Here is a 55933-nt window from a genome sequence, read left to right as displayed (position 1 = left end):
GATCCAGTCGTCAGAGCCGTCCCTACCGAGGTCATCATCGATCTCACCGAGGCCGGGGACTCTCCCGAGTGGATCGCGGAAATGTACGACCTGGAATTGGCGCAAGTCGAAGCCGCCATCCGTTTCGAGCAGCGTCGGCGCGCCGCCTGAGAAGGAAAGCCCCCCACTATGGCCCCCGCCCCCGACGGGCTACGGTTCTTCGTCGATGAAACGTCCCTCGGACTCGGCAAGGTGCTGGCGATCGCCCGCCAGGACGTCATCCACACCGGACATCGGCTGATCCCCGAGGTTCCTTGCGGCGCGCTCGACGATGAATGGATGCCGATCGTCGCCGAGCTCGGCTTGGCCGTCATCACCCGCGACAAGAAGATCCGCAACAAGCATGCGAAGACCTTGCTGTACAGCGATTATGGGTTGAGGGTTTTCGCCATCGGCGGCAAGCAGAACCTGAGCAACTGGGAGACTCTGGTCCGCGTGGTTCATCGGTGGAGCGACATTGAACGGGAACTCAAGGAACACGGCCCTGGCCCGTGGTTCAAGATGGTCAACGCATTCCGTCTCGCCGACCTCCATATCAAAGACCGTGAAGTCGGCCGCTCCTCGCACCAGTGACAGCAGCATGCCAACTTTCGGAGTGTGCCCCGCCGTAAAGCCGGTGGGAAGGGATTCGGGCACCGCCGGACGTCGTTGGCCGGCGGTACCCGTGCTCGGTGGGGCGCGGGTCAGCGGCGCCAGATGCGGTGGTGGCGTGAGGACGGTGGCGTCGGCCTCGTGGACTCCCATTTGCGGCGCCATTCAGAGGCGTCCGGGCCGCGCGGGGCGCGGCGGCGGCCGGGGGAGTGCATCGACGCCCACCAGCCCTCGTCGTGCTCGACCCACAGGCGGCCGACCTCGTCCTCAAGGCGGCCGTTGAACGTGCCGGTCGACTCGTCCGGCTCGGGGGTGAGCGGCCGGCCGTACCGCACGGACACGACCGGGCGGCCGCGCTTCGGCCAGAACCCTCCGCGCGGCATCGCCTGGTACGTGCCGCGCAGCACCAGCGGCACGGCCGGTATGCCGTGCTCGCGGCACATCAGCGCGGCGCCCATCCGGAACCGGCGGGCCCAGCCGTCCGGCGACCGGGTCCCCTCCGGGTAGATGAGCAGGCTCCACCCGTCCTGGACGAGTTCGGACGCGAGGTCGAGGGACCGTTCGACGCCGCGCCGCTCGATCGGGAACGCGTTGAAGGTGAGCGCGGTGGCGACGGCGCGCCAGCGGGCGTCGAAGAAGTAGTCGGCCGCCGCCGCGACCGCGACCCGGCGGCGCACCTCGACGGGCAGCGACCCGAGGATGAGCGGTGTGTCGAGGTGGCTGGCGTGGTTGGCGACGAACACGGCCGGGCCCTTCAGCCCTTCGAGGAGGTCCAGGCCGTGGATCTCGGGCCGGGTCTGGCTCCAGGTGACGGTTCGGAGCACGCCGTCGAACGCGACCGTCCGGGCCGCGGCGGCGAGGGGCGTGCGTGCCCACTCGGTGGGGAACGGCCGCGTGCGCGGCCCCTCCGACCACGGCTGCGCGGACCGCGGTGCGGGGGCGCGGCCGCGCCAGTCGCGTCCGCGGCGCAGCAGCCGGATCTCCTCCACCAGTTTCATCCGGCCCCCGCTCATCGGACGTCCGCCAACGTCATCGGCGGCGTGTGCAGGTAGGTGAGGCTGGGGCTGCGGCCGACCGTCTCGCCCGCCATCTCCAGGGCGTCGGCGAGGGTGCTGGCCGCGCGGAACCCGAGCCGGGCCGCGACCCGCCGGTCGGCGCCCACGCAGATGACGTCGCCCAGGTGGGCGCGGGCATGCGCACCCCAGTACCACATGTAGAACGGGTGGACGCCGTGGTAGGCGTACGAGTTCCGGTACAGGTGGACGTACCAGGGGTCGGTGGCGTACTGCTCCTCGTACTTCGTCTCGATCGTCGCCGGGTCCGTCGTCTGCGTCAGCACCTCCTCGTAGAAGTCGATGTAGGAGGGGTGGTGCAGCGGATGGAACTCCGACTTCATCGGGTGGTACATGATGAGGGCGCCGCCCTCGCGCACCAGCGGCTTGTTCCGGTACATGTTGAAGTAGTAGCCGAGTCCCAGGCTGTACACGAGGATCGGGTTCATCACCGAGTTGACGTTGTAGGGGCACAGGTACGGCAGGCCCAGCATCAGCACGTCCGACTGGCCGTGCACCTCGGTGAGCTGCTGGCGGTGCACCGCCGCGAGGGTCCGCTCGTGGACGGCGTCGGTGGCGCCGGCGTTCACGCCGGTGACCCCGTACGGCGCCCGCATCCCCTGCCACACGCGGTGCCGCGCCCCGGCGGGGGCCAGGTCGTTGGCGCGTTTGGCGGCGAGGAATTTCGCCTGGTCCTTCAGCGTCCACTCCCACTCGCGCTTGTTGAGGAACTCGAACGGCGAGGGGAACTGGTCGTTGTTGAGGGTGCACTCGATGTGGAAGACCCGCACCGACTCCGACAGCAGCTTGTGCATCCGGTCATAGGAGTGGTGCATCGCCGAGTTCGGCGGGTCGTTGAACGAGCGGGACTCGCGCAGCGTGTGGACGTTGTGGTGGTGGCGCAGGCTCTTGTACGACGCGAGCCCGACCGCGACGGACTTCGCGCCGCCGTTCATCGCCACCAGGTTGATGTTCACGTACACGAGCAGGTCGCTCTCGGCGGCCCGCTTGTTGATCTCGACGTCCTCGCCGTGCCGGGTCTGCCCGAGCGCCTTGAGGTCGTCGGGGTCCTCGGCGTCGTGGTTGCGGAGCTTGTCCGGCCAGAACGAGTCGAACACGCGCTCCCCGACGATGTGCTTGATCTCCGCCGGGGTCATCCGGCGGTGCAGGGCGTTCCCGGCGATCAGCTCGACGTCGTCCACGCCGGCGGACGCGGCCATCTCCAGCACCTGCTCGATCACCCGCTGCCGGACGTCGGGCGCCCGCATCGGCGGCAGCGGCAGCGACAGGTCGTCGAACACGATCGTCAGCCGCATGCCCGAATGCAGCAGCTCGGGCAGCGGCTCACTGCCGAGCGGATGCAGCAGCGCGTCGCGGATCCGGCCGTTCACGTCGCGGAGGCCGGGCAGGGAGTCCGGCGGGTAGATCACGCGGGTGCCGAGCGGGAACCGCTCCAGCCGGAACCCCTCTCCCTCGTGCACCAGGATCGGGGGCGTCCGCTCGTCCACCTCCAGCACGAGTCCCGGTCTGCTCATCAAACGGCTCCTTCGCGATCGAGGTGGTCGGTGCTGTCGCCGTTCAGCGCGGCGGCCGCGGCGCCGTTCCGCGGTCCCGTGCCGTTCTGCGGGGCGAACGCGATCTTGACGCTGCCCGAGCGGCCGGCGGACAGCGCGTGCGACAGCGCGTCCCGCCAGCGGGTGAGGGGGTAGACGCTGTCGACGAAGCCGTCGAGGGCGTCGTGGGAGGCCAGGTCGATCGCGGCCTGGAAGTCGTCCGCGCCGCGGCTGGCGTAGGAGCCGACGATGTTCAGCTCCCGGAACCAGGCCGGCGTCAGGTCGGCCGGCTTGGACGGCATGCCGGACAGCAGCACCGTCCCGCCCGCCCGGACGAGGCGCAGCGCGGTGTCGAGGCCCTCGCCGCCGGTGCATTCGACGACGATGTCGGCGCCGCCGAGCAGGTACCCGGGGCCGAGTTCGGGACGGACGAGCGAGCCGCCGGTGATGCGCCGCAGCCCGCGCAGCGCCGCCGACGGGTCGATCGTCTCCGTCGCGCCGAGCGCCCGTGCCCGCCGCCGCTGCCCCGCGTGCCGGGCGATGACGGTGATCGGCCCGGCGGCGGTCAGCTCGCGGAGCGCGAGGACGGTCAGCAGCCCGACCGTCCCGGCGCCGACCACGACGATCGACGTGCCGCGCGGGACGTCGATGCGGCGCACGGACCGCACCGCGCACGCGAGCGGTTCCGACAGCACGGCCCGTTCGGACGGCAGCGACTCCGGCACCCGGTGCAGCTGGCTGTGGTGCGCGACGAGGCGTTCCGACCAGCCGCCGCCCGTGTCGGCGCAGAACCCGGTCTGCAGCCCCGACGAGATCCGCCCGGCGTTGACGTGGTCGCATCTGTTCGCGTGGCCGCTCGCGCACGGTTCGCACGGGCCCGTCCCGCGCGCCCGGCACGGCAGCACCGGGTCGATGACCACGCGCGTCCCGGCGGGCATGTCGCCGGCGTCGTCGAGCAGTTCGGCGACGACCTCGTGGCCCGGGACGAACGGCATCGACGTCAGCGGCCCCAGGTACGGGGACACCTTCCCCGCCGCCATCGCCAGGTCCGACCCGCAGATCCCCGACAGGACGGTCCGCAGCCGCACCCAGCCGGGTCCGGGTTTGCCGGGCGGCTGCCGGTGCGACAGCCGCAGCGGCGCCAGCGAGGGGACGGCCGCCGGGCGGAGCCGCCCGGGCAGCCGCGCCGCGGCGAGATAGCGCGCGGGCGAACGGTGATACTCCAACGCCAAAATCATCGGGCGTCCTCCAATGCGGCGTCGAGGAGGGTGGAGACTGCTCCCGAGTCGCCGTCCCAGTCCGCGATCGACCAGCGCTGCCGTTTGGCGTGCCGGTACAGGCGGGGGTCGGGGTTGACGGCGACCGGGTTGCCGACCTGCTCCAGGACGGGCCGGTCGGAATAGTGGTCGCCGTACGCCCAGCTCCCCGCCAGGTCGACGCCCTCGTCGCGGGCCCAGGCGCGCAGCCACGCGGCGCGCGCCTCCCCGATGAGCGGTGGACGTTCGAAATGCCCCGTGTAGTGCCCGTCGACGACGCGGAGTTCGGCGGCGAGCACGTCGTCGAACAGGGTGCGGAGCGGCTCGACGAAGACGTCCACGGTCCCGGTGAGCAGCACCGTGCGGTGCCCGGCGGCGCGATGCCCGCGGATCCGGCGGATCGCCTGCGGCCAGGCCCGCCGCAGCAGCACGTCCCCGAGCCGCTGCCGCGCCAGCGCGCGCAGCTGCGCCTCGTTCGCGCCCTCGTAGCGGCGGACGAACTCGCGCAGGAACTCGCCGCGGTCGCGGTGCTCGGTGCGCAGGTAGCGGGGCGCGGCCCGCAGGACCGGCACCAGCGTCCCCGCCCACGACCGGACGGGCACGTCCAGCAGCCGCGCCCACAGGTGCGCCTCCACCACGTCGGACGCGACGATCGTGCCGTCGAGGTCGAACACGGCCGCGACGTCGCGCCGCTCCTCGAACCGGACCGCGGGCGGGGCGGGGCGTCCCGACGTCAGCGCCGGACGCGGCTCCGGATGGTGCGCCGGCGCGAGCCGGAACGCCGCCGTCACGGCGGGGCAGTGCACCTCGCCGAGGTAGTGCGCCCAGTCGATGACCGCCGAGTCGCAGCCCGCGCCGTCCGGCAGCGAACGGTCGAGCGCGACGGTGCCGGAGTCGGCGTACACGACCTCGGCGGCGCCGTAGGCCCCGTACAGGTCGCGGTAGCGGCGCAGCATCTTCACCTCGCGTCCCTGCTTGTACAGGGTGCGCTGCCAGCCGCGGGTGCGGTCCCCGCTGGGGAGCATCATCAGGGCGCGTTCGGCGATGTCCATCGCGCGTTCCGCCGTGCCCAGCATCTTCTCGGCGCGGCCGTCGCTGAGCAGCGCCACCTCGCGGGGGCGGATCGCGCCGCGCCCGTCGCCGCCGGGCAGCGGATACTCGGTGAAGTAGCCCTGGACGAGCTCGACCAGCCGCTGCAGCGTCAGCGGGTTACGGGCGCCGGACCCGACGTGGTAGTAGGCGGGGGCGCCCGGCTCCGGGACGGCCGCGGCGGCGCCGAGCAGCGCGTTCACGACCAGGTCGACGGGGATGATGTCGACGATCCCGTCCGGGATGCCGGCGAGCGCCCGCAGCATCCCCTGCCCGTAGGCGAGGATCAGCGGGTCGGCCATCTTGAACCCGTCGATCCAGCCGGGGTAGGGGTGCCGCAGCGCGCTCTCCACGATCGCGGGCCGGACGATCGACAGCGGCAGGTCGCGGGCCGTGTCCTCGGCGGTGCGTTCCCCGAGGGCCTTGGTGAAGGTGTACACGTCCGGCCAGCCGAGGCTGCGGGCCCGTTCCCGCCCGTAGTCGGTCAGGCGGCTGTCGACCTCCTCGCGGCGGCGGCGCTCGGTGTCGGCGGCGACGGCGGTCGGGCCCGCCTTGCCCTGCTCGCCGAGCGCGGCGGCGCGCAGCCGCCCGAGGACCTCGGGCCGCCGGGAGTGGCGTTCGACGGACCGGCGCGCGTCGACCGCGTACTCCAGTTCGGTGGCCCAGTCGACGGTGTGGTCCAGGCTGGTCTCCGGGACGACACCCTTGCGGGAACCCGCGACGTAGGCGGTGGAGACGTGCACGATGTGCGGGGTTCTCCCGGACCGCTCCCCGGCGCGCTTCGCCGACTCGTACAGGTTGATCGTGCCGACGACGTTGGTCGCGAACGCCTCGTCGATCGGCGGGTCGAACGACACGATGGACGCGCCGTGGATGACCACGTCCACGTCGTCGGGCAGTTCCGGCACGGACTCGGTGATGTCGGCCGCGACGACCCGGACCCGTTCCCGCACGATCTCGCGGGCCGCGTCCTCGCCGGTCCGCTCCCGCCACGGCGCGAACACCGGCTTGGCGATCACTTCGTCGAGCCGCTGGTCCGCGGTGACGCCGGGCCGCTCCCGCAGCAGCGCGACGATCCGGGTCGCGGGATATCCGGACAGCAGGCGCTCCAGGAGGGCCTGCCCGATGAACCCCGTGACGCCTGTGAGCAGGACGGTACGCCCGGCCAGGCCATTGATCACGCCGGCTCGTTGTGAGCGGTCAAGGTCGAAATCCTGCGTCATGCCCGGAACGCTAGGCACGGAAGGGAAGCGGCGAATCCGTCATGTGACGGGGCTCTTCCACCATCCCCCCGCCCGCGTGGAGGGGGATCTCCGCGACGAGTGTGAACCCGCCGTTCCCGTCCGTCCCGGCTGAGAGGGAGCCGCCGAGGGCGCCGGTCCGGACCGTCAGGTTCGACAGGCCCTTGCCCGTCCCGGGGTCGGTCCCGGTGAACGACGGCGGGATGACGCCGTCGTTGACGACCGTGAGCCGCACGATCCCCTGGTGGACGGTGACCGTGATGTCGCAGCGCTCCGGATGCGCATGCCGCAGGACGTTGGTGACGGATTCGCGCAGCACGGCCGCCAGTGCGCCGTCCACTGGGGAGGACGGCGCCAGGTCCCGGAGGTCGGGCAGCTTCAGGTGGACCTCGGCGCCGGCGGCGGTCAGCGCGGCACGTGCCGACACGGCCTCGTCCCGCAGGGACAGGGCCCTGTCCTCCTCGGCGACCGCGCTGGCGTCCGCCCGCGACCGCTCGGCGAGGGCGGCGAGCTCGCCCAGCTCGGCCGCCGCGCGCACCGGATCGGTGGTGACCAGCCGCCGCGCCAGCTCCGCCTTGACCGTGATCGTCGACAGCCCGAGGCCGAGCAGATCGTGGACGTCGCGGGAGATGCGCAGCCGCTCGTGCAGCGCCGCCATCCGCGCCAGCCGCTCACGGGCGACATCGACCTCCCGGGCCAGCTGCGGCAGCCGGTACAGCGCGTACACGACCACGCCGATCTGCACCGAGACCGCACACGTGTAGAGGTAGAACAGCGTCCCGTACGAGGCCCACAGAGCCGGGACGCACCACAGGGCGATGGTCAGCGAGAACAGGATCCACGCCCACCGCCCGCGCGACACCAGCAGCACCGAACCGGTCGCCAGGCACGCCATCGTCGCCCAGGCCGGGCCGAGCAGGGCGTACGGGACGAAGATCAGCAGGACCTGTGCGGACAGCGTCCACGCCCCCGCCCTCGGCCGCCGCCCGCGCAGCACGGTCGAGGAGTGCCGGAGCTGCAACACCGAGATCGCGACCGCCACGACCGCCGCCGCGCCGGTCGCCCGCCACGAACCGCCCGTGCCCGTGTGAACGTACGTGACCTGCTGCCAGCCGAAGCCGACGGTCACGAACACCAGGATCGTCCAGGCCAGACGCGACTGCGTCACACGTCCGGGACGGTGGCGCCTGGGGGAGGGGCCCTGCAGCGCGCCGACGATCGACCGGACGTCCGTCGCCGCGCGCCGCGCGGTGCGGGCCACCTCGTCCAGGTCGGCGCGGGCCGCGGCCGCGTCGAGCGGCAGCCGCTCCCGGGCGCGCCGGCTCACCAGCTCGACCCGGGTGAGCGCCGCGCCCAGCACCGCGCGCAGGCTGCCCGCCGCCTCCAGCCGCTCCCGCGCCGCCGCGGCCGCCGCGAACTGCGCCCGGGTGGCGTGCAGTTCCCGGACGAACCCGGACAGCCGCGTCAGCGCGTACATCGACAGCCCGACGTTCATCGTCGCCATGACACAGAACGACACGTCCTGCGCGGACCAGCCCTGGGAGTACCGCAGCAGGCCCTCCGCCGCCGCGACCAGCCCCACCATGAACCACGACAGCGGCGGACGCAGCAGAAGCAGCATCGCGCCGGCGAGGAACCCGCCCACGATGGGATACCAGTGCGTGCCGAACACCAGCAGCGGCAGCAGCGCCAGCGCCGACTGCACCGCCAGATGCGTCACGATCACCCACCGGCGGGGCTGCTGCGAGCGCGGGCCGTACAGGACGAGCAGCCACTGCACCCCGAAGATGCCGGTGATCACGATGGTGGCCGACAGCAGCATGTGGGACGGGCCGGTCTCGGCCTGCTTCAGCAGCCGGGTCTGCAGCATCAGTACCAGGTACATGCCGGTGATGACGCGTGCGAACAGGGGCGTCCGGCCCGCGAGGCCCGCTGAAGCAGGTGCAGGCCCCGCCGGCTGGTCTCGTCGCCGAGCGGATCCGTACCGTCGCGCCACGTCCACCGGCCCCCCAACGCCGTCTCTTCGGATGATGAAACGGCGGGGGCCCACGATCAAGAAAAATTAACGACTGAATATTTTTGTGGCGGGGACGCCAGGGGCCGTCAGGTGGGACCGGGCGGGGCACGGCAGGCAGGGTGCCGGCGGCACGCGTCAGGCGGGGCGGCCCGCGCCGGTGTCGGCGGCCGGGACGTACCGGTGCAGCTCGGCGCGGGACGCGACACCGAGCTTCGGGAACGCCTTGTACAGGTGGTAGGCGACCGTGCGGTGGCTCAGCCGCAGCCGGGCCGCGATCTGCCGGTTGGTCGCGCCCGTCATCGCCAGCCGGACGACCTGCATCTCCTGCGCGGTCAGCCGCCCCGGCAGATCGTCCCCGTCCGCCCGCACGCCCTGGCCGGCGGCGCGCAGCTCCCCGCGGGCCCGCTCCGCCCACGGGACCGCGCCGAGCCGCTCGAAGATCTCCAGCGCGGCGCGGAGGCGGGCCCGCGCCTGCGCGCGGCGCCGCGACCGGCGCAGCCACTCGCCGTACAGCAGCTCCGTCCGCGCGCGTTCGAACGGCCGCCCGCCCCGCCGGTGGGACGCGAGCGCGAGCGTGAAATGCCGCTCGACCTCGCCGTCCCCCGTGCCGGTGGACGCCGTGGCCGTGGACGCCGTGGTCGTGAGCAGGGCCCGGCAGCGTGAGGCGACGCCGTCCGCCCACGGCTGCCCGGCGTTGCGGGCGAACGCCGCCAGCCGCTCCATCGGCTCGCGGCCCGCGTCGGGACGCCCCGACGCGACGGCGGCCTCCACGGTGTCGGCGAGCGCGAGGACCACCGGCGGGGTGTGCGCCGCCGAGCCGGGGTGCGCGTCCTGGAGGTGCTCGAAGGCGTCCTCGGGACGGCCCAGACCGAGGGCGAGCAGGCCGAGCGCGGCACCGACCCGCCCGTCGGCCGACAGTGCGCGGCAGCGGACCTCGTCCCCCTCGATCGCCGCCTGCCGTGCCCGGATGATGCGCAGTGCCGCGGCCTGCCGGCGCTGCCCCGCGTCCTCCGCGATCTCCAGCGCCTCCCCGGTCAGCGACCGGGCGTCGTCGTGCGCGCCGTGGAAGAGCCGGGCCCACGCCTGGACGGCGAGCGCGCGCGGGACGAGGGCGAGCAGCCCGCGTTCGCGGCACCGGGCGGCCAGCTGCGCCGACATCTCGGCGGCGGCCGCGTCGTCGCCGATCAGCAGGGCGACCTCGGCGCCGAGCAGCCGCAGCCGCTCGTCCGGCTCGCCGCCCGCGTCGCGCAGGAGCCGCCGGGCGGACGCGACGTCATCGTCCAGCAGCGCCGACAGCGCCCGCGCCATGACCGACGTGCCGGGGTACCGGTCCCGCGCTTCGACCGCCGTCTCCCGGTCGCCGCAGGACCACGCGTGGAACACGGCCTCGTCGAGCATCCGCGCGCGGATCTCCGGATCGCCGCAGCTCCGGGCCCGTTCCAGCAGCAGCCGCCCGGCGGCCTGCGGCGCACCGTGCTCCAGTTCGATCCCGGCCCGCACGAGATCGACGCGCGCTCGCGTCTCCTCGGGGCCGTCCGCCCGGGCCGCCTCGTCCGCGAGCGTCCGGGCCCGCCCGGGGCGTCCGCCGGCCAGTTCCGCCTCGGCCGCCGCCACCAGCCGCCGGGCGCGCACCTCCGGTTCACCGGCGAGGCGGGCGGCGCGCTCGTAGGCGAAGGCCGCGACGGACGGGCCGCCCCGGTCCCGGATGTCGCCCGCCGCCGACTCCAGTTCCGCGGCGACGGAGTCGTCGGTCCCGAGGGCCGCGGCGGCCAGATGCCGGACCCGCCGGCCCGCGTCGCCCGCCCGCGCGTGGACGTCGGCGAGCGCATGGTGGACGGCGATGCGCCGGGTGACCGGGACGCCCTGGTACGCGGCGGCGCGGGCCAGCGGATGCCGGAAACCGATCGAGGTGCGGGTCACCTCCACCAGCCCCGCGTCCTCCGCCGGTTCCAGCGCGTCGAACGGCACGCCCAGGCGCCGCGCCGCCTGGACCGCGACACCCGGCTCACCGGTGTCGTCGGCGGCCACGACGGCGAGCAGCACCCGCGCCGGTTCGGGCAGGTCGCGGACGGCCCGTTCGAACTCCGCCGGGACGTGGGCGAGCCGCCCCGACCCGGCGGCGGCGAACTCGATGAGCGCGAGGGGGTTGCCGCGCGCCTGCCCGACGACGCGGTCGCGCCGCTCCGCCGGGGTGCGCGGCGCCCGCTCGTCCAGCAGGAGCCGCGCGTCCTCGGTGTCGAGGCGGGCCAGGTGACGTTCGGGGAGGTCCGTCCGGGGCCACGCGGCGGTGTCGTCCCGTACCGCGATGAGGAAGACGACGTCGCGCGCGGCGACCCGGCGTGCGGCGAACAGCAGCGCGTCCGCCGACTCCCGGTCGAGCCACTGCGCGTCGTCCACCAGGCACAGCACCGGCGTGTCCGCCGCCGGGCCGCCGAGCAGCGTCAGCAGCGCCAGCCCGACGAGCAGCCGCTCCTCCGCGCGCGGCCGGGCGAGCCCGAGCGCGGCCTTCAGTGCCTCCGCCTGCGGAGCGGGCAGATCCTCGAACGCGGTGTCGCCGAGCAGCAGATGCAGGGCCGCGAACGGAACGCCGGCCTCCGCCTCGATCCCGCCGCCGCGCAGGACGCGTATCCCGTCCGCGGTCGCCTCGGCGTGGTCGAGCAGCGCGGTCTTCCCGATTCCGGCCTCGCCGCGCAGAACCAGGACCCCGCCGCCCGCACCGGCCCGCGCACGTCCCACCAGATGGTCGATCTCGGCGACCTCGGCCGCGCGCCCGTACAGCGAGTGCCCCATGCCTCGGAGCGTGTCATCGCGTGTTCGCCCTGCCCAGTGCGCCGCTCACCGGTCCGCATGTGAATCGCCCGAGGGTCCGGCCATGCGTTTCTCACATCGTCGCCACACCCGCCGGACGCGGCCACATCCGGCCATGCCCGGGGTGCCTCACACCCAGCCGAACTCGCCGGCGATGCGCACCGCGTCGATCCGGTTGCGCGCGTTCAGCTTGGTGATGCAGTTCGCCAGATAGTTGCGGACGGTGCCGACCGTCAGGCCGAGCGCCAGCGCGATGTCGTCGACGTCCGCGCCCTCGGCCGCCAGCCGCAGTACCTGCGCCTCCCGGGGCGTGAGGGGGCTCTCGGGCTGCCGCAGCGCCACCAGCGCGAGCTGCGGGTCGACCACCTGCTCGCCCGCCGCGACCCGGCGGATCGCCTCGGCCAGTTCGGCGGGCGGCATGTCCTTGAGGACGAAGCCGTTCGCGTGCGCGTCCAGCGCCCGCCGCAGGTCACCGGGACGCCCGAGCCCGGTCAGGATGAGCACCCGGCACTCCGGCAGCCGCTCGTGCAGTTCCGCGGCGGCGGTGACGCCGTCCACCCCGGGCAGGTCGACGTCCAGCACGGCGACGTCCGGCCGGTGCCGCAGCGCCGCCCGCACGATCGCGTCGCCGCTCTCGATCTCCGCCACGACCTCCAGGTCGGGCTCCAGGTCGAGCAGGCCGATCAGCGCGCCGCGCAGGAGCGCGACGTCCTCGGCCAGCAGGATCCGGATCGCCCCGGGCACCGTCTCCACCGGTCCGCCGGAGAAGTCACCGTCCAGGCCCGCCATCGCTGATCACGTCCTCCACGATCACCCGTCCGGGGACTCCCGCTCGCGGAAGACCGCCCTGACGAACAGTTCGGTGTGCCGCAGCGCCCTTTCCCGGGCCTCCTGCCGTTCGTCGGGCGCGGCATCGGCGTGCAACCACAGTAACCGCGCTTGGCCGATCGGCCCGAACAGCGCCCAGGCCAGATCGGCGGGACGGCCGAGATCGGGCGCGATCCGGCCGGTGTCGATCCAGTGCTGGAAGAGCGGCGCCATCTCCGACATCGACCGCGTGATCGTGTGGCCCATGTCGGCGGTGTGGACCAGGCCGTCCCGGACCATCAGGCTGATGAACAGCCGTCCGCTCGGCGAGTCCCAGGCGTCGAGGACGTGCGCGACCAGCGCGCGGACGGCGGCGCCCGGGTCGCCGTCGATCAGCTCCTGGGTCAGTTCCTCCCGCCCGGACATCAGGCCCTGCGGCCCGAGCTGGGCCACGGCCGCCTCGAAGATGTCCTGCTTGCTGGCGAAATGTGCGTAGAGCACGCTCTCACTGAGCCCGACCTCGCGGGCGATCGCGCGGATCGAGGTGCCCGCGTACCCCTTCTGCGCGAAGAGCCGCAGCGCCGCCTCGACCAGCGCCGCCTTGGTGTCCCCGGCCTCCGTCTTGGGCGGGCGTCCGGGACGCCGGCGCACCGGGTCCCCCGGCTTGATCGACACCTTCCACCTCCTCGTCTCATGAGAGATCGTGCCGGACGGGTCCACCGGACGCTCCGGTGGACCCGTCCCAGAGGATCCGTCACGAGGCGGCCGGCTCGGGCGGAGGCATGACGCCGGTCACTTGGCGGATTCGCACCACCCGGAGGCTTCCTAGATTCGGTCTCGCTACCGACTTGCAGGAGGCCGCGTGATCTACGGCGTCTTCTCGCGCACGGCTGGGACCGTGCTCCGGCTTCTGCTGCGCCCCAAGGTGGAGGGCAAGGCCAACATCCCTGCCGAGGGCCCGTTCATCCTGGCGAGCAACCACCTGTCGTTCGCCGACAGCTTCGCCCTGTCACCGGTCGTCCACCGCCGCCTCTTCTACCTGGCCAGGTCGGAGTACTTCGAACTGCCCGGCCGGTTCGGGCGGCTGATCCGGTGGGGCCTCTTCGCGCTGGGGAACGTCCCGGTCAAGCGGGGCCCGACCCGTGCCGCCGTCCGCGCACTGGAGCAGATCGCGGCCGTCCTGGACGCGGGCGGCGGCGTCGCCATCTACCCGGAGGGCAGCCGTTCCCCGGACGGCCGCATCTACCGGGGCCGCACGGGCGTCGCCTGGCTGGCCATGGCCTCCGGCGCCAAGGTCATCCCCGTGGCCATCGGGGAGACCGACCACATCATCCCGCTCGGCACGTGGCGCCCGCGGCTCCGCGTCCGTCCCACGATCCGCATCGGGGAGCCGATGGACTTCACCCGCTACCGCGACCTCCCGCCGGGCCGGGCCCGCCGCGTCATCACCGACGAGGTCATGGACGCCATCTGCAAACTCTCGGACCGCGAATGGGCCGGCACCTACAACCCCCGCGCCGACGAAGAGTGACGAACCACCGCAGACGCTAGGTGAGGACGTGGTTGGTGAGGAGCTCCTCGAAGTCGGTCTCGAAACGCTCGTAGTGGGTGCGGAGGTCCGGGCCCGGCCAGTCGGAGGGAACGAGGGGCGGGGGAAGGAGCGGGTCGTTCAGGAGGTGGCGCAGGACGGCGGCGGCGAGGGTGAAGCGTTCGGCGATCGTGGTCGCCTCGGTCAGGGCGGTGTGGAGGGTGCGCGCCTTGGCCGCCCAGGCATCGAGGTCCCAGAGGGTGGCGGCCAAGGCGGCGGGGTCCTCTTCGGGGCGGCCGGACAGGAAGGTGCACTGGCGGACGACGATGCCGGGGCGGGGGCGGGTCAGGTTGGCGGGGCGCAGCCAGGTGCCTTCGCGGAGTTCGGCGAGGCGGAGCGCGGACATGGCCCGGCGCAGGGCGGCGCGGTCGGCGGCGGGACGGCGTTCGGCGGTGATGACGGCGATCTCCCAGGTGCCGTCCCAGGTGACGGCCGGAGGGAGGAGACTCTCGTCCTGCCGGGCCTGGCGTTCGAGGAGCCGTTCGGTGAGGGCGTAGGTGCCGCCGGACTGGACGAGGTCGCCCGAGGCGACCATGCGGGAGAGCGCGACCCGGACCGTCCCCTCGGCGATGCCGAACAGGTCGCCGACGCGGACGAGGTAGCGGGCGGGAAGCCGGGGAGGGTGGACGCCCAGCAGCGTGCTCAGCACCACCGAGCGCGCCGTGAGCGGGCGGATCTCCGGGCTTCTCATCTCTGCTGGTGACCTTACCGGGGTTCGCGGAGGCGGCTCGACCGAGATTACAGCCTTCCATCGCGTGATGGAGAAGTGTAACGTCCGGGGTATGGCGTCCTATCTGATCGAGCCGTTCGACCGGCTCCCGTTCGGCGGCGCGGAGAAGGCCCGCCGGTACGCGACGGAGCGTTACCAGGGGGCCGCGGGCCTCAACTGGTACGACTGCGACCCCACGCTGCGGTTCCTGATGCGCCGGCACCTGGGGAACGGGTTCGGCTGGGCCGAGCCGAGGCTGCGGGAGATGGGTGCGCTGATGGGCGGGCCGATCGCCGAGCGGGCCGAGGAGACGGACAGGAACCCGCCGCGGCTGGAGAAGTACGACCGGTGGGGACGCGACGTCAGCGAGGTCGTCATGCCGCCGTCGTTCGAGGCGGCGCGCAAGGACATCGTCGCGACGTCCTTCACGCGGCCCGACTTCGTCGCGGAGGCGAAGCGGAACGGCGTCGACCCCGCGCCCATGGGCGTGGCCTGGAGCTACCTGCTGGATCAGGCCGACATCGGCATGGCGTGCGCGCTGGGCACGGGCGGCGACATGGTCGTGGGCCTGACGGAGATGTTCGCGCCCGAGGACGTGAAGGCGCGGGTCCGGGAACTGTTCGCGGCCGGGGAGATGTCCGGTGAGGCCGCGCAGATGCTCACCGAGCGTTCCGGTGGTTCCGACCTGGGCGCGCTGGAGTCGACGGCGTCCCGGGAGGGGGACGCGTGGCGGCTCAGCGGATTCAAGTGGTTCGCGTCCAACGCGAACGGCTCGGCGTTCGTGGTGCTGGCCAAGCCCGAGGGCGCCGCCGACGGGGTGCGGGGGATCGCGCCGTTCCTCGTCCTCAAGGAGCGGCGGGACGGGACGCGCAACGGCGTCAGGATCCGGCGGCTCAAGGACAAGCTCGGCACGCGGTCGGTGGCGTCGGCGGAGATCGAGTTCACCGACGCGGAGGCGTTCCTGCTGGCCCCGGCGTCGAGCGCCGGGCAGGGCGGCGACGGCAAGGGCCTCGCCCGGATGATGGAGCTGACGAACGGCGCCCGACTCGGCATCTCGATGATGGGCGTCGGGTGCGCGCGGAGGGCGCTGGTCGAGTCGCTCTGCTACGCGCGGGCGCGGGAGGCGTTCGGTGCCCCGCTGGCCGAGCAGCCGCTGATGCGGCGCAAGCTCGCCGAGCTGATCGTGGAGACCGAGGCCGCCCAGGCGCTCGTGTTCGACGGGTACCTGGGGCGTCCGCGGCTGCGCATCGGCGCGGCGCTGATCAAGCTGAGGGCGGCCAGGCTGGGTGTGACGGCCGCGAGCGACGCCATCGAGGTGCACGGCGGGAACGGCTACATCGAGCAGTGGCCGGTGGCGCGGATCCTCCGGGACGCGCAGGTCAACCCGATCTGGGAGGGCGGCGACAACGTCCTGTGCCTGGACGTGCGCCGCGCCGTCGAGCGGCAGGACGCGCACGAGCCGTTCCTCGACCGGCTCACCGAGGCCGTCCGGCGGGCACCCGAGGGCGACGACGCCACCGCCGAGCTGGTCGGCGACCGCATCGGGCATCTCCGGCAGGCCATCGAGAAGTGGCGCGGGCTGGACAGGACCGTCGCCGAGGCGAGGCTCTTCCCGCTGGCCCAGTACATGGCCGACGTGTACGCGGCGGCGCTGCTGCTGGAGCAGGCCGGGTGGGAGCGCGCGGACTCGGGCGGCGACCGCAAGGCGCTGGTCGCGCGGCTCTACGCCCGGACCCACCTCGCCGACGCCGGGCCGCTGCGCGGGATCGACGCCCCCGCCGAGGATCTCGAACGCTTCAAGGATCTGGCCGACGGCGCGTTCATCGACGGCCGCGAGTAGGCGGCGCTCTGCGGAAAGCGTTGACCGAACGAGATTCGGCCCCGTAGGTTTCTGGGACGGCCCGCCGCCCAGAGCGCGTGCCCCGTTGCCAGTAGCGCGTGACGGAGGAGTCGAGCAATGACGCTGACCGTGAACGAGGCGGGCCTGGCCCTCGCCGACCCGAAGGCCTACGCGGACGACCGCCGCCTGCACGATTCGCTCACGCTGCTGCGCCGCGAATCGCCGGTGCACTTCGTGGACGCGCCCGGCTACAACCCGTTCTGGGCGATCACGAAGCACGAGGACGTCCTCGAGGTCGAACGCAACCATGAGCTGTTCCTCAACGCGCCGCGTCCGCTGCTCGCGACCGCCGAGTTCGACCAGATGAACCGGGAGCGGGCGGAGCAGGGCATCGCGCTGCGCACGCTGATCCACATGGACGACCCCGACCACCGGGTCATCCGGGCGATCGGCGCCGACTGGTTCCGGCCGCGCGCGATGCGGGCCCTCGAACCGCGCGTGAAAGAGCTGGCGAAACGGTACGTCGACCGGATGGTCGACCTCGGCGGCGAATGCGACTTCGCGCAGGAGGTCGCCGTCCATTTCCCGCTGTACGTGATCCTCTCGCTGCTCGGCCTGCCCGAAAGCGACTTCGACCGCATGCTGAAGCTCACGCAGGAGCTGTTCGGCGGCGATGACGACGAGTTCCAGCGCGGAGCGTCCAACGAGGAGAAACTCCAGGTCCTCCTCGACTTCTTCGCCTACTTCCAGGAGCTGACGGAGGCGCGCCGCAAGAACCCCACGGACGACCTCGCGTCCGCGATCGCCAATGCGCGCATCGACGGCGAGCCCCTGAACGACTTCGACACCGCCTCCTACTACGTCATCGTCGCGACCGCCGGGCACGACACGACCAGCGCGACGATCTCCGGCGGCCTGCACGCCCTCATCGAGAACCCGGACCAGCTCGACCGGCTCCGCGGGAAGCCGGAGCTGATGCCGTTCGCCGTGGACGAGATGATCCGCTGGGTCACGCCCGTCAAGGAGTTCATGCGCACCGCCACCGAGGACTACGAGCTGCGCGGCGTCACGATCCGCGAAGGCGACGCGGTGCTGCTGTCGTATCCGTCCGCGAACCGGGACGAGGACGTCTTCGACGACCCGTTCCGCTTCGACGTCGGACGAGACCCGAACAAGCACCTGGCGTTCGGGTTCGGCGTCCACTACTGCCTGGGCGCGGCGCTGGCCCGCATCGAGGTCCGCGCGTTCTTCGAGGAACTGCTGCCCCGCCTCGGCTCGATCGGGCTCGCCGGGACGCCGGAGAACACCGCCACCACGTTCGTCGGCGGCCTCAAGCGCCTGCCGGTCCGCTACTCCCTGGATTGAGGAACCCCTGGTGCAGATCAACGCCGCGGTGCTGCGCGCCGCAGACGCGCCCTACACGATCGAATCCCTCGACCTGGCCGACCCCGGCCCCGGCGAGGTCCTCGTGCGGATCGCGGGCGCCGGCATGTGCCACACCGACCTGCTCGGGCGGATACCGGGAGACCTGGTCACCAAGCCCGTCGTCCTCGGCCACGAGGGCTCCGGGGTGGTCGAGGCCACCGGCCCCGGCGTCACCGGATTCACCGAAGGCGACCACGTGGTCATGTCGTTCGACTCGTGCGGCGTGTGCGACAACTGCCGCGCCGCGGTCCCCGGCGCCTGCCCGCAGATGATGGCGCTCAACATGCTCGCCGTCCCCCTCGACGGGACGCCCCGCGCGACGACCGGCGACGGCGAGGCCGTCCACACCCGCTGGTTCGGGCAGTCGTCGTTCGCGAGCCACGCGCTCGGAACCGTCCACAACGTCGTGCCGGTGACCCGGGACGTCCCGCTCGAACAGCTGGGGCCGCTCGGCTGCGGCGTCCAGACCGGTGCCGCGTCCGTGCTGATCTCGCTCGGCGTCGGCGCCGGGGACTCCATCGCGGTGTTCGGGGCGGGCGCGGTCGGCCTGTCCGCCGTGATGGCCGCGCGCGTCGCCGGCGCCACCACGATCATCGCCGTCGACCTGCACGAGTCACGGCTCGACCTGGCCCGCGAACTCGGCGCCACCCACGTCCTGAACGGCGCGGACGACGACATCGCCGGGCAGATCCGGGCGATCTCCGGCGGCGAGGGCGTCCAGTACTCATTCGACACCACCGCCGTCCCCGAGGTCGTCGCGACGGCCGTCACGTCGCTGCGCACCACCGGCGTCTGCGGCCTCGTCGGCGTCGGCGCCGCCGAATACACCCTGGACGCGAACCTCCTGCTGATGGGACGCACGGTCAAGGGCATCATCGAGGGCGACGCCGTCCCGCAGACCTTCATCCCGAAGATGATCGAGCTGTGGCGGCAGGGCCGGTTCCCGTTCGACCGGCTCATCACGTCCTACCCGCTCGACCAGATCAACCAGGCGGAGGCGGACGCCCAGTCCGGCAAGGTCGTCAAGCCGGTGCTGATCCCCTAGACGACGCGGTGGAGCAGGCCGTCGCCCCGCATGAGGCGGCGGCAGTTCTCCGCCGCGACCGCGAAGTACCGGTCCCACGTCTCCCCGGTCAGCCACGCCACGTGCGGCATCACGACGACGTTGGACAGGGCGAGCAGCGGGTTGCCCGCGTCCACCGGCTCCTCCTCGAAGACGTCCAGCCCGGCGCCGCCCAGACGCCCCGACCGTAGCGCCTCCACCAGCGCCGCCTCGTCGATGACCGCGCCGCGCGCCGTGTTCACCACGATCGCGCCCTCCGGGAGCAGCGCCAGCCGCTCCGCGTCCAGCAGATGGCGGGTCTCGCCGGTCAGCGGAACGTGCACCGACACGACGTCGCTCGACCTCAGCAGGTCGTCCAGCTCCCGCCAGGCGGGGTCGCCGGGGCGCGGGCTCCGGGACGTGTAGAGGACGGTCGCGCCGACCGCCTCCAGCATCCCGCGCAGCAGATTCGCGATCTGACCGCCGCCGAGGAGCCCCACCGTCCGTCCCGCCAGCTCACCGCCGACCAGGGAACGGCCGGCGGGCCAGCCCTCACCGCGGCGCGTCCGCGCGTCGAACGGGACGATCCTCCGCAGCGTCGCCAGCGCCAGCAGCAGGCTCGTCTCCGCGACGGCCTGCGCGTTCTGGCCGGGCATGTTGGCCACCGCGATCCCGCGCTCCCGGGCGGCGTCCAGATCGATGGTGTTCACCCCGGTACCGAGCTTCTGGATCAGCCTCAGCTCCGGCGCCCGGTCCATGTCGGCGGCCGTGAGGGGACGCAGCACATGCCAGATGACCTCGGTGTCGGGCAGCAGTTCCGCGAACCGCTCGTCGTCCTGCTCCGAACAGCTCACGACGTCCAGGCCGGCCTCTTCGTGGTCCATGTCGTAGTGCAGCAGCACCCGCATGCCGCCCCCTTCCGTCCACCGGGCTATCGTGCCGATCATGGCGCATGCGGAGACGAGGGTGAGCGTCATGTGGCCGGAACTCCCGATCGTCCAGGCGCCGATGGCGGGCGGACCCTCGACTCCCGAGCTGGCCGCCGCCGTGTCGGACGCGGGCGGCCTCGGCTTCCTCGCCGCCGGCTACAAGACCGCCGAGGCCATGCGCGCGGACATCACCGCGACACGGCGGCTCACGTCCCGCCCGTTCGGGATGAACGTCTTCATGCCGTCACTCGACGACATCGCCCCGGCCGCCGTCGCCGCCTACCGCGACCGCCTGGCCCCCGAAGCCGAACGCCTCGGCGTCTCCCCGGGCACCCCGTCCGCCCGCGACGACGCCTACGACGCCAAGGTCGCCGACCTGCTGGACGACCCGCCGCCCTACGTGAGCTTCACCTTCGGCTGCCCCGACCCGGCCGTCATCGACGCCTTCCAGAAGCGCGGCACCGTCGTGATCGTCACCGTCACCACCACCGGCGAAGCCCGCCGGGCCTCCGCCGCCGACGCACTCTGCCTCCAAGGCTCCGAGGCCGGCGGACACCGCGGCTCGTTCACCAACACGTCCGGCGAACCCGTGCCGCTGCGGACCCTCCTCCAGGACGTCCGGGCCATCACCGCGCAACCCCTGATCGCCGCCGGCGGCCTCGCCACCGCATCCGACGTCGCGGAGATACTGGACCTCGGCGCCGTCGCCGCCCAGCTCGGGACGGCATTCGTCCGCTGCCCGGAGAGCGGCGCGAACCCCGTTCACAAGGCGGCGCTGGCCGACCCCCGCTTCACCTCCACCGCGATGACCAGAGCGTTCAGCGGACGGCCCGCCCGCGGCCTCGTCAACCGGTTCCTCACCGAACACTCGGCGCACGCACCGGCCGCCTACCCCGACGTCCATTACGTGACCTCACCCCTGCGCAAGGCGTCCATCGCCCAAGGCGACCCGGAAGGCGTCAACCTGTGGGCCGGCGAGTCCTTCCGGTCGGCCACCGACTTCCCCGCCGCCCACCTCGTCGCCCGCCTCACCGGACGCCCGCCCCGTCGAGGACACCACGACTGAGCCGGCCCCATCAGGCTTCGAGGAGCTCATGGAGAGGCCAGCCGTCCCAGAGGCGTCGCTGCCATGGCTGCCATGACTCCAGGAGTTCGCAGATGCGTGCCTTGAGAAGTTCGTCCTGTCCGACCATTCCCTGCTTCCTCTGTGTCGCTTGCGGTCACGTTGGGTATCGCTTATGGTGGAGCCACGCTTAGGCAGGGGAGCCGCCCGAAAGGGCCGCTCCCCATCGGCTTTTCTGGGCCTCGTGAGGCCGATCAGGGCGACTCCACTCCCGATGCGGGATCTCAGTGGCTGATCATCAGGTGATTCTTGACCATCGCATGACGCTCCGCCATCGGTTCGTGACTCTTGGTGCGGCGAGATCCTGACCCTTCCCGGTCTAGACCGGAGCGGTTACGCTGCTACTGGCGTCCACGCCGGTTATGCGCCTTGCGGCCTGGGAGGGTCTCGTCCGCGGGACTCGTTTGGCTCTGCGCCGGCTCCTCTGTCCCCGTTCTGGAGGAGTCGCACTCATGAACCCCAAGCACAGGCGATGGTCCGCGGCCGTCGCCGCGTTCGGCTCGGCGCTGGTGGCGCTGGTCCTGTCGCTCGGCGCCGTGGTCGTGTTGTCCGCGCCGTCGTCCGCCCGACCCGTGTCCCTCGTCGCCTGCACCTTCCCGGCCTGGGCCGAAGGCGGCAGTTACGCGGTGGGTGACAAGGTCGCCTACAGCGGCCGAGGGTACGAGGCCATCGTCGCCCACACCGCGTACCCGGGCACCGGCTGGAACCCGGCGGCCACACCGACGCTGTGGCGCGACCTGGGCGCCTGTGACGGCTCGCAACCGCCCACCACCCCGCCGACCACGCCGCCCACGACGCCGCCGACCACCCCGCCGACCACCCCGCCGACGACGCCGCCCACCGGTGATGAGACCTGCCCGGTGAAGCCGAAGCCCGCCGGCAAGGTGCTGCAGGGCTACTGGGAGAACTGGGACGGCGCGTCCAACGGCGTCCACCCGCCGTTCGGCTGGACCCCGATCGACAACCCCGTGATCGGGCAGCACGGCTACAACGTGATCAACGCGGCGTTCCCCGTCATCCGCTCGGACGGCACCGTCCTGTGGGAGGACGGCATGGACCGGACGGTGCAGGTCGCCACACCGGCGGAGATGTGTGCGGCCAAGGCGGCCGGCGCCACCATCCTGATGTCGATCGGCGGTGCGACGGCCGGCATCGACCTCGGCTCCAGCGCCGTCGCGGACCGGTTCGTCGAGACGGTCGTGCCCATCCTGAAGAGGTACAACTTCGACGGGATCGACATCGACATCGAGACGGGCCTGACGGGCAGCGGCGACATCGACAGCCTGTCCGCGTCGCAGGCCAACCTGATCCGCATCATCGACGGCGTGCTCGCGCGGATGCCGTCCGGCTTCGGGCTCACGATGGCGCCCGAGACCGCCTACGTGACCGGCGGCAGCGTCGTCTACGGCTCGATCTGGGGCGCCTACCTGCCGATCATCAAGAAGTACGCGGACAACGGCCGGCTCTGGTGGCTCAACATGCAGTACTACAACGGCAGCATGTACGGCTGCTCCGGCGACTCCTACCCCGCCGGGACGGTCGAGGGCTTCGTCGCGCAGACCGACTGCCTGAACGACGGCCTCGTCATCCAGGGCACCACCATCCGGGTGCCTTACGACAAGCAGGTGCCGGGCCTGCCCGCGCAGCCGGGCGCCGGCGGCGGCCACATGCCGACGGGCCTGGTCGCGCAGGCATGGAACCACTACGACGGACGGTTGAAGGGTCTGATGACCTGGTCCGTCAACTGGGACGGGTCGAAGGGCTGGACGTTCGGCGACAACGTCCGCGCGCTCCAGGGCCGCTGACCGGACGGGACGGGCCCGGCGCGGTTTCGCCGGGCCCCGTCCCCGACCGGGCTTGACCTTGACGCCGGTGTGAAGGGTTACGGTCGCAAGCGGCCATGAAGCGAGGAGGGGCCCGGATGCGGATCGGGGAACTTGCGGCGCGGGCGGGGGTGAGCACCCGCACGCTGCGCTACTACGAGGAGCAGGGGCTGCTCCCGGCGCGGCGCGCGGCCAACGGCTACCGGCAGTACGAGGAGGCCGACGTGCGGCTCGTCATGGAGATCCGCTCGCTGCTGGCGTCCGGTTTCACGCTGGACGACACGCGCCCGTTCGTGGACTGTCTGCGCGCCGGTCATTCCGACGGCGCCGCGTGCCCCGAATCGGTCGCCGTCTACCAGCGCAGGCTCGCCGAGATCGACGCCGAGATCCGCACCCTGATCCGCCACCGTGCCGACGTGGCCGGTCAACTGGCGCGTGCCTGCCCCGGCTGTGCCCTGTCACCGGAGGAAACGAATGATCACGCTGACGACCGAGAACTTCGACGAGCGGGTGCTCCACGCCGGCAAGCCGGTACTGGTCGAATTCTGGGCGGACTGGTGCCCGCCCTGCAAAATGATCGCGCCGATCCTTGAGGAGATCGAGGCGGAGCACGGCGACCGCCTGACCGTCGCCAAACTCAACGGCGACGACCACCCGGAGATCGTGGCGCGGTACGGCGTCATGGGGTTCCCCACGCTCAACCTCTACCGCGACGGCGAGGTCGTCCGCCAGATCATCGGCGCGAAGCCGAAACGGCGCCTCCTCGCCGACCTGGACGGCCACTTCTGACGTCCCACCGGCGGCTCGTCCGCCGGACGTTCACCGGCGGGACGATCTATGCTGCCGTCGGGAGGCTCTTGTGCGCACTCTGTTGAACGTCCTGTGGCTGGTGCTGGCGGGGTTCTGGCTGGCGGTGAGTTATGTGATCGCCGGGATCGTCTGCTGCGTCCTGATCATCACGATCCCGTTCGGCATCGCCTCGTTCCGCATCGCGGGGTTCGCGCTGTGGCCCTTCGGCCGGACGACCGTACCCAGGCGGGACGCGGGCCTGGGCTCGCTCGTGGGGAACGTCATCTGGATCATCGTCGCCGGGTGGTGGCTCGCCCTCGGGCACATCGTCACCGGCGTCCTGCTCTGCCTCACGATCATCGGCATCCCGTTCGGCATCGCCAACTTCAAGCTGATCCCGGTCTCGCTGGCCCCGCTGGGGCGGGAGATCGTGGCGAGCGGCGACCGCTCCGCCTTCTGAGGGCCGTCGGGGCTCCTCAGGAGGTCCAGGGGCGGCCGGTGAGGCGTTCGTAGACGTCGATGTAGCGGGCGCGGGTGGCGTCCACGACTTCCTGGGGGATGGCGGGGCCGGGAGGGGTGCGGTCCCAGTCGAGGGTGCTGCTCCAGTCGCGGACGAACTGCTTGTCCAGCGCGTGCTGGGGCCGGCCTGGCTGCCACTGCCCGGCAGGCCAGAAACGCGAGGAGTCCGAGGTCAGAACTTCGTCGCCGAGGGTGAGGGTGCCGTCGGCGGCGCGTCCGAACTCCAGTTTGGTGTCGGCGATGATGATGCCGCGCTCGGCGGCGATGGCGGCGCCGCGCCTGTAGATCTCCAGCGTGATTTCGCGGAGGCGGGTGGCGGTGTCGTCGCCGATCTCGTTCACCACGTCGTCATAGGTGATGAACTCGTCGTGGCCCTCGGTGGCCTTGGTCGTCGGGGTGAAGATCGGCTCGGGCAGCCTGGACGCCTCGACCAGGCCGTCCGGCAGCGGGATCCCGGAGACGGTGCCGGTCTTCTCGTACTCCTTGAGACCCAGGCCGGCGAGGTAGCCGCGGGCGATCCACTCCACGGGGAGCATGGTGAGGCGGCGGCAGCGGACGGCGCGTCCCGCCCACTCACCGGGCACGTCGGTCGCGGACACGATGTGGTTCGGGATGATGTCGGCGAGCTGCTCGAACCACCAGAGGGAGAGCTGCGTGAGAATCTTCCCCTTGTCGGGGATCTGCGTCGGCAGGACGACGTCGTACACGCTCACCCGGTCGGACGCGACGAGGATCAGTTCGTCCCCGTCCGCATAGACGTCCCTGACCTTGCCCGAGTGGACGAGTTCCATGGTGCTCCCTCTGCTCGCGATCCGTCCGGCCGACCTCGGAGGTCCTGCCCGCAGGAGTCTGGCACACCGGGCCCCGGCCGCCCGCGGCGAGGTGAATGGGGAGCCGGGACTCGGGTACGGCGGCCGTGAACGGCCGACAGGGAGTTACCGATGAACGATCGCATTCCGGCTGAGGCGGAGCTGGCCTGGGAGGACTTCCACCGGCTCGTCAACATGACCTCCGACGAGCTGCGGACGTGGCTGCTCACCGACGCCTCGGGTGAGGAGGCCTTCCCGGCGGGTCCGAGCCCGGGGGTCTCCGAGCTCGGCGCCCGCGTGGTGGACGTGCTGCGCAAGCGGAAGGTCGACCTGACCGACGGCGACGCCGAGGTGATGCAGGAGGTCGTGGACTACGTGGAGGACCGGCTGGAGAACCGCCCGCAGAATGCGGAACGGGACGAGGAGTGGCGTCACGCGCTCATGAGCGTGGGGCACGACCCGCTGCGTCCCCAACCGTCCAGCGCATAGGAGGCGAAGATCATGCCGAACCCGCAGCAGCCCGAGATCCGGCGGTCGGAGCGGACGGGGCTTGCTTGGGGGGCGGGTCGGGAGGAGGGCACCGGGTCCGCCGACTGTCAGGGGATCTCCGTCTGGGAGGTGTAGCCGTCGTCCTCGCCGCCGGGGGTCTCGGCTTCGGCGATCGGCGGGTCGGTGGGGCCCGGGGTGTGCTCGTCCGCGAAGTCGTGGTCGTCCTCCTGCGGGGCGTTCCCTTCGGCGCGACGGTCGGCGAGCGGTTTGTCCTGGTCGTTCTTCCGCCCGTGGTTCTGGGGCACGTGGTTTCGGTGTTCGCCCATCATCCCTCCTTCGTCGTGGCCAGCCGGACGGGCCGGCCGGACGGCCCGCTCCCGGGCGGGCCGCCGCGGGCGTGTTCAGCGGCGGGCCTTGCCGATGGCGTCGCGGACACGGTCGACGACGGCCGCCACGGGACCGGCCATGATGTTCTTGGTGGGCGACTCCACGCCCTGGTGGGGATGCGTCGGGGCGACCGCCTCGGCGGCGCGGACGGCCTTGGCCATGCCGCGCATCTGCTCGTCCGTGGCCTCCCGGCGCAGGCGCGGGAACTCTTCCTTCTCCTCGTGCGAGGCGTGCGCCTCCAGGTCCTTGTGGAAGTCGGCGAACATCTCCTGGAACTGCGCCGAGTCGGGGTCGAGCTTCTCCAGCCGCGACAGGGCGCCCTTGGCCTCGTTCTCCTCCTCCAGCCGCTCGTCCACGATGTGGGAGCCGTCGTCGATGGCGCGGCGGGCGAACGGGTGGACCACCTCTTCCTCGGCGGTCTCGTGGACGGCGAGCAGTTCGCGGAGCCGGTCGAAGGCGACCCTGCGGGTTTCGCCGCTGGTGTTCTCCACGGTCGCCGCGAGGCTGCGGATCTCCTCGTGCTGCGAGAGCAGCAGGTCGACGACGTTCTCGGCAGGTTGTGCCATGGTCATCCTCCTCCTGGTATCAGCCGGTGTTCCCTGGCTGGGCGGTACCCGAGGGGTGGGCTTCAACCATCGGCGGGTTCAGCGGCGCAGGTACCGGATGAGGCGGGGCACGTCCTCGGCTTCCAGAACGATGTCGAAGTAGGTCGCCAGAGCCTCGGGCAGTTCCTCCGGGGTGAACGCGCGGGTCTCGGTCGTGCCGTCGGGGCGGGTGGTGGTCAGGTTCGTCCCGTCCAGGACGTGGAGGGCGTCGGACGAGAACTTCTGCGTGAACGGACGCGCCGTGAACGGCGAACGCGGGCTGGTCGAGACGTAGTGGTTGAGCACCTCGAAGTCGATGCGGAACGTCTCGTTCATGGCGAACGTGTGGCGCTGGACCCATCCGTCCGGGCCGCGCTGGTGCAGTTCCCAGCCGACCGTGCCGGGGCTCCAGGTGGTGACGGTCCGTCCTTTCCGGAGCCGGAAGCCCCAGCCGTCCTGCTCGACCTCCTCGCCGTCGCGGAACAGCAGCGGCTCCAGCGGCCCGGCGCCGAAACCGACGTCGCACAGCCAGGCCGGCTCGTCGCGCGACCGGCCCGGCGGACGGACGTGCAGCAGCGCGTGCGTGGACGGGCGGGTGCCGCGCGCCCCCAGCGTCACCCGTGCGGACAGCGCGGTGACCTCGTACCCCAGCCTCTCCAGGACCGCCGCGAACAGCCGGTTGTGCTCGAAGCAGTAGCCGCCGCGCGGACGTTCCACGAGCTTCGCCTGGACGGCGTCCAGCGCCAGGTCGACCGGCCGGCCCAACATGATCTCAAGGTTCTCGAACGGGATGGTCGTGGTGTGGGCGCGGTGCAGGGCGCGCAGCGTCCCGTCCGTGGGGTCCAGGTCGCCGTCGTGGCCGATCCGCTTCAGATAGGCGGGCAGGTCGATGAGGTCGCCCTGCCACCCGTATCCGAGATCCTCGGTCATGATTTCCTCTCGCCTCGGGCCGCGCTCATGCCGGTGCCAACACCGGAGACCACCCGAATCCTCCCGGTCGGCCTGGTGGCGGCCTCCGGTGGCCCCGCCGGGTGCACGACCGCGGGGCGCGTACGGCCGCGGGGCGCGTACGGCTACGGGGTCGCGTGCCAGGCGGCGAGGGGGAGGCGGAGGACGAAGCGGGCGCCACGGGGGCTGTCGGCGATGCGGAGGGAGCCGCCGTAGATCTCGGCGATCTCGCGGGCGATGGGCAGGCCGAGGCCGGTGCCCTCCGGGTCGCGGGTGCGCGACGCCGAAAGCCGGGCGAACCGCTCGAAGACCCGTTCCCTGGACTCCTCCGGGACGCCGGCTCCATCGTCCAGCACTTGGAGGACGGCGTCGGCGCCGGTCCGCGCGACGGTCACCTCGATGCGCGACTCGGCGTGCCGTTCGGCGTTGCTCAGCAGGTTGTTCAGGACCCGGGTCAGCCGCACCGGGTTCGCCCGTACGATCACGTCGCGTTCCAGCCGCGTCTCGATCGGGACGCGGGAGTGGCGGCGTTCGACCTCCCGGCGGGCGAGGCCGGCGAGGTCGATCGACTCGGCCGCGGCCGGGGCGCGGGCGTCGAGCCGGGACAGCTCCAGCAGGTCGATGATGATGTCGTTGAGCCGCTGCGTGTCGTACAGCGCCGAGCGGACCATCGGCTTCCAGTCGCCGCCGTCAGGTTCGTCCAGCGCGAGTTCCAGTTGCATCTGCAGCCCGGCGATCGGGTTCCGCAGGTCGTGGGAGGCGTCCGAGATGAAGCGGCGCTCCCGGACCCTCGCCTCCTCCAGTTGTGCGAGCGTGGTGTTGACGGTCTCGGCGAGGGACTGGATCTCGCCGCCGTTCTGCGGGACGGGTACCCGGTGGCCGAGGCCCTTGGCGCTGAACGCCGCCATCCCCGCCCGGATCTGGTCGACCGGGACGAACACCCGCCCGATCGTGTGCCACGTCCACCAGGCGATGAGGGCGAGGAGCCCCGCCGCCACCAGCGCGATGGACAGCGGCAGCACCACCAGGTTCAGCAGACCCGGCAGCGGCGTCGCCGCGATGACCATCACACCCGGCCCCCACCGCGACTCCCGTACCCGCAGACCGAAGACCCAGACGCATTCGTCCAGGAAGTCCGGGCAGTATCGGCCGTCGACGAGCAGCTTGCCCGCCGTCACCTCCGATCTGGCCAGCGCCCGGCGTCCGCGGAGCGCGGGTGTGGCCGCCACCACCCGGCCCTCCGGGTTCACGATCTGCACCAGCGACGTCTCGCCCGGCCGGGTGGCGAGGATCTGGCCGTCCTTCTCCAGGACGATGTCGTAAACGATCCGCTCGACGGTGCGTTCCGACGTCCGCCAGACCCGGTTCTCCGCCCAGTCCCGCGCGAGCACCATCAGCAGGATGAACGCCAGTGCCAGGATCAGCGCCGACACCGCCACGGTGATGACCGTCGCGCGCCCCCGCACCGAGAAGAGCAGCCGGGCCCACCAACTGCGGACACCTTCTCGCCACTCCGTAGTCACAGCCGTTCCCCCGAATCCCGGATCGTCGATCAAATACCCAGAGTAACTGTCCTTATCTCAGGGTAAGTGGCCGTCTCACCGGTCTCTGCCGCACCTGGCGCCTCGGACGTGCCGTCCTCGCCGTGGGCGGGCTGCGCGATCTGGGGAAACGTTCGCCGGGGCGTGAACGGTAGCCGGGTTCCGGGCCGTACAGCGAGGGTGACGGGCGACTTTCCGGACGCGAAGGGAGCCGTCTCGGTGGGCGTCGAGGACGGGTTGCGAGCTACAGGTCGGGCCGGTGCCGGAGAAGCGGGCCTCGCGGCCGGCCGTTCCCGGCGGCGGGGAGGCGGGGCCGTGGACGAGGCGGGGGCCCGCGCGGTGATCGGTGAGGTCACGTTGCCGGGGGTGCGGCGGTCCGTCGGGTGTGCCCGGAGTTTCGTCCGGGAGGTCGCGGGCGGCCGTCGCGGCCCGGACGGCGTGATGGTGGACGACACGGTGCTGGACGACACGGTGCTGGACGACATGGTCACGGTGGCGAGCGAGACGGTCGCGAATGCGATCACGCATACCGCGTCGGGCCTGGAGGGTGGGGAGGTGACACTCGTCCTGTGGGCCGGGGACGGGGTGTTCCGGCTGGAGGTCGCCGACGACGGGGCGACGGGGCAGCGGCCGCACGTGAAGGAGGAGGTGGGCGCGGAGAGCGGGCGGGGGATGCGGATCGTGGAGGCGCTCGCGTCCCGCTGGGGTTTCCGGATCGAAGGTGCCCGGACGGTGGTGTGGGCGGAGTTCCCGGCCCCGGCCGCCGAGAAGCGGGACCGGGACCGGGACCGGGGCCAGGGTCAGGGCCGGGCGCCGCTCAGCGGCCCCGGTTGAGCTGCCGGGTGGGCAGCTGACGGGCATTGCGCCGGTTGTTCGCGCCGTTCGCGAATTTCACCGACCTGAAGTCGGTGTTCTTCCGCTTTCCCTTCCTCTTGGACTTGCTGGAAGGATTGGCTTCGGGGTTGTTTATGGCACGCATGAAGTGAATACCTCCGGGCACGTTTGAATTCGGCCATGGGGGGCCGATGAAAAGGGATGTACGGTAATACGGCACAGGTCACAGCCGGTTTGATACGGGTGCGACGGTGGTGCCGAGTGACGGGAGCGGGCCCGGGGACATTGCCGACGGGCGGCTCGACCGGAGAAGTATCAAAGCTTCATGCGTAAGAGTTAGCCACAGCTCTTCGATGCTGTCAACCCATTAATTTCGGCGGATGAATGGCGGCCGCCGGTGGCGTGCCGGGTGTGACGGCCGTCGTTGACGTCATGACCCGGTCGCGAGGAACCTGAAGCCTGCGCGTCGGCACACGACCGCCGGATCCGGTGACGGAGACCGTTGTGATGAACGGGGAGTACGCATGACGACGTACGGGTTGCTGGTCTTCGAGGACGCGGAGGAGCTGGACTTCGTCGGTCCGTGGGAGGTGTTCACGGCGTCGGCGATGTTGCGCGCGGAAGACGACAGGGCGGTACTGGTCGCCGAGCGGCCCGAGCCTGTGCGCTGCGCCAAGGGGCTGCGGGTCGTGCCAGATCACGTCTTGGACGACCACCCGAAGCTGGATGTGCTTCTGGTCCCCGGTGGGCGCGGTGCCAGGGAGACGCAACCGTCCAACACGTCCGTCACGGGATGGATAGCGAAGGTCGCCGAACAGGCCGACTGGGTGACGAGCGTGTGCACCGGCTCGATCCTCCTGCACGCGGCAGGCCCGGCCAAGGGGCGGAGGGTCGCGACCCACTGGGCGTCGGAGGACACCCTGGAGGCGCGCGGTGACGTGACCGTCGTCCGGGACGCGCGCTACGTCGTGGACGGCAACCTCGTGACCAGCCAGGGCGTCTCGGCGGGGATCGACATGGCCCTCTGGCTGATCGGGCGTATCCACGGCCGGGATCACGCACGGTCGGTGCGCCGGTACATCCAGTACGAGCCCGCCCCGCCGTATCTGGCCGACGAACCGATCTGATCGGATCGAACATTCCGCCAAACCGGTGATGATCTTCGCTTATCGGCATAATCACCCGAGTGGCGATATCGCTCCCGGTGCGGTTCCGCAGCGACGGGGTGCGGGTGGCGGTGGAGACCGACCCCCTGCACGCCCCGTTGCGCGACTTCCTCCTCAACGATCTCGGCGAGGATATACCGGCGATCGTCCGCGCCCAGGGACGGCTGCGCGGTGACCGGTTCGAGCCATGGGAGGAGCTCTACCGCTACCACCGCCTCGACTTCGACGGGGCGATCGTCCACGTGCGCGACATCGGCGGGTGGGCGTCGTGCGACCTCGACCCGGCCGTCCTGCGGCGGTGCCTGGACGAGTACCTCCGGGAGGTCGGCGCACTGCGGAACCGCCGCAGCCTCGAACGCACGCTGGGCGAGGCGCGGTCTCGTGAGCCGGTGGCCACCTCGCTCGCCCTCGGCTCCGTCTCACACCGGACGCAGGGCTGGGGCCTTATCCAGACTCCGCGCGCCGTCCTTGAGGACATGGCCGGTCTCACCCCGCACCCGGACGCCTGCCTTCCGCACGGCGTCCTGGAAACCGGCTCAGGTGCGTGCTGGGCGGACCTCGCCGTCCTGGACGAGACGGGAACGCGGCTGCGCGGAGGCACCAAAACGTTCATGCCGCGTGGCATCGACCCAGAACGGCTCATGACGGAACTGGGCAACGCCCTGACGCAGGCCCGGTTCCTCACGGCCGTTCCAGGAGCGTGGTGCGGATACGTCGCGGGCGTCCCCGTACATGGCTACATCGATTCGGACGCGGTCCTACGCCTCCCCTGCCAGCCGATCGCGGTCGGGGGAGTCGTGCAACACGTGCGGGTGTTCTTCCCGGAACTGGCTGATTCCGGTGTCGATCTGCAGTCGGCCGCGTCGGCCGCGAGCGGGTTCACCTCGTCGGTGTACGGGCCACGCCACGTCCTGGCCGCGTTCCTGCTCCATGACGTCCAGAGCCACCGGCACCATCTGGACGTCGTCCGCGCGGCGCGTCCGGGCTGGGAGCACACGGGCAACGCCTGCCATCTGCGGCTGGACGTCCAGACCGTCCGCCTGGAGCATCTGTGGCTGCCCGGGCACGCCTGCGAGATACCGACGGGCGAGTTCGCCCGCGTCCTGCACGAATACGAACGCCTTCTGGTGCCCGAGGGCGGCGGCGAGCGCGTCCGCTAGCGCCGCGTCCGCCATGCTGAGACCACGGGCCGACACGAACCACGGGTCGACCTAGATCACCGGTCGACCCGAACCAGGGATCGATCGGGAACATGCGAAGGGGGCGTCCGATGGCCGTTCTGGGACGACTCGCGGACCGCGTCCTCGGCCTCCCCGAGGCGCCGGCGCCGGACGTCGGGATGGTGCGTGACCTGCGTGTCCCCATGCCGGACGGGGTCACGCTCGTCGCCGACCTGTACCGTCCGCGCGGAGCCGGGATCCTGCCCGTCGTGCTGATCCGCACCCCGTACGGCACGCGGCAGCCGGTCATCCGCCTGTTCGCGGGAGTGCTCGCTCGGCGCGGCCTCCAGGTCGTCGTCCAGAGCGTCCGCGGCGTCCGCGGATCGGGCGGCGAGTGGCGCGCCTTCCACAACGAGAAGGACGACGGCCTCGCCACGCTCACATGGCTCCGCGCGCAACCGTGGTGCGACGGCCGGGTCGCGATGGCAGGGGCGAGCTACCTCGGGTTCGCCGAGTGGGCGGTCGCGCCCTACGCGGACCCGCCGCTGGAGGCGGTGGCGCTCGGCGTCACCGCGTCCGAGTTCGTGAGTTCGTTCTACCCGGGTGGCGCGCTGGCCCTGCACAACACGCTCGTGTGGTCGTCGTCGATGGGCATCCGGGACGACATGAAGCGCCCGCTGCACAGCAGGCGCGTCCGCCGGGCGATGCGGCACCTGCCGGTGGGCGAGGCCGACCTCGCCGCGATCGGACGTCCCGAACCGTTCCTCCGTGAGGTCACCGCCCACGCCGAGCCCGGCGACGACTTCTGGAAGGCCACCGACCACAGTGCCGCCGTGCCCGGAACCACCGCGCCCGCCACGATGGTGACGGGCTGGTGGGACCTCTTCCTCCGGGGTCAGCTCCGTGACTTCGCTGCTCTGCACGCCGCCGGCCGCCACGTCCGCATCACCATCGGCCCATGGGGACACGACACGAGAGCCCTCCGCGCGACGCTTTCCGACCAGGTGTCCTGGCTCGATGCCCACTTGAACGGCGACACGGCCCGGCTGCGTCAGGCACCGGTGAGGCTTCACCTGCAGAAGGCCAACCGGTGGCTGGACTTCGACCAGTGGCCTCCACCTGAAACCAAGCCCACACCGCTCTACCTGTCCCGAAGCCTCTCCTGGGACGAGTCAGGCGCTGCCGACACCGGCCCCTCCACGTTCACCTATGACCCTCTCGACCCCACGCCGACCGTCGGCGGCCCGCTGCTGTCGCCGGGCAAGGGCGGACAGCGCGACAACACCCCCATCGAACGCCGCCGCGACGTGGTCGTCTTCACCGGCGCACCCCTGGACCGCGACCTCGACCTGATCGGCCCGGTCTCGGCGACGATCCACGTCCGCACCAGTACCGGCCACGGCGACCTGTTCATCCGCCTGTGCGACGTCGACCGCGAAGGCGTCTCCAGGAATGTCACGGACGGAATCCTCCGCCTGAACCCGGACGACATCCCGCCGGACGGCACCCCATCCGACGGCACCCCGGAGGACGGCATCATCCGGGCGGAGATCGAGATGCATCCGACCGCGTACCGGTTCCTGCGCGGGCACCGGCTCCGCGTCATGCTGGCCGGCGGCGCCTTCCCCCGGTTCGCGCGCAACCACGGCACCGGCGAACCCGCCGGGCGGGCCGTCGCGTCCCACCGCACCCGCTTCGAGGTCTTCGGCGACGCGGCGCACCCGTCCGCCGTCCACCTCCCCGTATGGAGCGGCTGACCGTCAACCGGGGCAGGGCGTCAACCGGGCAGGGCGTCGGCTTCCGCGCGGAGGGCCTCGAACTCCTTCAAGACCTTCTTGCGTGAACGGGCGGACAGCCGGTCGATGTAGAGCCTGCCCTCAAGGTGGTCGGTCTCGTGCTGGAGACAGCGGGCCAGCAGGCCCGTCCCCGCCACGGTGACCTGCCCTCCGGTGACGTCGAAGCCGTGAACGACCGCACGGTCGGGACGTGCCAGACGTGCGTGCGGGCCCGGTACGGAAAGGCAACCCTCTTCGTCGTCGTCCAGGCGGCGGTTCTCCAACACCGGAAGCTCCAGGACGGGATTCACGACGGCCCCCTTGTGCCGCTCACCATCCTCGTCTGGGCAGTCGTAGACGAAGACGCACAGGTCCACACCGATCTGGTTCGCGGCCAGGCCGACACCGTCCGCCTCGTACATGCTGGCGAACATGTCGTCGGCCAGTACCCTCAGTGCCGGGCCGAACTCCTCGACGGGCCGGCAGGGCCGATGCAGGACCGGCGTCCCCACCAGCGTGATCGGTCGCACCAGTCCCGCCATCGCCCGCACCCCTCCAAGCCCGCCACGTCCTTACCCCCAAGGATGGAGCAAATATCGATCCGCCGCCCGCCCAGATGCGGAGCGTGTTCCGTTCGTCGCATACCGTGGCCCGCTCGTCGACGCGGGAGGTTCGAAGCCTCGATGCCGTCGCACCCGGCTCGCTACCTTCGACGCATCCGCTGAACGGCCGGCGCGAGTCGCTTCGGGGGGAGCGGCCGGTGGTTGTGTGCGCCGGGGCCGACACAGCGGAACGGGGGGAGAGGGGTCACTTCGGGGGAAGTGGCCCCTCCGTCCGTTCCGGGGACGTTTGTAAGTTGACTATAAGGCTGCCGCGAAAAAGGCGTCGGCATATCAGAAGTAAATGCCGGCCGGGCGTCCCAGAATCCTTGGAACCGCGAATTCCACGTCCATCGCGGTTCGGCTAGTGAAGGGTACGCCCCCGATGAACGAACATTTGGCGCATGCGTTCCGAGTGCTCCCCGCAGCCGCCGTGCTCGCCGCGGGCACCGTCCTGTCCGCCGGCGGCGCGGCAGCCGCCCACGCCGCCGCCCCCGAACGTCCCGCGGCGATTCAGCTCGCCGCCAATCCGTATGAGCGCGGCCCCGCGCCGACGGAAGAGAGCATCACGGCGGAAAAGGGTCCGTTCGACATCGAGAAGATCGATGTTCCGGCGGGCAGCGGAGAGGGCTTCAACCAGGGCACGATCTACGCGCCGACCGACCTGGGCGAGGGTACCTTCGGCGCCATCGCCGTATCGCCCGGCTTCGTCTCCCCCGAGGCTTGGATCAGCTGGTACGGCCCGCGCCTGGCGTCCCAGGGGTTCGTGGTCATGACCCTGGAGACCAACAGCCTCCTCGACGTGCCCGCCGCCCGCGGTGAGCAGCTCCTCGCCGCGCTCGACTACCTGACCGGCGACAGCAAGGTGAAGGACCGCATCGACGCGTCCCGCCTCGCCGTCATGGGCCATTCGATGGGCGGCGGCGGGACGCTGGAGGCCGCCGACGAACGCGCGTCACTGCAGGCGGCGATTCCGCTCGCGCCCTGGAACACCGACTACGACTGGGCGAACGTCCGGGTCCCCACGATGATCATGGCGGCGGACAACGACTTCATCGCCCCGGCGGGCGCGATGGCGGAGTCGTATTTCAACGGCCTTACCGCCGCACCCGAAAAGGCGTATCTGGAATTGCGGAACGCCGGGCACATGACGTTCAACTCGCCGCACACCACCATCGCGAAGTACGGCATCGCGTGGATGAAGCGGTTCGTCGACGATGACGTCCGCTACGAGCGGTTCCTCTGCCCGGTGCCGGCGCCGGGCGACGGCATCGCCAAGTACACGGGCACCTGCCCCACCGGCTGACTCGCACCGGCTGACTCCCGCCGGTTCCGGGAACGGTGGTGACGACCGGCATGAGGTCGTCACCACCGTTCTCCCGTGCGCTCCCGCGAGCCGGCGGGAGCTTACGGGTCGCCGGGGGACAGGCGCCGGTCGCCCGAATCGAGCCGGACCAGGTAGTGCAGGAGGAGCAGCAACTCGATGCGGCGGCCCGGGTCGAGCAGGACGCCGCCGAGCATCTCCTCAAGGCGCCGGATCCGGTACCGGACGGTCTGCTCGTGCACCATGAGCCGTTCCGCGGCCGCCACCGCGTTGTCGCGGCTCTCCATGTAGGTCAGCAGCGTCCGCGACAGCGCGTCCCGCCGGTGCGGCGGCAGCCGCATCAGCGGCGCCAGCCGGGAGCTCAGCGCGACGTCGATCAGCTCCTCGCTCTGCGCCGCCACCAGGCTCGGCAGATGGTCGAGGCAGCGCAGCGGCTCCTTGCCGGGCAGCACGCCCCGCTCGACCAGCGCCAGCCCGCGCCGGGCCCAGCGCAGCGACAGCGCGGCGCGGGCCGGCGGGACGGTCGGCCCGATCGCCGCCGCCCGCGTCCCCTTGATCGCGGCGAGCAGCCGGTCCTGCCCGGGGCCGTCCGGGTCGGGGCAGATCAGGTACGGGCCGGGGGCGTGCCAGTCGACGAGGAGCGAGGGCGGCAGCACCGGGACGTCCCGCGCCGGGTCCGGAGCGACCGCGACGACGGCGAGGGTCTTCGGCGCCGGCCAGCCCGCCGCCCGCGCCAGTTCCCCGATCGCCTCGGCACTGGCCGGCGGATCCATGACCAGCAGGTCGCGGAGCCGCCACCGGAACCGCTCCCGCTCGCCCGCCAGCTCGCCCTGCGCCTGCGCGTAGCCCTGGCCGGCCGCGCTGGCGATGCGTTCCAGGTACACGAACAGCGACTCGGTGATCTTGCCGAGGGTGTCCAGCGACCAGCCGAGGCGCCGCGCGTCCTTGATGAACCGCCGGCAGGCGACCTGCCCGCTGACGCGGATCGCCGACTGCAGGCCGTCCAGGCTGCGCCCCTTGCGGGCCTCGTGCGCGCCGATCCCCTCGAAGATGGCGGTGACGGGCGCCCACTCCATGTCGGGCCGGCCGATCGCGTCGACGAACTGCCGGACGCTCTCCTGCACGGCCCAGCGCATCCGGCGGCCGTAGCGGCTCTCCGGCGGCCGCGCGTACTCGGGCACCAGCGACTGGATCTCCTGGATCATCTCCACCGCCGCCGCCTCCAGATGGGGGTGCATCGGATCGGCGAACTCCACCGGCACATCGGAAAGCGGGAAGTCCGAGGCAGGGGACGGGCTGGTCCGGCTCATGGGCGCCCTCCTGGAACACCGGCCCCCGAACGTTCTGGACGTCGTCCCGGGGGTCACCCCAGCCCCCCGGATACCGTTCCTTCAGGCTCGGTTGTAAGGACGCCCCACGATAGATGCGGGACGGAAGGTTCGGCGCCGCCCGATTATCAACCGGCTGACAGTCTCCGCCCGTCCCCTTCCCCCCCGGCACACGGCGGCTCCGGCACCCGGACGGCCGGCGGTCGACACCGTCCTCGGCCGTGGGCGCGTCGCCGAGCGCGGCGCGCGGCGAACTTCTCGCGCTCGGCGGCCGTCACGCCGCGATCGTCTCCCGCGACGAGACGCTCACCGTCGCCTGAAAAGCGATCTCCATCGCCGGGCCCAACCGGAATTCTTCGTAAAGGAATTCCCGGCCCCGTCCAAACGGCATTGCCGACCGGCCAATGGAGAGAAGATCAGCGGACGGTGCCGGGACGTTTCCGGCGTAACGCCAAAGGTGTTCACGAACGGACCGCGCCGCGAAAATTTGACCCGGCGGAAGTCGACTTCCAGGCCCGGCTGCGAAATGGTCTCCCCATGTATTCACGAATTCGAGCCGCCCGGACGTCCGGGCCCACCGGATGGCTCCTGGCCTTCCTCGGCGCACGCGAGCAGACGATGCGCACCCACACCGGACTCGCCGCCGGCCCCGCGGAATGGCTCTTGGTCTTCCTGGAGGTCGAGCGCGCCGAACTCGCCTCCCGGCAGCGTCCCGAGCGTCCCGCGCCCATGCTGTCGCGGCGTGGCAGGCCCGAGGAGTCCCCGTTCGGCCGGCTGACCGCCCGCAGCGCGTAGAGGAAGGTCATGACCATCGAGATGCTTCTCGCCGCCCTGATCGGCGGCGCGATCGGCCTCGCCGAACTCGTCGCGCGCTACCGCGACAAGCCGGTCGCCGCCCTGATGTCACCGGGCGGGCTGCTGTTCGTCTTCGTCAACGCCAGCGCCGCGATCGTCGCGCTGATCGCGGTGACCGCCTCCGGCTGGACGTTCGGGCTGCCCGTCACCACGCCTCCGGCGAGCCTCGCGGTGATTCAGGTGATCACCGCCGGGGTCGGCTCCGCGGCCCTCCTGCGCATGTCGTTCGGCCCCGCCCAGAGCAGGTCGAGCGGCACCGGCCCCATCGCCCTCCTCAACGGCATCCTCCGGATCGCCGACGGCGAACTGGAACGCAAACGCGCGCTCAGCCGGCTGTCGCACAACGACCTGTCGGGCCTGTCGTTCGAACGCGACCACGCCGCCCTCGCCGAACTGTGCTGCCACCTCATGCGCGAGTTCGACCTGGCGGAGGCGCAGCGGCTCGGCGGGCTCGCCGCCGAACTCAGCCACCGCGACGACCTCACCGACGCCGACAAGCTCGACTGCTGGGGACTGGAGTTGACCCGTCTCGTCGGCGAGCGCGCCCTCCGGCAGGCCGCGCGGCGGTTGCGGGACCGTCCGCGTGAGGAGCCCCGCCCCGCCGCGCCCGAGGAACGTCCGGCCTCCCCGGTGCCCGACACCGAGTACGGCACGGAGACCGTCCCGCCCCGCCCGCCCATCGCCAAGACCTCCCGCCTCGCCGCGAGCACCAACGGCAGGACGGAACGCAAGTCGTTCAGCGATGCCTGAAACCCCGTGAAATACCGGTGTGCCCCCGGCGGGTGCACCGGTATTTTGCTGACTCCCCCGCGCTATTTCGGCCGGACGGGCATTGGCGGGACGATTTCGGAGGCGCCCTGTTCCTCCAGGGCCGCGGCGATGCGGTGCAGCGCCTCCGCCATCGAGATCATCGCCTGCACCTGGGCGGCCGCCATGAGGTTCTGCGGCGAGGGATCGGCGGCCTGTGCCTCCGCGGCCGCATCACAGGCCTGCTGGCTCCACCAATGCACGCGGCGATCCTATTCGAGTCGCCGAATGCGTCACCTGCCGCCGCGCCGCATATTACGCAGACCGAAAAGGAAAGGATTCGAAACCGTGAACACCGAACCGCGCGCCGCGCCGCCCGCCGGCCGCCCGGATCCCGCGCTTCCGTGCTGGGCCGTGAAGCCGGTGCGGCAGCTGACCGCCGGCGAGCTCGCTGAGGCCCTCGGATACCTCGAACGGCACCGTCCCGACGACGACGTCCTCGGCCGCGCCCTGGCCGGCGAGTTCGCCCGCCGCACCGCCGCCGCCGAGTTCGCCCACCGAACCGCCGCCGGCCGCGCTGATCCCACCGGCCGAGGGGACCCGGCGGGCCCGGAGGACGTGACCGGCCGCGGGGACTCGACCGGCCCCGTCGGCCCACCGTGGACGCCCTCGGCTCCGGAGCCAGGTGGTGCCCGTCGCCCCCGTCCGTGACCACGCCCCGCGGCCGGCTCAGCCGCTCGCCGCCGCCTTCATCGCGGGCCCACCGGCGTTCTCCGGCGCCCGGGAGGTTCTGCGCATCAGCAGCGGGACGCACAGGAAGACGGACGTCCCCATGACGACGAAGTACGGCGTGGTCCCGGCGTCCAGCAGGAAACCGCCGGCGAACGGGCCGAGGAAGAACCCGAGCTGACGGACCTCCGACAGGCCGAAGTAGGCCCCCTTGTGCTCGTCGGACGCCATCTCGTGGACGGCCATGTCCGGCATCGGCAGCAGGACGCCCTCGCCGATCGTCCAGAACACGATCCCGGCGTACAGCCACGCCAGGCTCCAGGGGCTCGCCCAGAAGCACGCGAACGCGACCGTGAAGTTCACCGCGCCCAGCGTGATCATGGTGTTGCGGCCGAGCCTGCCCGACACCCGGTCGATCGGCACCTGCAACGCCAGGGCGAGGACGGCGTTGGTGATGAACAGCACGGCGAAGTAGGCCTCGGTGCTGTCGCCGTACTGGCCTTTCATGTACAGCGGGAGCATCGACTCCAGCTGTGAGAAGACGAAGAAGACCACGATCCCGCCGGCGACGACCGCGAGGAGCCGCCGGTCCCGCAGGACCGCCCCGGCCGACTCCCGCGCCGACGGCGAGGACGCCCCGCCCTCGCCCGCGGGTGGCTGGAGCGCCACCAGATCACGGTTCCGCACCAGCACCAGCACCAGGTAGGACGCGTAGAAGACGGCCGGGACGGCGAAGAACGCCACCGGGCCGACGTGGTAGAGCGCACCGCCGATCGCGGGCCCGACGATGGCGCCCGTGCACAGCGTCATGTACCGCACCCGGAACATGCGGCCCTCGTCGTCCGCCGCATGCGACAGCAGCTTCTTCGCGCCCGGCTCCACCATCAGCCGCGCCCCGCCCAGCAGCAGGAACAGCACGATGATCGCCGCGGCTCCGCGGACCGAGGCCAGCAGCCCGTACACGGCGACGTAGCCGGCCAGCCCGACCCGCATGAGCGGCACCGCGCCGAGCCGGTCGACGATCATCCCGCCGAGCAGCCCCCCGAACGCGGCGGTGAGCGCGACGGCCCCGACGACGGCGCCGACCGCGGGCTTGCCCAGGCTCGTGTGCTCGGTCAGGTACAGCGGCGCGAACGGCATCGCCGCGAAGAAGGCGAGCGAGTTCAGCAGCGCGCCCCCTTCGAGAAGCCGCTGCGCCGGAGTGAGCCGCCACAGCGGCACCCGTGCCTCGCCCGCGTCCGCCACCCCCGGGACGTTAGACGCCGGCACCGACAAAACCCCGGCATCGGCGGGGTTCCGCCGGCGGGCTGGCGGACGTGCGGCCGTGGGTATAGACGGGGCTGGGAGGAATCATGGAGGTACGACTGCGCAGGGTGTACGACCCGGTCTCGTCCGACGACGGCAAGCGGATCCTGGTCGACCGGGTGTGGCCGCGGGGTTTGTCGAAGGAGAAGGCGCACCTGGACGAGTGGGAGAAGGACGTCGCCCCGTCGACCGGGCTTCGCAAGTGGTACGGCCACGACGTCGACCGGTTCGAGGAGTTCACCCGCCGCTATGAGGCGGAGCTGGACGACCCCGAACATGCGGCCGCCTTCGACCGCCTGCGGGAAACCGCGGGTCAGGGGCCCGTCACCCTGCTGACCGCGACCAAGGACATCGACCACAGCCAGGCCGCCGTCCTGGCGTCCCGGCTGCGCGACGGCGGCTCTCGCAAGAACTGCCAGGTGACTCCTCCCCTCCCTGAATGAAGGAGTTTCATCCCTCGCGGGATTGAGGTTCCTGCTTCAACGGGCCGTGCCCCCCGGAGTTCTCCGGGGCTGGCCTTACCAGCCCTCCACAGGCGTTTTATCTGTCCGCCAGCCCGGCGGCCAGAATGTTCTTTGCCGCGTTCACGTCCCGATCGTGGACGGTGCCGCATCGCGGGCACGCCCACGACCGTACGTTCAGCAGCATCTTGTCGCGCATATGGCCGCACCCGGGCGCAGAGCACAGCTTCGAGGACGGAAACCACCGGTCGACCAGCAGCAGATCCCGCCCGTACCAGCCGGACTTGTACTCCAGCATGCTCCGCAACCGCGACCATGACGCATCGCTGATCGCCCGCGCCACAGAGTGGTTCTTGAGCATGTTACGCACGGTCAGGTCCTCGATGGCCAGCGCTTGGTTTTCGCGTACCAGCCTCGTGGACAGCTTGTGCAGGTGATCACGACGCCGGTCGGCGATCCGGGCGTGGATCCGCGCCACCCGTGCCCTGGCCTTGTCCCGGTTCGCCGACCCTCTCTCCTTGCGGGACAAGTCCTTGTGGGCCTTGGCCAGCTTCAACTCTCCGCCGCGGAAGGTGAAGGCGTTGTTCTGGAAATTCGCAGACCTGCGCGACTTGCGCTTGGACTTGAAGCGGGGGTACCCAAACCGTTGGGCGAAGAAGTTGGTGAAGGCGTTTTGCTGCGCGCGCAGGCACTGCTGGAGCGGGACGTTGGACACCTCGCGCAGGAACGCCAACTCGGGGTCCTGCTTCCAGGCGCTTCATGGCCTTCGACTCCGCCGACGGCAGCGTCAAGACGACCTACCACTTCGCGTGGAAGAAGTGCCCGGGCCGCTGACGTCCCGTCCCGCCGGGCCGCGCTCTCACCCAGGGAGGGCGCGGCCCGGTTCTCGTCCGCAAGCGCCGCGCGGCCCCGGATCGGCGCCACAGCGGCCCGGACCTGCGAAGGGCCCCGTCACAGGCGGTGAAGAACACGTTTTAGAGTGGAGGGGACTTCGAGGAAGGGATCCCCACATGCCGTTGGCCCCCCGCCTGCCGGCCCCACCCGAGACGTTGTCGTCCCTAGAGGAGACCTATGACAGGGTGCTGCGCCGCGACCCGGGCGAGGCGGAGTTCCATCAGGCCGTCCACGAGGTGCTGGAGACCCTCGGGCCGGTGCTGGCGGCGCGTCCCGGCCTCGCCGCCGCCAAGCTGGTAGAGCGCCTCGTCGAGCCGGAACGCCAGATCATGTTCCGGGTCCCCTGGCAGGACGACCAGGGCCGCGTCCACGTCAACCGCGGTTTCCGCGTCGAGTACAACGGCGCGCTCGGCCCCTACAAGGGCGGCCTCCGCTTCCACCCCACCGTGAACCTCGGGATCGTGAAGTTCCTCGGCTTCGAGCAGGTCTTCAAGAACGCGCTGACCGGGCTCGGCATCGGCGGCGGCAAGGGCGGCAGCGACTTCGACCCGCACGGACGCTCGGACGAGGAGGTCATGCGGTTCTGCCAGTCGTTCATGACCGAGCTGTACCGGCACGTCGGCGAGCACACCGACGTCCCCGCCGGTGACATCGGCGTCGGAACCCGCGAGATCGGCTACCTGTTCGGCCAGTACCGCCGCGTCACCAACCGGTGGGAGGCGGGGATGCTCACCGGCAAGGGCATGCTGTGGGGCGGGTCCGCGGGCCGGACGGAGGCGACCGGCTACGGCAACGTGCTGTTCACGGCCGAGATGCTCAGGCGGCGCGGCGAGGACCTGGACGGCCAGCAGATCGTGGTGTCCGGATCCGGGAACGTGGCCATCTACACGGTCGAGAAGGCGCAGCAGCTCGGCGCCAACGTGGTCACCGTGTCCGACTCCGGCGGCTACGTGGTGGACGAGAAGGGCATCGACCTCGACCTCCTCAAGCACGTCAAGGAGGTCGACCGCGGCCGCGTCTCCGACTACGCCGACCTGCGCGGCGGCTCGGCCCGCTACGTACCCGGCGGCTGCGTATGGGACGTACCCGCCGACATCGCGCTGCCGTCCGCGACGCAGAACGAGCTGGACGCCGCCGCCGCGAGGACCCTCGTCCGCAACGGCGTGAAGGCCGTCTCGGAGGGCGCGAACATGCCCACGACGCCCGAGGCCGTCCACATCTTCCAGCAGGCCGACGTCGCGTTCGGGCCGGGCAAGGCCGCCAACGCCGGCGGCGTCGCGGTCAGCGCGCTGGAGATGCGCCAGAACGCGTCCCGCGCGTCCTGGACGTTCTCCCGCGTCGAGGAGGAACTGGCCGGGATCATGATCGGCATCCACGACAACTGCTACGAGACCGCGGAACGCTACGGCGCCCCCGGCGACTACGTTGTCGGCGCCAACATCGCGGGCTTCGAACTCGTCGCCGACGCGATGCTCGCCCAGGGCCTGATCTAACCCGCCCGGGGCCTCGCCCGGCCCGGCGGAACGGCAGCCTTCAACGGCGAAGGCGCCGGCATCGTCGTCCCCGGCCCCAGGGGCCGTTGTCGTCCGGCGGGATGTCGGGCTCGCGCTGTACCTTGATCGGCACTGTCGTCGATCGGCACCTGTCGTCGCGAGGAGCCCGTGCATGCCGAACCGCAAGCACCTCCCTGAGTTCGCGGGGCTGCGGACCTTCGATTTCCCCTCATGCGAGGAGCTCGGCACGCGGCTTGTCCGCGCCGGGTACGAGGCGGAGGAGCGGGGCCTTCCCAAGCCCGACGCGCTTCCGCCGGACGAAGCGTTCATGGCGGCGAAGGCCGAGCCGGGCGCGTTCGCGTGGCGGCTGCGGCTGATGCCGTTCGGGGACGAGGAGGACTTCCGGACCTACCTCAAGCGTTTCATCGCCGAGATCGACACCGCCGCCGTCACCGCGCTGATCATCAGGAACTGCTGGGATCCCGGTCCGGCCAACGACCACGTGGACGCCGTCCGCGACGCTGTGACCGAGCACGCCGGGGCGTTCCCCGCGCTGCGCGCCCTGTTCTTCGGTGAGGTCACCCGCGAGGAGGCCGACAGGTACTCCTGGATCGCGCAGGCCGATGTCTCACCGCTTCTGGCCGCCTTTCCCGGTGTACGCGAATTCGTCGTTCGAGGGGCCGACGAGATGACGTTCGGAGGGAGTTGGGGGACGTTCACGCTCGCCTGGAACGTGCCCCGGCACAAAGAACTGCGACGCCTGACGTTCCAGACCCATCGGCTCGATCCGGTGGTGGTGCGCGGCGTCCTCTCCTCGGATCTTCCGGCGCTGGAGCACCTGGAGTTGTTCCTCGGCTCGGCGGACGGTGACGGCGCCTCCCCGGAGGACCTGGCTCCGCTGCTCGCGGGCGCGGCCTTCCCGTCCCTGACGTCTCTCGGCCTGCGCAACGGGCAGGACACCGACGCGCTGGTCGCCGCCATGGCCGATGCCCCCGTCACGGGCCGCCTGTCCGTCCTCGACCTTTCGCTCGGCACCCTCACCGACAAGGGCGCCCAGATTCTGCTCGACACTCCGGCGTTCCTCGACCTGGACCGCCTCGATCTGCATCACCACCACATGTCGGAGGAGATGACCGAGCAGATCCGCAGCCGGTTCACCGAGGCCGGAGTCGCCATCGACGTCGGCGGGCGCCAGGAGCTCGAAGAGTACGAGGACGACGAGTACGAGTACGAGGAAGAGCCGATCTATCCGGCGATCGTCGACTGAGTATCGCCCCGCCCACAGAGGAAAGAGGAGGGCCCCGGTGATGCCATGCTCCACAGGGGTGTCACCGGGGCCCCGTCGCCCACTCGCGATCTGAACTACATGGACCACCCTCCTCCTTTAGCGACGTTGGAACGGCGGGTGCGGGACGGTGGCAAGGAATGCCGTGCCGCCGAAGTTCGGGCCGGACGGGCCGGACGGGCCGGAGAGCGCCGGGGAGCGGGAACGGCGAGACGAGCACGGTTCCGGCGGTGGGTTCCGCGATGGTGAATCCAGGGCCAGATCAGCCAGGTCAGGCCGAACCCGAACAGCATGCAGACCGCGCCGTAGATCAGCAGCCAGACCAGGACCGCTCCGAATTCCGGCTGCATGATCACCCCTGGCGCGACCATGTCGGCGCCGGGTCCGGGCTCGCGTTCAGTTCTCCGGCCGCTTCGTCTTGACGTTCCATGGCCGCCTCCAACGCCTCCAGCGTCGAGGCACGGATCGTGTCCGCCAAACCGGAGTCGATCTGCCTGCGCGTCAGCGGTCGCCGGAGGTGGACCGTCCAAAGGCCGGTCCTTCCGGCCAGGTACGGCGCGGCCCAGCGTCCGGCCGGCGGCTCCCCGACCGCCGGCAATGGCTCGAATGCGTCGATCTTGTTTCCCTGTGACGTCGCGCTCATCGGATTCACCTTCGCTGCGATTGCGGCTTCTGACTCCCAGGTTGACGCCCGTGACATATCGTGGCTACACAATCACGTGGTACTTCGCGATATACCAACCGTGGAGGATCGCAAATGCCCCCCTCTGTCCCAATTGACCCCCGCCAGAGCATGCGCGCCCAACTCGCGTACACGCTGCGCCTGATGCGCGAAGCCCGGAACATGAGCCAGAACGACCTCGCGAAGGAGCTCTATACGACTCGCGAGTCCATCGCGGCCTACGAAGGCAGGCGGAACCATCCCGACGAAGACTTCTGCATGAAGCTGGACAAGTTCTTCGACACCGGCGAGATGTTCCAGGGCCTCTGGTACCACGCCCAACGAGAACACCTCAACGAGTGGTTCGAGGTGTATATCAGCCATGAAAACGAGTCGACTGAGATACGCACGTTCCAACCGCTCTACATCCCTGGCCTACTCCAGACCGAGGGCTACATGCGGGCCACCACACCCCCGGGGCGGATGGATGAGGATTTCATCGCACAGCGCCTGTCACGACGGGACATCCTTACTCGGGACAGGAATCTGCCCCACCTCTTCGTCGTCCTCGACCACGCTGCCATTCTCCGCCGGTGGCCTGACGGGAACGTTATGCGGGAGCAGCTTCAGTACCTGCTCGACGTTGGAGCGATGCCTCATATACATATACAGGCAGTCCAGATTACCGATGGGTGGCACGCTGGACTCGATGGTGCGATGGTGCTCCTCAACAAGGCTGACCAAGGCCGCGTGGGGTATGTGGAAGCACAATTCGGTGGCAGACTGATCGAAGACCCGGGCGAGATCGTTCGGCTGGCGCTTCGGTTCGACGAGATCAGATGCCATGCGCTGCCCGAAGAGGCCACCCGGGGCCTGATCCGGAAGACGATGGAGATGATGCGGGATGATTCATTGGCGTAAGAGCAGCCACAGCCAAGGCGGCCAAGGCGAGTGCGTCGAGGTCTCGACCAATACCTCCGCTCCGCTGATCCGGGATTCGAAGGACCCGGAGGGGCCGCGGCTGGCTCTCGTGCCAGGCGCGTTGGCGGTTCTGGTCGGCCAGATCAAGGCCGGGAACCTCGACCTGTAGCGCTTGTGTTGAGGACGGTGCGGGATGATTCAACGGCAGGCGACGAGCTCGAACCGTTCGAGGACCTCGATGACCGGCAGCGCGACGTCGTCCGGGCGCTCGCCGGCCTGCCCCCGGACGCGTGGGACGACGCGGTGATCGAGTCCATGCTCCAGTCATGGGGCGTCCCCGACGACCTGGCCGGCCTGCGGGGCTACCTCACCGACGCCGGGTAGCCGCCGACGCGGACACCTGCTCGAATCCCGTGATGCGGGAGTGGCGCACCTCTCTTTGAACGTGTTCAGTTCTCGGGTTTAGGCTGTTCGCACAGGCGAGGGGTGAGGCGATGAAGATCGTGATTCCCGGTGGGACCGGGCAGGTGGGCACGATTCTGGATCGCGCCCTGACGGCGGCGGGCCACGAGGTCGTGGTCGTGACCAGGAGGCCGGTGCGCGAACGCGAGGTCGGCTGGGACGGCCGGACGCTGGGCCCCTGGGCGGAGGTCATCGACGGCAGCGACGTGGTGATCAACCTGGCCGGCCGCAGCGTCAGCTGCCGTTACACGCCGGCCAACCTGCAGGCCATGATGGATTCGCGGGTGCAGTCCACCGAGGTCGTGGGTGAGGCGATCGCGGGCGCCGCGCGGCCTCCGCGGGTCTGGCTGCAGATGAGCACCGCGACCGTCTACGCCCACCGCTTCGACGCCCCCAACGACGAGGCGACCGGTGTGATCGGCGGCGCCGAACCCGGCGTCCCGGGGTACTGGGCCTACAGCGTCAAGATCGCCGAGAACTGGGAGCGGGCGCAGGAGCGGGCCGCGACCCCGTCCACCCGCAAGGTCGCCCTGCGCGCCGCCATGGTCATGAGCCCGGACCGCGGCGGCGTCTTCGACGTTCTTTTGCGGCTGGCGCGGCTCGGCCTCGGCGGACCCGTCGCGGGAGGGGCGCAGTACGTGTCCTGGATCCACGACCGGGACTTCGTCCGCGCGATCGAGTTCCTGGTCGAACGGGACGACATCGCCGGGCCGGTGAACCTCGCCGCGCCGGGCCCCCTTCCGCAGCGCGAGTTCATGCGGGCGCTGCGTGCGGCGTGGGGCGTCCCGGTGGGCCTGCCCGCGACCGCCTGGATGGCGGAACTCGGGGCGCTGGCGATGCGCTCGGACACCGAACTCCTGCTGAAAAGCCGCCGCGTCGTCCCCGGCCGCCTCCTCGAAGCGGGCTTCGCCTTCGACCATCCCCAATGGCCGTCGGCCGCCGGCGACCTCGCCGGCCGCTCGCGACGCGGCGAGCGCTTCCTCCGGGCGGCCGGGCCGGCGGGTTTCCGGGAGTCGTCCACGGGCACGTGATTGACCGTTGCCGAGACGGCTTGTGCAGGGGGGATCTGAGATGACCTCGGGGTGGTACGGATCGGGCGGCATGGACCCGTTCGAGGAGATGCTCGCCCGCTTCTTCGGGGCGCGGGCGCACCGCCGCCCGATGGAGCGGATCAGCATCGCCCGGCTGATGAGCGAGCCCGCGCGCGAGCTGGTGCGGGACGCGGCGACGCAGGCGGCGCAGTGGGGGAGCGTCGACCTGGACACCGATCACCTGCTGTGGGCGGCGACGCGGCAGCAGGGCACCCGGCACTGGCTGGAACGGGCCGGCGCCGACCCCGACAAGATCAAGAACGAGATCGAGGACGCTGCCCGGCGGGGCGAGCCGCGGGACGTGCCGCCCGAGCTGACACCGTCGGCGAAGCGCGCCCTGCTGGATTCGCATCAGGTTTCGCGCGCGTTGGGGTCGTCCTACATCGGGCCTGAGCACCTGCTTTTCGCGCTGGCCCTCGACCGCGCCTCCGGTGCCGGGCGGATCCTGGACGCCGAGCACGTGACGCCCGACACGCTGCAGTCGGCGGCGGGCGGCGGCGGCCAGCACCCTCCGGGCGGGCAGGGCGGCGGCGGGCAGGCGACCGGCACCCCGACGCTGGACGAGTTCGGCCGCGACCTGACCGCGCTGGCGCGGGAGGGCCGCATCGACCCGGTGATCGGGCGCGAGGACGAGATCGAGGAGACCGTCGAGGTCCTGTCGCGGCGCACCAAGAACAACCCGGTGCTGATCGGCGACCCGGGCGTCGGGAAGACGGCGATCGCCGAGGGGCTCGCGCAGCGGATCGTGGACGACGGCCTCCCGGAGACGCTGCGCGGCAAGCGGATCGTCCAGCTCGACCTCGGCGGCGTCGTCGCCGGAACCCGCTACCGCGGCGACTTCGAGGAGCGGCTGAAGAAGGTCGTGGACGAGATCCGCGAGCACGCCGACGAGCTGATCGTGTTCATCGACGAGATCCACACGATCGTGGGCGCGGGCGGCGGCGAGGGCGCGATGTCGGCGGGCAACATGCTGAAGCCCGCGCTGGCGCGCGGTGAGCTGCACGTGGTCGGCGCGACGACCATCGACGAGTACCGCCGCAACATCGAGAAGGACGCCGCGCTGGAACGCCGGTTCCAGCCGATCCTGGTGCCGGAGCCGAGCGTCGGCGACAGCGTCGAGATCCTGCGCGGCCTCCGCGACCGGTACGAGGCGCACCATTCGGTGCGGTTCAGCGACGAGGCGCTGATCGCGGCCGTGGACCTGTCCAACCGCTATCTGACCGACCGTTTCCTGCCGGACAAGGCGATCGACCTGATCGACCAGGCCGGCGCCAGGGTCCGGCTGCGTTCGGGGACGCGCGACGGCGGCCGCCGCGAGCTGGAGGAACGGCTCGACCGGCGGCGCCGGGAGAAGGACCAGGCCGTCGCCGACGAGGACTACGAGAAGGCGTCCGAGCTCCGCGACGAGATCGTCCGGCTGGAGAAGGACCTCGTGACGACGCGGGACGCCGGCGGGCCCACGACGGTCCCCGAGGTGACGACGGACGACATCGCCGAGGTCGTCTCCCGGATCTCCGGCGTCCCCGTCACGCAGCTCACCCAGGCCGAACGCGAGCGGCTGACCCGGCTCGAAGAGCATCTGCACGGCCGGGTGATCGGGCAGGACGACGCGGTCGCCGCGGTGGCGCGGGCCGTCCGCCGGTCCCGTGCGGGCATGGGCGACCCGGACCGCCCGATCGGCGGGTTCCTGTTCCTCGGCCCGACCGGCGTCGGCAAGACCGAGCTGGCCAAGGCGCTCGCCGAGGCGCTGTTCGGCAGCCGCGACCGCCTGGTCAGGTTCGACATGAGCGAGTTCCAGGAGCGGCACACGGTGAGCCGGCTGATGGGCGCGCCGCCCGGATACGTCGGGTACGAGGAGGCCGGGCAGCTCACCGACGCGGTCCGCAGGCAGCCGTACTCGGTGATCCTGCTGGACGAGATCGAGAAGGCGCACCAGGACGTCTTCAACGTCCTCCTGCAGCTTCTCGACGACGGCCGCCTCACCGACGCGCAGGGCCGCACCGTCGACTTCCGCAACACCGTGGTCATCATGACCAGCAACCTCGGCTCCGAGCTGATCACCGGCCGGACCGAGATCGGTTTCGGGACGCCCGGCGGGGAGGGCTCCGCGCTCAGCGACCGGATCATGCGCCGGCTGCGTGAGGCGTTCCGGCCCGAGTTCCTCAACCGGATCGACGAGATCATCGTGTTCCAGCGCCTGGAGGCGGGCCAGCTCCGCCAGATCACCGACCTTCTGCTGGACGAGACGCGCCGCCGTCTCCGCGCGCAGGATGTGGACGTCACCTTCACCACCGAGGCGGTCGACTGGCTCGCCGAGCGCGGCCACCAGCCCGAGTTCGGCGCCCGCCCGCTGCGCCGCACCATCCAGCGGGAGGTCGACGACCAGCTGTCCGACCTGCTGCTCGCCGGTGATCTGCGGCACGGCGGCCACGTCGACGTCTCCGCCGCGGACGGCGGCCTGGAGTTCCACGTCACCACCGAGGAGACGGTGTAAAGGATCACGGGGTAAAGGATCACGGGGTAAAGGATCACGGGGCCTGCGGCGGGATACAGTTCCCCTCGTGACCGCCCCCCTCACCGGCTCCCTGCGACTCCCGGACGGCACCTGGGTCCGGGGACGCGGCCTGCGCAAACCGGCGCCGGACGGCCCGGTCCCCGACTTCGGCCTCTACCTGGGCTCCCGTCGTCTCCGCCAGCGCCACGAACCGGATTTGAGCTGGTCCACCGCGTGGATCGACTGGCCCGACTTCCTGCTTCCCCGCGACCGGGACGAGGCCGTCCGGCAGGTCCGCGCGCTGCACGAGCGGGCCCGGTCCGGTGCGTCGGTCGAGGTCGCCTGCGGAGGCGGCGTCGGACGCACCGGAACGGTCATCGCCTGCCTGGCCGTCCTGTCCGGCGTGGACCCGTCCGAGGCCGTCGCCTGGGCCCGCGAACACCACCACCCCAAAGCCGTCGAAACCCCATGGCAACGCCGCTGGGTGACCGGATTCCCGGCCTGACCGGACCCGCCGGCCCGGGATCCCCCGGCCCGGGATCCGCCGGGCCGGACCCGCCGGGCGGGGTCAGTCGCCGAGGATGAGCTTCGCGGCGTGTTCGCCGATCATCATGCTCGGGGCGGCGGTGTTCCCCCCGGTGATGCTCGGCATGATCGAGGCGTCGGCGACGCGCAGGCCCTCGATGCCGCGGACGCGCAGCGCGGGATCGACCACGGCGCGTTCGTCCGCGCCCATCCGGCAGCTGCCGACCGGGTGGTAGACGGTCGTCGCCCGGTTCGGGAGTTCCTTCGCCATCGCGGCCCGGTCGGAGAAGTCCGGCCCGGGGGACAGCTCGGCGGTCACCCCGCCGGCGATGCTCTGGGCGGCCATCGTCTCGCGGACGAGTTCGATCCCGTCCAGCAGCAGCCGCGCGTCGTCGGGGTCGCTGAGGTAGCCGGGGTCGATGACCGGCGGGTCGGCCGGGTCGGCGGACGCGAGCCGCACCGTGCCGCGGCTCTTCGGGTAGATCAGCGTCGGCATGATCGTGAGGGCGGGGCGCTTGTCCACCTTGTGGCGCACCGGCGCGTCCTGGTTGGGGAACGGGTACGACCACGGCAGCGCGTGGATCTGCAGGTCGGGGAGGTCGCCGGCCTGCGGGCTGCGGACGAACCCGACCGCCTCGAACACGGTGCGCGCCACCCACGTGCCGCCGCGGGTCCACTCCTTCACCACGCCCGACGCGAAGTACGGGGCGGTGCCGCGGTTGCGCGCGGTCTTCATGATGTAGGTCATCGGCATGAACATGTGGTCGTGGAGGTTGTCGCCGACGGGCAGGTCCGCGTGGACCTCGATGCCGTGCTCCCGGAGATGACCCGCCGGTCCGACCCCGGACAGCATCAGCAGATGCGGTGAACCGAACGCGCCCGCCGCGAGGATCACCTCACGGGTCGCGTTGATCGTTCCGCGTCCCTTCCCGGTGACGACCTCGACGCCCGTGGCGCGCCCGTCGCGCACCACGACGCGTCCCACGGCGGCCTTGGTCAGGATCGTCAGGTTCGGCAGCCCGTGGTCGTCGAGATAGCCGACGGACGAGCTGTAGCGCAGCCCCTCGTGGGCGCTCTGCTGGAAGACGCCCACACCGTCCTGGACCTCGCCGTTGTAGTCGTCGTTCCGCTTCACGCCCGCCGTCTCGGCGAGCGCCTCCATGAACGCCTCGGACGCGGGAGTGACGTCCCGCTGCCGGGTCACCTGGATCGGCCCGCCCGCACCACGCAGGTCGGTCGCGCCGTCCTCCCAGTTCTCCATCCGCTTGAAACTGGGAAGGACGTCGTCGTAGCCCCAGCCGGTGCAGCCGTCCGCCGCCCAGTCGTCGTAGTTCCTGCGGTTGCCGCGCACGAACAGCAGCCCGTTGATCGATCCGGAGCCGCCCAGCACCCGGCCCCGCGTCTGCGGGATCTTCCGGTCGAGCGCGTTCGGCTGCGGGACGCTGTAGAACCCCCAGTCCAGCCGCTTCTTCAGCTGCGGGACGTTGTGGAAGACGGCGATCAGCCCCGGCTTGCGGACGAGCGCCGTCTTGTCGGGGCCACCGGCCTCCACCAGGACGACGTCCGCTCCCGACTCGGCCAGGCGCTTCGCCAGCACGCACCCCGCGCTGCCGGCCCCCACGACGACGTAATCAGCGGTCTGGTCCATGTGATCCCTCTCAGCGTCCGCCGATGGCCGGGCGACCATTCGTGAGGACCCGCGCCTGGCCCGGTCGCCCCGAACAGGCCGACGGTAGAAGCCCTCGGCGGCCCTGCCAAGGGAGGTCCCGGTGACCGGAACCGCGCAGGACTAAGGAACTCGCCGCCCTGCGCGAGCCCTGACGGGCGGCGGTCACTCGTACGGGTTCTCCGGCTTCTTGATCTTCTGCAGGGAGCGGGCGCGGAGCGTCTGCACGACCGTCCTGTCGCGGTCACCGGGGCCGGGCGGCTCCCAGACGCCCACGACCCGGACCCACGAGTCGGCGGGCGGCTGCGGGACGCCGCGAACCTCGACCGGGAACGGGACGGCGTCGCCCGCGCAGCAGGCGATCTTCATCCGGGTGATCTGCCAGCCGCCCTGTCCCTTCGCGGCGGGGGTCACGAACCCCGTCAGCCGGACGGGCACGCCCTGGAAGCTCGCGGGATCGCCGGTCTGGGCCTCGTACGCGCGGCCGATGAACTCGCCCATGGTCATCGCGACGGGCCCGCCGGTGGTGGGCAGCCTGCGGAAACCGTCGTCCGGAGGCACCGGCGGGGGCGCCGCGCGGTCGCCGCCGCGGGCTGCGGTGAACGACCCGAGCGCCGGGGGAGCGATCACGAAGATCGCCAGGACGGGCAGGCCCAGCAGCCACGCCACCCGCGGCCCCCGCGAATGATCGTGCCCGTGTTCATGGCGCCCGTGCTCATGGCTCCCGTGGGCGTCGCCGGCGTCCCGCCATTCGCGGCGCAGCCCGGCGGCGCCCAGCACCAGCAGCGCCACCGCCGCGGCTACCAGCGGATACCGGAAGGCCGGCCGGACGTAGTTGACGTACTCGCCGCTGCCCAGCGTGATCCACAAAACCGCGGCGCCGAGACCGATGAGCAGCAGGTTCTGTGCGGCCCTGCTCACGAGAGCAGCCCTCCCACCAGGACGCTGACCCCGACCGCGAGGCAGAACGTCAGCGGAACGAACCGGACCGCGAAGCGGCGCCCGAAGAAGCCCGTCTGGAGCGCGATCAGCTTCAGGTCCACCATCGGCCCCACCACGAGGAAGGTCAGCCGCGCGGTGGTCGAGAACTGCGAGAGGCTCGCCGCGACGAACGCGTCCGCCTCCGAGCAGATGGACATCAGCACCGCCAGCGTCGCCAGCAGCAGCACCGACACCACCGCATTCCCGGCGGCCGCGGACACCCACCCGGCGGGCACGATCACGTTGATGGTGGCGGCCGCGAAGGCGCCGACCACCAGGAACCCTCCGGCGTGCACGATGTCGTGCCGCATGGCCTGCCGGAACGCCTCCAGCCGCGCACCCGCCCCGTGCGCCTCCGGCCTGGACGGGATTCTGATCCATTCACCTTTGCCCAGCAGCAGCCACGTCCAGCCCGCGAGCACGGCCACCAGCAGGGACGCGACGAACCGTCCCACGACCATCTCGGGTCTGCCCGGGAAGGCGACCGCGGTGGCGACGAGCACGATCGGGTTGATCGCGGGGGCCGCGAGCAGGAAGGTCAGCGCGGCGGCGGGGACGACCCCGCGGGCCATCAGCCCCCCGGCGACCGGCACCGACGCGCATTCGCAGCCCGGCAGCACGGCGCCCATGGCGCCCGCGACCGGCACCGCCGCGCCCGGCCGGCGCGGCAGCACCCGCCGCCACAGCGACGGCGGGACGAACGCGGTGATCGCGGCCGACAGCGCGACCCCGAAGACCAGGAACGGCAGCGCCTGGACGCACACCGCGACGAAGATGGTCGTCCACGCGTCCAGGGCGCGCGCGTCGATGAGGGGCGCCACCCACGTCCGCCCGAGCACCAGCAGCGCCGTCAGCAGGCCGAACGCCCAAGCGGCACGGGTACCGGGCGCCGCGGGCTCGCGGCGCCCCCAGTCCGTGGGAGGAAGCAGATCGTCTTCGGCCGCGCGCAGGCCGACGCGGTCGCTCATGGCCGTCATCGTTGCAGAGTCCGCCGGGCGTTCGCGCCGAGATCCGGCAGGTCACCGCCCGATCAGTACGGGCCGGGTGCCGTCAGGTGTTCTGGGACGGCGTGCGGCGCCGCGGCCTGCGCCCCGGGGCGGCGCGCCCGGCGCCGGCGGACTGCCCCTTCGTGCGGGCGGCGCCCTGGCCGTTCGTGCGGGCGGCGCCCTGGCCGTTCGTGCGGGCGGCGCTCTGTCCGTTCGTGCGGGCGGTGCCCTGTCCGCCGGTGACGGCCTGAGCGTTCCTGCGGGCGGAACCGCGGCCGGAGGAATCGGCCTGGCGCGGCCTGGTGGGGCGGTTGGGGTCCGGGGCGGCGTGGGCGGGCTGCCGGGCGCCGGTGACACGGGCCAGCTCAGGGTCGCCGGCACGCGCGCGCAGGATGTGCGGGGTGATGCGGGCCTGGGCCATCAGGTCGTCCACGTCGCGCCGCTGGTCGGGCAGGACGAGGGTGACCACGGTTCCCGTGCTTCCGGCGCGGGCGGTGCGTCCGCCGCGGTGGAGGTACTCCTTGTGGTCGGCGGGCGGGTCGACGTTGACGACGAGATCGATGTCGTCGATGTGGATGCCCCGGGCCGCGACGTTGGTGGCGACCAGCACGGTGATCTCTTCGCTGCGGAAGCGCTCCAGCGCGCGGTTGCGCTGCGACTGGGTCTTGCCGCCGTGCAGCGCGGCGGCGCGGACGCCGCGGGCCGTCAGCTTACGGACGAGGCGGTCCGCGCCGTGCTTCTTGCCGACGAACATGATCACCCGGTCGTCGCGGGCCGCGATGTGCACGGTCGTCTCGTGCTTGTCGGTGTCGCTGACGTGCAGCAGGTGGTGTTCCATGGTGGTGACCGCGCCGGCCGGCGGGTCGACCGAGTGTGTGACCGGGTCGCTGAGGAACCGGCGGACGAGCTGGTCGATGTTGCGGTCGAGCGTCGCGGAGAACAGCATCCGCTGCCCGCCCTGCGGGGTCTGCTCAAGAAGCCGCGTGACCTGGGGCAGGAAGCCCATGTCGGTCATCTGGTCGGCCTCGTCCAGCACGGTGATCTGAACCTCGCTCAGCCGGCAGTCGCCGCGCTCGATCAGGTCGGCGAGCCGTCCGGGGGTGGCGACCAGGACCTCGGTGCCGCGTTTGAGGGCGTTCGCCTGCCGGGAGATCGGCAGTCCGCCGACCACGGTCGTCAGCCGCAGGCCCACG

The 55933-nt window shown here is 71.5% G+C and carries 53 protein-coding genes and 1 pseudogene (2 of these 54 only partly in view); 29 read left to right on the top strand and 25 right to left on the bottom strand.

Going from position 1 to position 55933, the window contains the following annotated elements; all coding sequences use genetic code 11:
• Together ACGFK0_RS35435 and ACGFK0_RS35430 are read left to right on the top strand one after the other, a co-directional pair.
• A protein-coding gene (locus tag ACGFK0_RS35435) for a DUF433 domain-containing protein (RefSeq protein ID WP_392912891.1) crosses the window boundary here: on the top strand, window positions 1–150 show its final stretch. 528 nt of this gene lie to the left of the window's left edge; the window shows 150 of its 678 coding nt (coding positions 529–678); the start codon falls outside the window, past its left edge; the stop codon is at window positions 148–150.
• 18 nt (window positions 151–168) lie between these two features.
• Complete coding sequence (locus ACGFK0_RS35430; protein ID WP_392912890.1) at window positions 169–612, top strand: hypothetical protein; 444 nt, start codon at window positions 169–171, stop codon at window positions 610–612.
• A gap of 110 nt (window positions 613–722) precedes the next feature.
• On the opposite strand, the gene ACGFK0_RS35425 is transcribed toward ACGFK0_RS35430, so the two are convergent.
• The 8 genes from ACGFK0_RS35425 to ACGFK0_RS35390 form a co-directional block, all read right to left on the bottom strand.
• Window positions 723–1628, bottom strand: coding sequence for a lysophospholipid acyltransferase family protein (locus ACGFK0_RS35425; protein ID WP_392912889.1), 906 nt, complete (start codon window positions 1626–1628; stop codon window positions 723–725).
• A gap of 11 nt (window positions 1629–1639) precedes the next feature.
• The gene (locus tag ACGFK0_RS35420) at window positions 1640–3217 is read right to left on the bottom strand and encodes a lactate racemase domain-containing protein (protein ID WP_392912888.1); all 1578 of its coding nucleotides are present in this window, start codon (window positions 3215–3217) and stop codon (window positions 1640–1642) included.
• The gene (locus ACGFK0_RS35415; RefSeq protein WP_392912887.1) at window positions 3217–4473 is read right to left on the bottom strand and encodes a zinc-binding dehydrogenase; all 1257 of its coding nucleotides are present in this window, start codon (window positions 4471–4473) and stop codon (window positions 3217–3219) included. Before ACGFK0_RS35415 ends, ACGFK0_RS35420 begins: the two co-directional genes overlap by 1 nt.
• A complete protein-coding gene (locus ACGFK0_RS35410) occupies window positions 4470–6803 on the bottom strand; it encodes an HAD-IB family hydrolase (protein ID WP_392912886.1) in 2334 nt (777 codons plus the stop codon). Before ACGFK0_RS35410 ends, ACGFK0_RS35415 begins: the two co-directional genes overlap by 4 nt.
• 10 nt (window positions 6804–6813) lie before the next feature.
• Complete coding sequence (locus ACGFK0_RS35405; RefSeq protein WP_392912885.1) at window positions 6814–8706, bottom strand: sensor histidine kinase; 1893 nt, start codon at window positions 8704–8706, stop codon at window positions 6814–6816.
• 267 nt (window positions 8707–8973) lie between these two features.
• Window positions 8974–11628 (bottom strand): AAA family ATPase, encoded by a 2655-nt coding sequence (locus ACGFK0_RS35400; protein WP_392912884.1) that lies wholly within the window; start codon window positions 11626–11628, stop codon window positions 8974–8976.
• Between the two features lie 147 nt (window positions 11629–11775).
• Window positions 11776–12435: a DNA-binding response regulator gene (locus ACGFK0_RS35395; RefSeq protein ID WP_392912883.1), complete on the bottom strand. Its 660-nt coding sequence runs from the start codon at window positions 12433–12435 to the stop codon at window positions 11776–11778.
• Between the two features lie 21 nt (window positions 12436–12456).
• Window positions 12457–13128 (bottom strand): TetR/AcrR family transcriptional regulator, encoded by a 672-nt coding sequence (locus tag ACGFK0_RS35390; protein WP_392912882.1) that lies wholly within the window; start codon window positions 13126–13128, stop codon window positions 12457–12459.
• A 187-nt stretch (window positions 13129–13315) separates the two neighbouring features.
• On the opposite strand from ACGFK0_RS35390, the gene ACGFK0_RS35385 reads away from it, so the two are divergent.
• A complete protein-coding gene (locus tag ACGFK0_RS35385; protein ID WP_392912881.1) occupies window positions 13316–13984 on the top strand; it encodes a lysophospholipid acyltransferase family protein in 669 nt (222 codons plus the stop codon).
• Window positions 13985–14000: 16 nt separating this feature from the next.
• Here the strand turns inward: ACGFK0_RS35385 and ACGFK0_RS35380 are convergent, their stop codons facing one another.
• Window positions 14001–14732 (bottom strand): PaaX family transcriptional regulator C-terminal domain-containing protein, encoded by a 732-nt coding sequence (locus ACGFK0_RS35380; protein WP_392912880.1) that lies wholly within the window; start codon window positions 14730–14732, stop codon window positions 14001–14003.
• Between the two features lie 91 nt (window positions 14733–14823).
• On the opposite strand from ACGFK0_RS35380, the gene ACGFK0_RS35375 reads away from it, so the two are divergent.
• The 3 genes from ACGFK0_RS35375 (at window position 14824) to ACGFK0_RS35365 (ending at window position 19060) form a co-directional block, all read left to right on the top strand.
• The gene (locus ACGFK0_RS35375) at window positions 14824–16590 is read left to right on the top strand and encodes an acyl-CoA dehydrogenase family protein (RefSeq protein ID WP_392912879.1); all 1767 of its coding nucleotides are present in this window, start codon (window positions 14824–14826) and stop codon (window positions 16588–16590) included.
• Window positions 16591–16707: 117 nt separating this feature from the next.
• Window positions 16708–17955 carry a cytochrome P450 gene (locus tag ACGFK0_RS35370; protein ID WP_392912878.1) on the top strand — a complete coding sequence of 416 codons (1248 nt, stop codon included), beginning with the start codon at window positions 16708–16710 and terminating at the stop codon, window positions 17953–17955.
• Between the two features lie 10 nt (window positions 17956–17965).
• The gene (locus tag ACGFK0_RS35365; protein ID WP_392912876.1) at window positions 17966–19060 is read left to right on the top strand and encodes an NAD(P)-dependent alcohol dehydrogenase; all 1095 of its coding nucleotides are present in this window, start codon (window positions 17966–17968) and stop codon (window positions 19058–19060) included.
• On the opposite strand, the gene ACGFK0_RS35360 is transcribed toward ACGFK0_RS35365, so the two are convergent.
• Window positions 19057–20034 (bottom strand): NAD(P)-dependent oxidoreductase, encoded by a 978-nt coding sequence (locus ACGFK0_RS35360; RefSeq protein WP_392912875.1) that lies wholly within the window; start codon window positions 20032–20034, stop codon window positions 19057–19059. The genes ACGFK0_RS35365 and ACGFK0_RS35360 overlap by 4 nt on opposite strands.
• On the opposite strand from ACGFK0_RS35360, the gene ACGFK0_RS35355 reads away from it, so the two are divergent.
• From ACGFK0_RS35355 to ACGFK0_RS35335, 5 genes are all read left to right on the top strand, one after another.
• The gene (locus tag ACGFK0_RS35355; RefSeq protein ID WP_392912873.1) at window positions 20003–21052 is read left to right on the top strand and encodes a nitronate monooxygenase; all 1050 of its coding nucleotides are present in this window, start codon (window positions 20003–20005) and stop codon (window positions 21050–21052) included. The genes ACGFK0_RS35360 and ACGFK0_RS35355 overlap by 32 nt on opposite strands.
• Before the next feature lie 509 nt (window positions 21053–21561).
• Window positions 21562–22914, top strand: a complete 1353-nt coding sequence (locus ACGFK0_RS35350; RefSeq protein ID WP_392912872.1) for a carbohydrate-binding protein — start codon at window positions 21562–21564, stop codon at window positions 22912–22914.
• Window positions 22915–23030: 116 nt separating this feature from the next.
• A complete protein-coding gene (locus ACGFK0_RS35345; RefSeq protein ID WP_392912871.1) occupies window positions 23031–23525 on the top strand; it encodes a MerR family transcriptional regulator in 495 nt (164 codons plus the stop codon).
• Complete coding sequence (trxA, locus tag ACGFK0_RS35340) at window positions 23407–23721, top strand: thioredoxin (protein ID WP_392912870.1); 315 nt, start codon at window positions 23407–23409, stop codon at window positions 23719–23721. Before ACGFK0_RS35345 ends, trxA begins: the two co-directional genes overlap by 119 nt.
• 70 nt (window positions 23722–23791) lie before the next feature.
• Entirely contained in the window at window positions 23792–24181 is a 390-nt protein-coding gene (locus tag ACGFK0_RS35335) for a YccF domain-containing protein (protein WP_392912869.1), read from the top strand.
• A gap of 16 nt (window positions 24182–24197) precedes the next feature.
• Here ACGFK0_RS35335 and ACGFK0_RS35330 read toward each other — a convergent pair whose 3' ends face one another.
• Window positions 24198–25031: a phosphoribosylaminoimidazolesuccinocarboxamide synthase gene (locus ACGFK0_RS35330; RefSeq protein WP_392912868.1), complete on the bottom strand. Its 834-nt coding sequence runs from the start codon at window positions 25029–25031 to the stop codon at window positions 24198–24200.
• A gap of 150 nt (window positions 25032–25181) precedes the next feature.
• Between ACGFK0_RS35330 and ACGFK0_RS35325 the strand changes: the two genes are divergently transcribed.
• A complete protein-coding gene (locus ACGFK0_RS35325; RefSeq protein ID WP_392912867.1) occupies window positions 25182–25538 on the top strand; it encodes a DUF3140 domain-containing protein in 357 nt (118 codons plus the stop codon).
• Between the two features lie 107 nt (window positions 25539–25645).
• On the opposite strand, the gene ACGFK0_RS35320 is transcribed toward ACGFK0_RS35325, so the two are convergent.
• From ACGFK0_RS35320 to ACGFK0_RS35305, 4 genes are all read right to left on the bottom strand, one after another.
• Window positions 25646–25864 carry a hypothetical protein gene (locus tag ACGFK0_RS35320; RefSeq protein WP_392912866.1) on the bottom strand — a complete coding sequence of 73 codons (219 nt, stop codon included), beginning with the start codon at window positions 25862–25864 and terminating at the stop codon, window positions 25646–25648.
• A gap of 75 nt (window positions 25865–25939) precedes the next feature.
• Window positions 25940–26491: a hemerythrin domain-containing protein gene (locus ACGFK0_RS35315; protein ID WP_392912865.1), complete on the bottom strand. Its 552-nt coding sequence runs from the start codon at window positions 26489–26491 to the stop codon at window positions 25940–25942.
• A 78-nt stretch (window positions 26492–26569) separates the two neighbouring features.
• Entirely contained in the window at window positions 26570–27439 is an 870-nt protein-coding gene (locus ACGFK0_RS35310; protein ID WP_392912864.1) for an arylamine N-acetyltransferase, read from the bottom strand.
• 143 nt (window positions 27440–27582) lie between these two features.
• Entirely contained in the window at window positions 27583–28980 is a 1398-nt protein-coding gene (locus ACGFK0_RS35305) for a sensor histidine kinase (protein WP_392912863.1), read from the bottom strand.
• A gap of 333 nt (window positions 28981–29313) precedes the next feature.
• Between ACGFK0_RS35305 and ACGFK0_RS35300 the strand changes: the two genes are divergently transcribed.
• The 4 genes from ACGFK0_RS35300 to ACGFK0_RS35285 all read left to right on the top strand — a co-directional run bounded on the left by ACGFK0_RS35300 (window position 29314) and on the right by ACGFK0_RS35285 (window position 33915).
• Window positions 29314–29832 carry an ATP-binding protein gene (locus ACGFK0_RS35300; protein ID WP_392912862.1) on the top strand — a complete coding sequence of 173 codons (519 nt, stop codon included), beginning with the start codon at window positions 29314–29316 and terminating at the stop codon, window positions 29830–29832.
• A gap of 524 nt (window positions 29833–30356) precedes the next feature.
• Window positions 30357–30959 carry a DJ-1/PfpI family protein gene (locus tag ACGFK0_RS35295; RefSeq protein ID WP_392912861.1) on the top strand — a complete coding sequence of 201 codons (603 nt, stop codon included), beginning with the start codon at window positions 30357–30359 and terminating at the stop codon, window positions 30957–30959.
• A 59-nt stretch (window positions 30960–31018) separates the two neighbouring features.
• On the top strand, window positions 31019–32158 hold the full coding sequence (locus ACGFK0_RS35290; RefSeq protein ID WP_392912860.1) for a hypothetical protein: 1140 nt from the start codon (window positions 31019–31021) through the stop codon (window positions 32156–32158).
• 110 nt (window positions 32159–32268) lie between these two features.
• The gene (locus ACGFK0_RS35285; RefSeq protein ID WP_392912859.1) at window positions 32269–33915 is read left to right on the top strand and encodes a CocE/NonD family hydrolase; all 1647 of its coding nucleotides are present in this window, start codon (window positions 32269–32271) and stop codon (window positions 33913–33915) included.
• 20 nt (window positions 33916–33935) lie between these two features.
• Here the strand turns inward: ACGFK0_RS35285 and def are convergent, their stop codons facing one another.
• Window positions 33936–34475 (bottom strand): peptide deformylase, encoded by a 540-nt coding sequence (def, locus tag ACGFK0_RS35280; protein WP_392912858.1) that lies wholly within the window; start codon window positions 34473–34475, stop codon window positions 33936–33938.
• Between the two features lie 442 nt (window positions 34476–34917).
• Between def and ACGFK0_RS35275 the strand changes: the two genes are divergently transcribed.
• The gene (locus tag ACGFK0_RS35275; protein WP_392912857.1) at window positions 34918–35838 is read left to right on the top strand and encodes an alpha/beta hydrolase family protein; all 921 of its coding nucleotides are present in this window, start codon (window positions 34918–34920) and stop codon (window positions 35836–35838) included.
• A gap of 101 nt (window positions 35839–35939) precedes the next feature.
• Here the strand turns inward: ACGFK0_RS35275 and ACGFK0_RS35270 are convergent, their stop codons facing one another.
• Complete coding sequence (locus ACGFK0_RS35270; protein WP_392912856.1) at window positions 35940–37166, bottom strand: PucR family transcriptional regulator; 1227 nt, start codon at window positions 37164–37166, stop codon at window positions 35940–35942.
• Between the two features lie 555 nt (window positions 37167–37721).
• Here ACGFK0_RS35270 and ACGFK0_RS35265 point away from each other — a divergent pair.
• Window positions 37722–37979, top strand: a complete 258-nt coding sequence (locus tag ACGFK0_RS35265; protein WP_392912855.1) for a hypothetical protein — start codon at window positions 37722–37724, stop codon at window positions 37977–37979.
• 9 nt (window positions 37980–37988) lie between these two features.
• The gene (locus tag ACGFK0_RS35260; RefSeq protein ID WP_392912854.1) at window positions 37989–38789 is read left to right on the top strand and encodes a hypothetical protein; all 801 of its coding nucleotides are present in this window, start codon (window positions 37989–37991) and stop codon (window positions 38787–38789) included.
• Between the two features lie 62 nt (window positions 38790–38851).
• Here the strand turns inward: ACGFK0_RS35260 and ACGFK0_RS35255 are convergent, their stop codons facing one another.
• The gene (locus tag ACGFK0_RS35255; protein ID WP_392912853.1) at window positions 38852–39049 is read right to left on the bottom strand and encodes a hypothetical protein; all 198 of its coding nucleotides are present in this window, start codon (window positions 39047–39049) and stop codon (window positions 38852–38854) included.
• Between the two features lie 85 nt (window positions 39050–39134).
• On the opposite strand from ACGFK0_RS35255, the gene ACGFK0_RS35250 reads away from it, so the two are divergent.
• Entirely contained in the window at window positions 39135–39497 is a 363-nt protein-coding gene (locus tag ACGFK0_RS35250) for a hypothetical protein (protein WP_392912852.1), read from the top strand.
• Window positions 39498–39515: 18 nt separating this feature from the next.
• On the opposite strand, the gene ACGFK0_RS35245 is transcribed toward ACGFK0_RS35250, so the two are convergent.
• Window positions 39516–40760 carry an MFS transporter gene (locus ACGFK0_RS35245; protein ID WP_392912851.1) on the bottom strand — a complete coding sequence of 415 codons (1245 nt, stop codon included), beginning with the start codon at window positions 40758–40760 and terminating at the stop codon, window positions 39516–39518.
• 107 nt (window positions 40761–40867) lie between these two features.
• On the opposite strand from ACGFK0_RS35245, the gene ACGFK0_RS35240 reads away from it, so the two are divergent.
• Entirely contained in the window at window positions 40868–41263 is a 396-nt protein-coding gene (locus tag ACGFK0_RS35240; RefSeq protein WP_392912850.1) for a DUF488 domain-containing protein, read from the top strand.
• 7 nt (window positions 41264–41270) lie between these two features.
• Here the strand turns inward: ACGFK0_RS35240 and ACGFK0_RS35235 are convergent.
• A pseudogene (locus ACGFK0_RS35235) lies at window positions 41271–42032 on the bottom strand (RNA-guided endonuclease TnpB family protein); the annotation flags it as partial.
• Between the two features lie 259 nt (window positions 42033–42291).
• On the opposite strand from ACGFK0_RS35235, the gene gdhA reads away from it, so the two are divergent.
• On the top strand, window positions 42292–43668 hold the full coding sequence (gene gdhA / locus ACGFK0_RS35230; RefSeq protein ID WP_392912849.1) for an NADP-specific glutamate dehydrogenase: 1377 nt from the start codon (window positions 42292–42294) through the stop codon (window positions 43666–43668).
• A gap of 172 nt (window positions 43669–43840) precedes the next feature.
• A complete protein-coding gene (locus tag ACGFK0_RS35225; RefSeq protein ID WP_392912848.1) occupies window positions 43841–44935 on the top strand; it encodes an STM4015 family protein in 1095 nt (364 codons plus the stop codon).
• Between the two features lie 370 nt (window positions 44936–45305).
• Here the strand turns inward: ACGFK0_RS35225 and ACGFK0_RS35220 are convergent, their stop codons facing one another.
• Window positions 45306–45596, bottom strand: coding sequence for a hypothetical protein (locus ACGFK0_RS35220; protein ID WP_392912846.1), 291 nt, complete (start codon window positions 45594–45596; stop codon window positions 45306–45308).
• Window positions 45597–45710: 114 nt separating this feature from the next.
• Between ACGFK0_RS35220 and ACGFK0_RS35215 the strand changes: the two genes are divergently transcribed.
• The 6 genes from ACGFK0_RS35215 to ACGFK0_RS35190 all read left to right on the top strand — a co-directional run bounded on the left by ACGFK0_RS35215 (window position 45711) and on the right by ACGFK0_RS35190 (window position 51087).
• Window positions 45711–46535: a Scr1 family TA system antitoxin-like transcriptional regulator gene (locus ACGFK0_RS35215; RefSeq protein ID WP_392912845.1), complete on the top strand. Its 825-nt coding sequence runs from the start codon at window positions 45711–45713 to the stop codon at window positions 46533–46535.
• Window positions 46519–46704, top strand: a complete 186-nt coding sequence (locus ACGFK0_RS35210) for a DUF397 domain-containing protein (RefSeq protein ID WP_392912844.1) — start codon at window positions 46519–46521, stop codon at window positions 46702–46704. Before ACGFK0_RS35215 ends, ACGFK0_RS35210 begins: the two co-directional genes overlap by 17 nt.
• A gap of 17 nt (window positions 46705–46721) precedes the next feature.
• On the top strand, window positions 46722–46919 hold the full coding sequence (locus tag ACGFK0_RS35205) for a hypothetical protein (protein ID WP_392912843.1): 198 nt from the start codon (window positions 46722–46724) through the stop codon (window positions 46917–46919).
• Window positions 46920–47029: 110 nt separating this feature from the next.
• Window positions 47030–48028, top strand: a complete 999-nt coding sequence (locus tag ACGFK0_RS35200; protein ID WP_392912842.1) for a TIGR01777 family oxidoreductase — start codon at window positions 47030–47032, stop codon at window positions 48026–48028.
• A gap of 40 nt (window positions 48029–48068) precedes the next feature.
• Window positions 48069–50582 carry an ATP-dependent Clp protease ATP-binding subunit gene (locus tag ACGFK0_RS35195; RefSeq protein ID WP_392912841.1) on the top strand — a complete coding sequence of 838 codons (2514 nt, stop codon included), beginning with the start codon at window positions 48069–48071 and terminating at the stop codon, window positions 50580–50582.
• A gap of 67 nt (window positions 50583–50649) precedes the next feature.
• On the top strand, window positions 50650–51087 hold the full coding sequence (locus ACGFK0_RS35190) for a protein-tyrosine phosphatase family protein (RefSeq protein ID WP_392912840.1): 438 nt from the start codon (window positions 50650–50652) through the stop codon (window positions 51085–51087).
• 63 nt (window positions 51088–51150) lie between these two features.
• Here ACGFK0_RS35190 and ACGFK0_RS35185 read toward each other — a convergent pair whose 3' ends face one another.
• The 4 genes from ACGFK0_RS35185 to ACGFK0_RS35170 form a co-directional block, all read right to left on the bottom strand.
• The gene (locus ACGFK0_RS35185) at window positions 51151–52755 is read right to left on the bottom strand and encodes a GMC family oxidoreductase (protein ID WP_392912839.1); all 1605 of its coding nucleotides are present in this window, start codon (window positions 52753–52755) and stop codon (window positions 51151–51153) included.
• Between the two features lie 183 nt (window positions 52756–52938).
• Entirely contained in the window at window positions 52939–53694 is a 756-nt protein-coding gene (locus ACGFK0_RS35180) for a TIGR03943 family putative permease subunit (RefSeq protein WP_392912838.1), read from the bottom strand.
• Window positions 53691–54731: a permease gene (locus ACGFK0_RS35175; RefSeq protein ID WP_392912837.1), complete on the bottom strand. Its 1041-nt coding sequence runs from the start codon at window positions 54729–54731 to the stop codon at window positions 53691–53693. The genes ACGFK0_RS35180 and ACGFK0_RS35175 overlap by 4 nt, the downstream gene beginning before the upstream one ends.
• Before the next feature lie 73 nt (window positions 54732–54804).
• A protein-coding gene (locus ACGFK0_RS35170; RefSeq protein WP_392912836.1) for a DEAD/DEAH box helicase crosses the window boundary here: on the bottom strand, window positions 54805–55933 show its 3' portion. 437 nt of this gene lie beyond the right edge of the window; the window shows 1129 of its 1566 coding nt (coding positions 438–1566); its start codon lies beyond the right edge, outside the window; the stop codon is at window positions 54805–54807.

The sequence above is a fragment of the Spirillospora sp. NPDC048823 genome, from assembly GCF_043198445.1.
GTDB lineage: Bacteria > Actinomycetota > Actinomycetes > Streptosporangiales > Streptosporangiaceae > Spirillospora.
This window is presented reverse-complemented; position numbering and strand designations above follow the sequence as displayed.

Bases quoted from the DNA above. Each gene is read 5' to 3' on its own strand.
- ACGFK0_RS35430 (WP_392912890.1), top strand. From the start codon at position 169: ATGGCCCCCGCCCCCGACGGGCTACGGTTCTTCGTCGATGAAACGTCC.
- ACGFK0_RS35425 (WP_392912889.1), bottom strand. From the start codon at position 1,628: ATGAAACTGGTGGAGGAGATCCGGCTGCTGCGCCGCGGACGCGACTGG.
- ACGFK0_RS35420 (WP_392912888.1), bottom strand. From the start codon at position 3,217: ATGAGCAGACCGGGACTCGTGCTGGAGGTGGACGAGCGGACGCCCCCG.
- ACGFK0_RS35415 (WP_392912887.1), bottom strand. From the start codon at position 4,473: ATGATTTTGGCGTTGGAGTATCACCGTTCGCCCGCGCGCTATCTCGCC.
- ACGFK0_RS35410 (WP_392912886.1), bottom strand. From the start codon at position 6,803: ATGACGCAGGATTTCGACCTTGACCGCTCACAACGAGCCGGCGTGATC.
- ACGFK0_RS35405 (WP_392912885.1), bottom strand. From the start codon at position 8,706: ATGTACCTGGTACTGATGCTGCAGACCCGGCTGCTGAAGCAGGCCGAG.
- ACGFK0_RS35400 (WP_392912884.1), bottom strand. From the start codon at position 11,628: ATGGGGCACTCGCTGTACGGGCGCGCGGCCGAGGTCGCCGAGATCGAC.
- ACGFK0_RS35395 (WP_392912883.1), bottom strand. From the start codon at position 12,435: ATGGCGGGCCTGGACGGTGACTTCTCCGGCGGACCGGTGGAGACGGTG.
- ACGFK0_RS35380 (WP_392912880.1), bottom strand. From the start codon at position 14,732: ATGAGAAGCCCGGAGATCCGCCCGCTCACGGCGCGCTCGGTGGTGCTG.
- ACGFK0_RS35375 (WP_392912879.1), top strand. From the start codon at position 14,824: ATGGCGTCCTATCTGATCGAGCCGTTCGACCGGCTCCCGTTCGGCGGC.
- ACGFK0_RS35370 (WP_392912878.1), top strand. From the start codon at position 16,708: ATGACGCTGACCGTGAACGAGGCGGGCCTGGCCCTCGCCGACCCGAAG.
- ACGFK0_RS35355 (WP_392912873.1), top strand. From the start codon at position 20,003: ATGGCGCATGCGGAGACGAGGGTGAGCGTCATGTGGCCGGAACTCCCG.
- ACGFK0_RS35360 (WP_392912875.1), bottom strand. From the start codon at position 20,034: ATGACGCTCACCCTCGTCTCCGCATGCGCCATGATCGGCACGATAGCC.
- ACGFK0_RS35350 (WP_392912872.1), top strand. From the start codon at position 21,562: ATGAACCCCAAGCACAGGCGATGGTCCGCGGCCGTCGCCGCGTTCGGC.
- ACGFK0_RS35345 (WP_392912871.1), top strand. From the start codon at position 23,031: ATGCGGATCGGGGAACTTGCGGCGCGGGCGGGGGTGAGCACCCGCACG.
- trxA (WP_392912870.1), top strand. From the start codon at position 23,407: ATGATCACGCTGACGACCGAGAACTTCGACGAGCGGGTGCTCCACGCC.
- ACGFK0_RS35330 (WP_392912868.1), bottom strand. From the start codon at position 25,031: ATGGAACTCGTCCACTCGGGCAAGGTCAGGGACGTCTATGCGGACGGG.
- ACGFK0_RS35325 (WP_392912867.1), top strand. From the start codon at position 25,182: ATGAACGATCGCATTCCGGCTGAGGCGGAGCTGGCCTGGGAGGACTTC.
- ACGFK0_RS35320 (WP_392912866.1), bottom strand. From the start codon at position 25,864: ATGGGCGAACACCGAAACCACGTGCCCCAGAACCACGGGCGGAAGAAC.
- ACGFK0_RS35315 (WP_392912865.1), bottom strand. From the start codon at position 26,491: ATGGCACAACCTGCCGAGAACGTCGTCGACCTGCTGCTCTCGCAGCAC.
- ACGFK0_RS35310 (WP_392912864.1), bottom strand. From the start codon at position 27,439: ATGACCGAGGATCTCGGATACGGGTGGCAGGGCGACCTCATCGACCTG.
- ACGFK0_RS35295 (WP_392912861.1), top strand. From the start codon at position 30,357: ATGACGACGTACGGGTTGCTGGTCTTCGAGGACGCGGAGGAGCTGGAC.
- ACGFK0_RS35285 (WP_392912859.1), top strand. From the start codon at position 32,269: ATGGCCGTTCTGGGACGACTCGCGGACCGCGTCCTCGGCCTCCCCGAG.
- def (WP_392912858.1), bottom strand. From the start codon at position 34,475: ATGGCGGGACTGGTGCGACCGATCACGCTGGTGGGGACGCCGGTCCTG.
- ACGFK0_RS35275 (WP_392912857.1), top strand. From the start codon at position 34,918: ATGAACGAACATTTGGCGCATGCGTTCCGAGTGCTCCCCGCAGCCGCC.
- ACGFK0_RS35270 (WP_392912856.1), bottom strand. From the start codon at position 37,166: ATGAGCCGGACCAGCCCGTCCCCTGCCTCGGACTTCCCGCTTTCCGAT.
- ACGFK0_RS35265 (WP_392912855.1), top strand. From the start codon at position 37,722: ATGTATTCACGAATTCGAGCCGCCCGGACGTCCGGGCCCACCGGATGG.
- ACGFK0_RS35260 (WP_392912854.1), top strand. From the start codon at position 37,989: ATGACCATCGAGATGCTTCTCGCCGCCCTGATCGGCGGCGCGATCGGC.
- ACGFK0_RS35240 (WP_392912850.1), top strand. From the start codon at position 40,868: ATGGAGGTACGACTGCGCAGGGTGTACGACCCGGTCTCGTCCGACGAC.
- gdhA (WP_392912849.1), top strand. From the start codon at position 42,292: ATGCCGTTGGCCCCCCGCCTGCCGGCCCCACCCGAGACGTTGTCGTCC.
- ACGFK0_RS35225 (WP_392912848.1), top strand. From the start codon at position 43,841: ATGCCGAACCGCAAGCACCTCCCTGAGTTCGCGGGGCTGCGGACCTTC.
- ACGFK0_RS35220 (WP_392912846.1), bottom strand. From the start codon at position 45,596: ATGAGCGCGACGTCACAGGGAAACAAGATCGACGCATTCGAGCCATTG.
- ACGFK0_RS35215 (WP_392912845.1), top strand. From the start codon at position 45,711: ATGCCCCCCTCTGTCCCAATTGACCCCCGCCAGAGCATGCGCGCCCAA.
- ACGFK0_RS35210 (WP_392912844.1), top strand. From the start codon at position 46,519: ATGATTCATTGGCGTAAGAGCAGCCACAGCCAAGGCGGCCAAGGCGAG.
- ACGFK0_RS35200 (WP_392912842.1), top strand. From the start codon at position 47,030: ATGAAGATCGTGATTCCCGGTGGGACCGGGCAGGTGGGCACGATTCTG.
- ACGFK0_RS35195 (WP_392912841.1), top strand. From the start codon at position 48,069: ATGACCTCGGGGTGGTACGGATCGGGCGGCATGGACCCGTTCGAGGAG.
- ACGFK0_RS35185 (WP_392912839.1), bottom strand. From the start codon at position 52,755: ATGGACCAGACCGCTGATTACGTCGTCGTGGGGGCCGGCAGCGCGGGG.
- ACGFK0_RS35175 (WP_392912837.1), bottom strand. From the start codon at position 54,731: ATGACGGCCATGAGCGACCGCGTCGGCCTGCGCGCGGCCGAAGACGAT.